Here is a 57,671-nt window from a genome sequence, read left to right as displayed (position 1 = left end):
AAAATGCCGTTATAGGACGACCTCCTGAAAAGATAAATTCTATACTTTAACACAAAAAGCCGGCCTTATCAAGCCGGCTTTTTTGTTTTTTAACATAGGTTTAACTGAAACCGTTTAAACCTTAGTTTACTTTCGTGGTCATAACCTCAATAAATCTTTAGTAATTATAGTTAGATGAAATGGAAACTACAAGCCTTTTGGGCCTTGTTCTGTGTTTTATTAGCCATACAGGCCAACGCACAAACCCCTTCTCCTCCACCGGGGTTCTCAGAAGAACAATTGCTGGAAAGAAAAGTTGAAAAGTACGTTAATACACTACAACTGGATGATCTTCAAAAAGCACTTTTAAGAAGCAGTTTTGAAAAGTATGGTAAAAAAATAAAAGAAATTCAAACCAGTGAAGGCGACCGAAAAGAAAAAAGAGAAGCCTTTGCTTTGGTAATGAAAGAACAACATGAAGAACTGGCTGCTTACCTTAATGAAGAACAACTTTTAAAATTCAAAGAGCTACAAAGTAAAGAACGCTCCAACAGAGCTCTTGGAAAGAATAAAAGAAGAAGAAATAACTAATAAATCCGGTTTAAGCCCTCCCTATGAAATATCTTTTTTTGACAATCTTGTCAACTCTATTCACAGTAATTACTACAACTGCTCAAAATAACACAATAACTATTACCGGAAAAGTAACTGAAGAAATTACAGGCGCCCCTTTAGAGTTTGCTACCATAAGTCTTCAACACGTTACACGACAAAACCTCCTTACCGGTGCCATCACTAATGAAAATGGGGAGTTTACCATTGACGTGGTTCCCGGTGTATATGATATTAAGATTGAATACATTTCTTTCCAAACAGAAATTATTAAAGCTCGTACCTTAAACCGTTCTGGTTCTCTGGGAACAATCACATTAGCACAAGACACCCAACAATTGGAAGAAGTAGTTGTGAAAGGAGAAAAAACGCAAATGGAAGTAAAACTCGATAAAAGAATATACAATGTGGGGAAAGACCTCACAGCTTTGGGAGGTTCAGTAACCGATGTTCTGGATAACGTTCCTGGGGTATCAGTTGATGCCGAAGGGAACGTGGCACTCAGGGGTAATGACAATGTGCGTATTCTTATAAACGGAAGGCCTTCTGCTCTTGTAGGTTTGAACGGGACCGAAGCTCTGCAACAGCTACCGGCAGATGCTATTGAGAAAGTTGAAGTAATTACCGCACCTTCTGCCCGATACGATGCAGAAGGTACCGCAGGAATACTTAACATCATCCTGAAAACAAGCAAACTCCAGGGAGTTAATGGCTCTGTTACCCTTAATGCAGGGGTCCCTACACAAGCCGGTGCCTCAGTAAACCTTAATTACCGCGTTAACAAGTTTAATTTTTTTACCAGTACTGCTTATATCTACAGAGAGATTCCCGGTAACTCGTTTACTGATACCGAATACCTTAATGAAGACGAGCCCAGTACTTTTACCCTCGAAAACCGTGATTTTGACCGTACCAGAAAAGGGTTCAATTCTAATATAGGCGTAGAGTATCTCATTAATAAATCTTCATCGCTGGTGGCCAGTTTCTTTTACCGTAAAAGTGACAATCTTAGCGAAACCGTAAACAGCATCCGTAATTTTGACGAGAACCGGGCACTTACCAGCCGTACCCGAAGGTTTGATCCTGAAAATGAAGATGATGTTACCAAGCAATTCTCATTAAATTACAGTAAGAATTTTAAAAAGGACGGGCATCGTCTCACTTTTGATTTTCAACATGAAAACAGTTCTGAAGATGAAAGGTCTCTCATTGTTGATTCGGAAGTTTTTCCCGTAGGCGATGTGCAAAGAGAAAGCGTTATTACACTCGAAGACCAGAAAAACACTCTGCTACAGTTTGACTACGTGCTACCACTGGGAGAAAACAGTCAGTTTGAATTTGGGTATCGGGGTACATTTTTGGACCTGACCACCGACTATGAAGTTGCGTTTGAGAATGACGAAAACACACTGGTTCCCGATCCCGATCTAACCAATGCGCTAAATTACAGAGAATACGTAAATGCCCTGTATGCACAATTTGGCAGTAAAATAGGTGAAAAATTTTCATACTTACTGGGGCTCCGCATGGAAGACTCAGATATTGGTATCAATCAGATTACAACTGCAGATCTGAATTCAAAAGATTACACCGATTTTTTCCCAACTATAAACCTTTCTTATGAGTTTAGTCAAACCGAAAATGTAACCTTAGGGTATAACAGGCGTTTACGAAGGCCAAGATCACGATTCATAAACCCTTTCCCTTCACGTTCCAGTGCTACCAACCTTTTCCAGGGAAATCCCGATCTTGACCCCAGTTATTCCAATATCATAGACCTGGGGTATCTAAAACGCTGGACGAAGTTTACCTTAAATGGCTCCATTTACTATCAACGGGAAACCCAGGCTTTTAACTTTATCACAGAAGAGACCGGAGAAACAGTTGTTATAAGCGGTGACCCGGACAATCCTGATAGTCAGGTAGTAGAAGTACCTGTACTAAGACGAACCCCCGTAAACCTTTCAACTAACGATCGTTATGGTTTTGAGTTCACTCTCACTTATAATCGCAGTAAAAATTGGAGAATGAACGGTAACTTTAACTTTTTTCAACAGCAGGTACGAGGAGATTTTAACGGACAGAATTTTGATGCTGATAATCTGAGTTGGTTTATACGCTTTAATCACAATTATACACTACCGGGAAAAGTGAACTGGCAAACCCGTATATTCTACATAGGGCCTACCGAAACTGCACAGGCAGAAAATCAGGGAATATTTTCTACAGACCTCGCATTTAGCAAAGACCTGTTTAAAGATAAAGCAACGTTGGCCCTCAGTGTTAATGATATTTTTAATTCCAGAAAACGACGTTCTGATGTTTTCACACCAAATACTTTGATTTACAGTGAATTTCAATGGAGAGTACGAACACTTAATGTTACTTTCACCTATCGCTTTAACCAGAAGAAAAATGAACGGAACCGTCGTTCACAAAGAAATTCGAACGATGATTTTGAATTTGAAGGATAAAAAAAGAAGCCCTCGGGCTTCTTTTTTATTCATTCATTGCAGCTCTTTTGGCTTCTCTGCGCTCCTTGAGCATTTCCATCAAAGCACCACCTAACCAATAAGGGATCATAAAGGTTAATAAAAAGATCATTAACCAAAAACCAATGGTCAAAATGGTGAGGAAAGACAAGAAACCTAAATACTGATCAAATTCAAACATAATTTCCGGAAGTTTTCGAATTCAATTTCAAAGATACCGCATAAAATCCATTTTTCATAGATACTTTCAAATTTTATATACGTAGAGCTTTCCTGATTTTTTAGAAAAGTACCCTGTTTAAAAAAGCACATTCAAAATGATCGCGTTAATGTGTAAAACAGTAAATTTGTACGCGCTTATTAATTGTTGAGATCATTATGGAATACAGAATAGAAAAAGACACTATGGGTGAAGTAAAAGTCCCTGCCCATAAACTGTGGGGTGCCCAGACAGAACGTTCAAGAAATAATTTTAAAATAGGAGCTCCCGGTTCTATGCCTCTGGAGATAATTTACGCATTTGCATATTTAAAAAAAGCTGCGGCTTATACCAACTGTGAATTGGGTGCATTGCCTATTGAAAAAAGAGATCTAATTGCTAAGGCCTGTGATGAGATACTCGAAGGAAAGCACGATGACCAGTTTCCTCTGGTTGTCTGGCAAACTGGTTCGGGAACACAAAGTAACATGAATGTTAATGAAGTAATTGCCAACAGAGGTCACGAACTAGCAGGGCATACTATAGGAGAGGGTGACAAAGCCTTACAGCCTAATGATGATGTGAATAAATCACAATCGTCTAACGATACATTTCCAACTGCCATGCACATTGCAGCTTATAAAATGATCGTTGAAAATACCATTCCCGGAATAACCCGGCTACGAGATACTTTACGACAGAAATCTGAAAGTTTTCGGAATATTGTTAAAATTGGAAGAACACACCTTATGGATGCTACCCCGCTCACTCTGGGACAGGAGTTTTCAGGGTACGTATCACAACTTGACCATGGCCTCACCGCGCTTAATAATACCCTGGAGCATTTATCTGAGCTTGCCCTGGGCGGTACAGCCGTAGGAACAGGTATAAATACACCCAAAGGATATGCCAAGCGGGTGGCAGAATTTATTGCACGCTTTACAGAATTGCCTTTTAAAACAGCAGACAATAAGTTTGAAGCCCTTGCTGCTCATGATGCCCTGGTAGAAACGCACGGGGCCTTAAAACAACTGGCCGTTTCGCTCAATAAGATTGCTAATGATATCAGGATGATGGCCTCCGGCCCCAGAAGCGGGATAGGAGAACTTTTAATTCCTGCTAACGAACCGGGAAGTTCTATTATGCCCGGGAAAGTAAACCCCACTCAATGCGAGGCCCTTACTATGGTTTGTGCCCAGGTAATGGGTAATGATGTGGCAATTACGGTGGGAGGCACTCAGGGACATTACGAACTTAATGTCTTTAAACCAATGATGGCTGTGAACCTCCTGGAATCTGCAAGGCTACTAGGCGATGCCTGTGTAAGTTTTGAAGAACACTGCGCAAAAGGTATCGAACCTAATCTAAAAAGAATAGAGCAGTTGGTATCAAGCAGTCTTATGCTGGTTACTGCACTTAATACTAAAATAGGGTATTACAAAGCTGCCGAAATAGCAAACGCAGCCCATGCCAATGGTACCACACTAAAAGAAGAAGCCGTACGATTAGGCCACCTTACCGAAGAACAATTTGATGAATGGGTACGACCCGCAGATATGGTAGGCACACTTAAATAAAGTAACAACCATAGAAAACGCCGGAAATTTTCCGGCGTTTTTTATATCTGGTTTTCATTACTTTTACAGTTACAAAATGAAATTGCTCTTAACCAATATACGCGAATTAGCGCAGGTGCGTGAAGAAACTATCCTTTTTTTAAAAGGAAAGGAAATGGGGACACTCCCTGTTTTAGAAAATGCTTTTCTCTCTGTAGAGAACGATGTTATTAAAGAATACGGTCCGATGGCTCACTGTCCGGTTCCCGACAAAAACACAGAAGTTATAGATTGTAAAGGGAGTATTGTATTACCAGCCTGGTGTGACAGCCATTCACACCTGGTATATGCCGGTAACCGGGAAACTGAATTTGTAAACCGTATAAAAGGGCTCTCTTACGAGGAAATAGCAGCCAAAGGAGGTGGTATTCTTAATTCTGCCAAAAAACTGAGAGAAACCCCAGAAGAAGTGTTGTACCAGGAATCTCTGCCCAGGCTTCATGAAATATGTACTTTAGGTACAGGGGCTATTGAGATAAAAAGCGGTTACGGACTAACCACGGAAAGTGAACTAAAAATGCTTCGGGTAATACAACGACTCAAAAAACACCATCCTGTTACCGTGAAGTGTACTTTTCTGGGAGCGCATGCTATTCCCGAAAAGTATAACGGGTCTTCTTCCCGATATCTCGATGTTGTTATTAACGAAATGCTTCCTTTGGTTGCAGAAGAAAATCTGGCTGATTATGTAGATATTTTTTGTGAAAAAGGGTATTTTTCAGTAAAAGATACAGAACGCCTGCTAGAGGCTTCAGCACACTATGGTTTACTACCAAAAATACATGTAAACCAGTTTACAATTTTGGGCGGGGTCGCTTCTGCGGTAAAGCATTCTGCTCTAACGGTAGATCATTTGGAGCTTATTAACGATGATGATCTTGCCGCCTTAGAAAACTCCTCTACCATGCCGGTAGCCCTGCCCGGATGCTCTTTTTTTTTAGGAATACCCTATACCCCCGCCAGAAGGCTTTTGGAAAGAGATATTCCTTTGGCACTGGCTTCTGACCTCAATCCCGGATCTTCCCCTTCGGGTAACATGAACCTGGTAGTAGCCCTGGCTTGTATAAAAATGAAAATGACCCCTGAAGAAGCTATTAACGCAGCTACCATTAATGGAGCGTATGCCATGGGGCTGCATGCTACACACGGTAGTATTACCAAAGGAAAAAAAGCTAATATTATAATCACTAAAAAAATACCAGGGCTTGCACACATTCCATATGCATTTGGGAGCAATCCGGTTGAAAAAATGATACTTAACGGAAAGCCCGTATAAAAAAAACGCCCTGAAAAGGGCGTTTCAAAATTAATATGGTGAGCTTTATTTCAATATAAAAGTAGAATTACTTAACTCATTGAGTTTTGCATCATAAACCCTAACTTCATAGGTACCTTTGGCAAAGCTGTCACCTGATTTATTCACGTAGTCACATACGTCTAAAGAAGAGTTTTCATAGAAAAAATTGGAAACCTTACTATAAGTAACTGAAGTACCGTCTTCTTCTTTGGTAGCAACGCCATTTTCACCTAGTATGTTTCCTGCCGGGTCTTTCACCTGAATGAAGAACTGACGATCTCCGCTAAGCGCAATTTTGTTGCCGGCCACAGTATAGCATATTTTTATTTTATCAGCACGACCCGCTCTGGAGGTAGAGACCAGTTTTCCGCTAGATCTTTCACGTACCGCATCAATAGAGAACTTTGATAAGCTCAATGCTGCTCCCAGTTCTACCACTTTTGCCAATTGTGTGTTTTGTTCTACCAGTGAATCAGATACAATAGTCTGATTTTGAAGTGCTACCATGGTACTGTCACGCTCCATGGCAATTAATGTATTTGATTTTCTAAGAGAATCGTTTTGAGCCATTAGAAACTCGCGCTCTTTTTCCAAAAGTCTTACCTGCTTTCTGTATCGGTAAAGGGCAGAAATATCAGCTTTCATAGTTTTAACCGAGTCAATATATTGTCCAATTCGGTTTCTGGCTTCTAAAAGCTCTTGATTAGTGGTTTCGCTTTCCTCAATGGCACGGTCATAGTCTGCTTTAAGGTTATTAAGGTCTTCAATAACAAAGTTTTTTTCATCTGTTAAACGTGCAGTGGTCTCTTTTTTGTCTTTATAGAGACTTGCTGTATAGAACAGAGTTCCGGCCAGTACTACACCGAGTAATACCGCAACTACTTTTAATCCATTGTTGTTTTTAGTTTCAGTCATAATAAATTTATTTAGTTCAGCGCTATAAAATTTATGCGTTCAGAGTATATACGGTTAAAATTAGTTTTTTAGATTTACAAAGGTATTTTTTTTTAAATGCATAATTGTTAAGTATCTATGCAAAATCGCCTTAAAACGTACACCAGAAAAGACATTGCCGCGTATATAAGGGTAAGAAAAGGAGAGTTAAAACTCGGTGAAAAAATATCCCTTTTTAACACTCAATCTTCAATTGAAGACCAGTTATTGGCTTCTAAAACGAAATATGTTATCCTTGGAATTCCGGAAGATGCAGGAGTAATTGGTAACTTTGGAAAAAAAGGTGCCCGCTTTGCCTGGGAAGCCACTATGCGAACCCTTCTTAATGTTCAGCATAACGATCTTAACAAGGGTAATAAACTATTTTTATTAGGCTATCTCGATTTTCAGAAGGAACTGGAGCAGTTGGAACAAATGGAGAAAGCACAACAGGATTACATACAATATGCCCGGGAAATTACCCAGGAAATAGATAAACAGGTTACCTACCTGGTTCATATTATTGTACAAGCCGGAAAGATACCTGTAATTATTGGGGGAGGACACAATAACAGTTATGGTATTATAAAAGGATGTGCACTGGCTCTTAACCAACCCCTGAATGTACTCAATCTCGATGCGCATACAGATTTCAGGCCGCGTGAAGGGCGACATAGCGGTAATGGTTTCTCTTATGCATATTATGAAGGTTTCTTGAAAAAATATTTTATCTTCGGATTGCACGAAAGCTATACCTCTAAAGCTGTTTTTGATGTTATTGAAAAGGAAAAAGATAATATTCGCTACACCAGTTATGAGGAATTGGAAGTTAAGCGCACAAAAGGGATCCCTTATCAGATAAATATCATACAGGATTTTATAGCTAAAAATTATTTTGGTATCGAAGTAGATTGTGATGTTATTCAAAATGTACCCAGCAGCGCCATGAGCCCTTCCGGACTTACTCTGGAACAAACCAGACATATGGTGTACACTTTGGGTAAGAATAAAAATGTAAAATATCTTCATGTCTGTGAAGCAGCACCAGACCCCAACAGTGAGCTTCAGTTATCCATGATCGGCAAACTAATAAGTTACATTGTATGTGATTTTACCCGAAAATAGTTTACATTTTAATCAGTACATGGGTAAAAAGCAATATGTTTACAATACTACTAAACGTATTATGCACTATAAATATGCTTGAAGGTAAAAGCCTCCTGGCGCGTTCTGCCTTACTTTGAAACCGTTTCTTTATTTTTATTGTTACTGATGTTACGAAGAATTATTTTGTAGAACTCACTCTTGTCAAATGGCTTATTAATAATATCATTAATGCCTGCTTTTGCAATATCTTCTTTTACATCTTCAATCTCAACGGCCGTAAGTGCTACAATAGGAGTTGTTTTATCAAATTCCCGTATCTTGGTAGAGGCCTCAATACCACTCATAAGCGGCATATTAAGATCCATGAGAATTAGATCGTACTTCTCATTTTTAGCGTACTCAATAGCAGTGAGGCCATTATCTACTACCTCGCATTCAAAATTCTCCCGTAAAAGTATATTTTTTGTGACAATCTGGTTAATTTTATTATCTTCAACAATAAGGACTTTATAACCTTTTCCAAATATATTTTCTCTGAGAATATCTTTGTCAAACTTACCTGTTTCTATACTTTCATTGGTTTCTTCAAGCACCTCAAATTTGAGTGTAAAACTAAAGGCAGCACCTTCGCCTTCGGCACTGGTAAGTTTGATATCGCCTTCCATAAGATCTATAAGCTTCTTGACAATGGCAAGCCCTAAACCGGTACCCTGATAATGGTTGTTTTCCCGATCTAACTGAGAGAAGTTTTCAAAAATTTCAGTGTGTTTTTCTTTAGGTATGCCAGGGCCATCATCTTTGACTATGAAGTTTATAGATGCCACATCATCTTCAAGAGAGATCAGTTTCAGAAAGACCCATATATTGCCGTACGAAGTAAATTTCACGGCATTTCCAATAAGATTGATAAGTACCTGAGAAAGTGGCACCCCATCCCCTTTTAGGTGGGAAGGCACCTTCTTATCAATATATAAATGTATTTTGTTGTTCTTTTGATCCAACTGGAACCTGAATGAACTAATAACATCTTCTACCAGCTCCCGTATGTTAAAAGGTGTTTTCTCAAAGGAGACCTTGTTGGATTCTATTTTGCTTAGGTTGAGTATATCATTAATCAGATTTAGTAAATAATCTCCTGAAAACTTAAGTGATTTGAGATATTGGTTCTCCTGAGAAGACAAATTGTTCTCTTCCAGTAATAAAGAGGTAAGTCCTACCACACCGTATAAAGGAGTACGTAATTCATGGCTTACGGTAGAAATAAACTGAGACTTGAGTCGAGATAACTTTTCTGCTTCTTCTTTAGCAGCTTCCAGGTGCTCGTTTCGGGTATTTAATAATTCGGTAAGTTTCATTTCAGATTTACGATTACGGTAAATAATAAATAAAAGGATACCTGTAAATAACAATATGAGAAACGGATATAGAAACCAATGTAGGTTTCGGGAAAAGAAACTTTTCTCTTCACTCCCTGATGGTATCGATTCAAGAGATGCCAGTTCTTCACTTATGGTATCTATGGCTTCTGTTTGAGATAAGGCCATTTCTATATCTGCCATATCATCTATAGTACCTATAGAAAATCCCGGGTGTACTTTACTTTTATAAACTTTGTGTGAATTACGCGCATTAGCAGCTTCTGAGTCGTAACCCAAAGACTCCAATGCTTTTGATTTTGCCAGGTACACATCTGCTATTTCATTAAATGCAGTGCTGTTTACCGACTGCCGCAATGACTCATCATACTTTTTAACGGCCTCATTATAATTACCCTGTTGTGTATAGTAATTGCCGTATAGAAGTCCCATAAAAAGACAAGAAGCCGGGTTGTTATAAGAAGTAAAGTAGGTGTCGGCCTCTCTTAAGTAATTTAAAGCATTGTCAGGATCATTTACTTCCAGATAATTCCATGCCAGATTAAGAGTAGGGATTAATATTTCTGCGGTATCTTTTTGTCGTATAGCAACCGATCGGGATTTAAAATAAAAACTATTACTCTTTTCCAGATTACGATCACGAACAAAATAAATATTACCAAGATTATTATATGCTCGGCCAATTAATGTATCATTATTTATAAGCCGGGCATAATCCAGGGCTCTATTGTAATTTTTCTCCGCTTCATTGAAAGCTCCTAACGATTCGTAGTTTATTCCTATTAAATTATGCCCCAGACTCAAATAGTAAAAATCATTTATTTGTCTGGCAAGACGAATAACTTCTATGGCACTTTCGGAAGATGCCGTATATTGATATTTTTCTCTAAGCTTTTCAGATTTAGCAAAAAAGAGGTATAGGCTGTCTTTAATAGAGGGATCTTTTTCCTGTCCTCTAACCATAAAACAGCTAGCAAAAAAAACTATTGAAATGAAGAAATTTTTCAATTCTCTGAACTATAACCGTGATAATTTTAAGCATTAATAAGCACTTAAAAAATTTTTTGGGCAATTAGACGATAAAGTGATTAATTTCTTGGAAGTAATGTTACTATACGTTAATTACAGAGGCCAAAAAAAATGATTTTTTCTTTACAACTATGTAACCCAAAAACGCAAAACTCATTTTTAGCTTTTGTTTATATTTCTCAATATAACCTGGTAGAATTCTTGCGTATCATATGGTTTATTTATGATATCATCCATGCCGGATTTTTGGAGTTTAGCTTTTACTTCTTCAATAGAAGCAGCCGTTAAAGCTATAATAGGTGTTTTTTTATCAAATTCCCTGATTTTTTTAGTGGCTTCAAAACCATTCATTTTAGGCATATTGAGATCCATAAGTACCAAATCAAACTTTTGGCTCCTTATCGCTTCTATCGCCGAAAAACCATTATCCACTACAAAAGTCTCGAAACTTTCTTTTTTCAATATGTTTTGAGTAACAATTTGATTGATCTTATTGTCTTCTACAATAAGAATACGATTGTTGACATGAATATTCTCAACCTCAACATCATCTTTCTCTACTCCCTTACCAATTTTGGCCTGCTTGAAATTGATATCAAAGCTAAACTTAGCTCCCTTTCCTGTTTCACTTTCAAGATGGATCTCTCCACCAAAAAGGTTTATTAGTTTTTTAACAATGGAAAGCCCGAGACCCGTACCCTGAAAATCACCATTGTCACGATCTAACTGAGAAAAATTTTCAAAGATCTCCTGCTGTTGGGTTTTAGGTATTCCTATTCCGGTGTCCTCTATTTCAAAGTGAAGGTTTACATTCTTATCTGTAGTATGGTTGTGACGTATTCGCAGCCAGATATCACCATTTCTCGTAAATTTGATAGAGTTCCCTATTAAATTGATAAGTACCTGTGAGAGCCTTACCGTGTCACCTTTAAGTATATAAGGAATGGTTTCGTCTATTTCCAGATGAATGGTAGTATTTGCCTGTTCTAACTGAAATTCAAATGATTTTATAATACTATTGGCAAGCGTTTCGATGTTGAACCTGGTTTCTTCAAGTTTCAATTTGTTAGATTCTATCTTACTAAGTTGAAGAACATCATTTATTAGATTTAACAAATAATCTCCCGAAAACTTAAGCGACCTCAGATATTCATTTTCTTTATCAGACAAGGTGCTTTCTTCCATAAGTAAAGTGGTTAAGCCCACTACCCCGTACAGAGGGGTTCGTAATTCATGACTTACCGTAGATATAAATTGAGATTTGATCTGCGATAGCTTTTCTGCTTCTTCTTTAGATTTTTCAAGCGCTTCGTTTTGTGCCCTTAATATAGAACTAAGCGTATTTTTCTCTTTGTAGTTTTTGAAAAGGGCTGTTAATAAAACCATTAAAACCACTGCTACGATCACGGCGACCAGTGTAATTATATTGGAGCGTTTTGCAATTGCTGCCTGCACTTTTTTTTCAGCTTCTGCACTGGCGAGGTCGCGCCTGTATTCATCTACATCAAACATGGCCTTTGCAATTTCCAATTGTTTAACCAGCTCCTTATCAATTACTTTGCCTTTATTAAAATTATATGCCTTAAGAGCCTCAAAAGCCTTGTATGTTTTGCCTGTTTTCTCGTAAAGTTCTGACTGGTGTTTGTAGATATCTGCCAGTTCGAGATAGGCAGATTCATTTTCACCCAGAACAGCAGCTTTTTCAAAGTAACTTTCAGCCTGTTGCACATCACCTATTCCTTTATAGTAACGCCCTAGTAAATAGTTAACTTGTATTTTAGAGAGTTCATCTGTATTTTGCTCACTAAATGCATATTTTTTTACCTCAGACAGATAGGGCAAAGCTTTCTCATATTCATTATTATCAATATAAGTCCAGCCAATGTTTAAATTAGGAATAGATACCTCAAAATCATCTTTAAACTTGACAGCATACTCAAGTGCTTTGTTATAAAACTCTATACCCAGCTTTTTATCTTTGTACCCGTCTGAATATACATTGCCCAGGTTATTATAGGACCAGCCCAGTAGAGTGTCATTTTTTAATTCCAATGCCAGATCCAGTGCTTTCTGATAATTCTTTTCAGCACGTTTGTAGTCTGAGATCATCTCAAAATTAATGCCTATAGCATTGTATGCATGATATTGAAAATACGTATTATCAATTTTCTTGGAAAGCTCTATAGCCTGATTGGCATATTCAATAGATTCCTTTACATTATAAGCCTCCTGTGCCTCATAAGATTTATTTAATATGTTTTTTATACTATCCTGAAGAGGAGATACCTCCTGTGAGTAGGAGACAAAGGAGATAAGGATAGCGAACCATGTATGTATCCTGGCTAATTTCAAAATTTACAGATTTGGTTTTGCAAATTAAAAAAATTAGATCATTTCCGTGCGATTTTTACACTAATAATAAACACAATATAGGGTAAAAAGACTATATTTAAAGCATTTACAACACTTATTATCTCCAAACGAAATGAAAAGGTTATTTGTAGTACTGGTAGCTTTTATAAATACTGTATCATCACAAACTACATCAAGGGAAACCGGCTCTCCGGAAGTTATCCCTGTTCTTCATGCTACTTTTGTATTAAAAAGCCCTGACCATACTATTTATTTTGATCCTCACGGTGAGGGTAAAAACCTTGAAAAACACGGAAAGGCAGATATTATTTTTATAACCGATATTCATGGAGACCATCTCAATACAAAAACACTTTCAAAACTGAATACCGAAGGAGTTCATTTTGTAGTTCCAGAAGCTGTGGCCGAAAGGTTACCCGAACAGTATAAAACAAATTTAACTATACTTCAAAATGGGGAACAGACACTTTTAAAAGGAATTACGGTAAAGGCCGTTCCTATGTATAATCTCCCGGAGGATACTACTTCCAGACATCCCAAAGGTCGTGGGAACGGGTACGTACTTACTATAAACGGGAAACGCATTTATGTAAGTGGCGACACGGAAGATATTCCTGAAATGAGGGCCCTAAAAAATATAGATATTGCTTTGGTATGTATGAACCTTCCTTATACCATGAATATTCACCAAGCTGCCGATGCCGTTGCAGAATTTGGCCCCAAAGTCGTGTACCCTTATCACTACAGGGGTAAACCCGGAATGAGCGATATCGCTCTTTTTAAGCAACTGGTAAATGATAAAAATCCCGGTGTAGAAGTACGTCTTCTTAATTGGTACCCTGAATAAAATAAAAACCCCTGTTTTAAATCAGGGGTACTTCAAACTTTTACAAAAAGTATTCACTATTATTAATCTCTAATAAGTTTTTTGTACTTGATCCGTTTAGGTGTAAGGTCTGCACCTAGCCTTTTACGTTTGTTTTCTTCATAATCTGAAAAGCTCCCTTCAAAGAAATACACCTGTGAATCTCCTTCAAAAGCCAGGATATGAGTACATATTCTATCCAGGAACCAGCGATCGTGCGAGATCACCACAGCACAACCGGCAAAGTTATCCAGCCCTTCTTCCAGGGCTCTTAAGGTATTTACATCAAGGTCGTTGGTAGGCTCATCCAGTAAAAGTACATTTCCTTCTTCCTTTAAGGTCATTGCCAGGTGCAAACGGTTCCTTTCTCCTCCTGAGAGTGCAGATACTTTTTTGTTTTGCTCGCTTCCTGAAAAGTTAAATCGGCTTAAATAGGCTCTTGAATTAACCTGTCTGCCTCCCATCATAATGAGTTCCTGACCATCACAGAAATTTTCCCATATCGATTTATCGGTATCAATATTTTTATGACTTTGATCTACGTAGGCAATTTTTACTGTTTCACCTACTGAAAAGCTTCCTTTGTCTGGGGTTTCTTCACCCATGATCATTTTAAAAATAGTGGTTTTACCAGCACCATTGGGGCCTATAATACCTACAATTCCGTTTTGTGGTAAGCTAAAATTAAGATCTTCATAAAGTAACTTGTCTCCAAAAGCCTTGGCTACTCCTTTTGCCTCTATTACATTGGTACCTAACCTGGGGCCGTTAGGAATGTATATCTCCAGTTTTTCATCCAACTGTTTCTGGTCTTCGTTAAGCAATTTGTCATAATTATTGAGACGCGCTTTTTGTTTAGCCTGTCTGCCTTTAGGAGCCATTCTCACCCATTCCAGTTCCCTTTGCAGCGTTTTTCTTCTTTTACTTGCCTGCTTCTCTTCCTGCTCCAGTCGTTTTGATTTTTGATCCAGCCATGATGAATAGTTTCCTTTCCATGGAATTCCCTCTCCCCTGTCCAGTTCTAATATCCAGCCAGCCACATTATCAAGAAAGTAACGGTCGTGCGTTACGGCAATTACGGTACCGCTGTATTGTTGCAAATGCTGTTCAAGCCATAAAACAGACTCTGCATCTAAATGGTTGGTAGGCTCATCCAGTAATAAGACATCGGGTTGTTTTAAAAGAAGCCTGCAAAGAGCTACCCGTCTGCGCTCTCCTCCTGAAAGGGTATTTATGGGAGTATCTGGCTCCGGAGTTCGCAGTGCATCCATTGCTATTTCCAGTTTGGTGTCCAGTTCCCACGCATTGGTAGCATCTATTTTATCCTGTAACTCTGCCTGCCGATCCATAAGCTTTTGCATCTTATCGGGGTCTTCATATACTTCCGGCAGACCAAACATATCATTTATTTTATGGTATTCGTCTAAAACAGCCGTTACCTCGGCAACTCCTTCTTTTACTACTTCTAATACTGTTTTGTTTTCATCTAACTTAGGTTCCTGCTCCAGATATCCTACTGAATAACCGGGGGCAAATACTACATCTCCCTGAAAGTTCTTTTCTACTCCGGCAATGATACGCAGCAATGTAGATTTACCCGAGCCGTTAAGCCCTAATATCCCTATTTTGGCACCGTAAAAAAAACTGAGATAGATATCTTTAAGAACCTGCTTGTTTGTACTTTGATAGGTTTTTGAAACCTTATTCATTGAGAAGATAACCTTCTTATCGTCTGACATTTTTTCTATATTAATTATTACAAAGTTAAACTCTTCCTTTTAGGGCATTAAACACCCAGGCTATAGCTAAAAAACCAACCCCTACCGCTCCAAATCCAATTCCGGATATCTCACTGTATCTAAAGATTCCAAGAGCTATGAGAATAAACCCCATAACCACCATTATTAAGGTTGCATATGCTAATACCGTATTTTTATTCATGCCCATAAGCGTCTGTTTTATGTACGGCAAATATCGCACAATTTATAAAAATATTAGGCAAACCTAATGATTTCGATTTCGTATTTTAGCGCAAATTTTGAAAACCTTATGGATATCAACTTCAACAAAAACGAAGATCACAATAAGCTCCTGCTATCAGAACTGAAACGCAAACTGGTTAATGTCAAAAAAGGGGGTGGTGAAAAACGTATTGCCAAATTACACAAAGAAGGTAAAATGACCGCCCGCGAACGTATTGACTTTTTGCTAGATAAAGGTGGCCAACGTATTGAAATAGGTGCTTTTGCAGGTGAAGGTATGTATGAAGAGCATGGAGGTTGTCCTTCGGGAGGAGTGGTGGTAGTTATAGGGTACGTAAGTGGAAAACAGTGTGTGGTAGTTGCCAATGATGCTACGGTAAAGGCCGGCGCCTGGTTTCCCATTACAGGTAAAAAAAATCTGAGAGCACAGGAAATTGCCATGGAAAACAGGCTGCCCATTATTTACCTGGTTGACAGTGCAGGAGTATATTTACCCATGCAGGATGAAATATTCCCGGATAAAGAACATTTTGGACGCATTTTTCGCAATAATGCTGTGATGAGCAGTCTCGGAATTATTCAAATAGCCGCAGTTATGGGAAGTTGTGTGGCCGGTGGGGCCTACCTCCCTATTATGAGTGATGAAGCACTTATAGTAGATAAAACCGGAAGCATTTTTCTCGCAGGCAGCTATCTGGTAAAAGCAGCTATAGGAGAAACTATAGATAACGAAACTCTGGGAGGTGCCACTACGCATTGTGAAATAAGCGGGGTTACCGATTATAAGGCCAAAAGTGATAAAGATGCCCTTAACACCATAAAAGGTATTATGGACAAAACGGGCGACTTTACAAAAGCGGGTTTTAATCGTGTATCTTCTCAAAAACCGGCCAAAGAACAAAATGAGCTTTTTGGTATTCTGCCAAAATCAAGATCCGATCAATACGATATGAATGCGATCATTGAAAGGCTGGTAGATAATTCAGAGTTCCAGGAATACAAGAAAGGTTACGGACAAACCCTAATTACGGGTTATGCACGTATTGATGGATGGGCTGTGGGTATTGTGGCCAATCAGCGTAAAGTAGTGAAAACCAAAAAAGGGGAAATGCAATTTGGAGGTGTTATTTATTCAGACTCTGCCGATAAAGCTACCCGCTTTATTGCCAATTGTAATCAGAAAAAGATACCCCTTGTTTTTCTTCAGGATGTTACCGGATTTATGGTAGGCAGTAAATCTGAACACGGAGGCATTATAAAAGATGGTGCAAAAATGGTGAATGCCGTAAGCAATTCAGTAGTACCAAAATTTACCGTAATTATAGGCAACAGCTATGGTGCCGGAAATTATGCCATGTGCGGGAAAGCATACGACCCCCGACTTATTTTTGCGTGGCCCAGTGCCGAGCTCGCGGTTATGGGAGGTGCCCAGGCAGCTAAAGTCTTACTTCAAATAGAAAAGGCCTCCTTAAAGAAAAAAGGAGAAGAAATAAGTAAGACCCAGGAAGATGAGTTGTTTTCACGTATAAAATCTCGATATGACACTCAGGTATCCCCTTATTATGCGGCTTCACGTTTATGGACAGATGCTATTATAGATCCGCTGGATACAAGAAAATGGATCTCTATGGGAATAGAAGCAGCCAATCATGCACCTATTGAAAAACCCTTTAATCCAGGGGTTTTACAGGTTTAAAATACTCATGTATTTTTAAAAGTTGTTCCCTTACTTCAGGGTGCCGGTATATCATTGCCTTTTGATACTCAGTTGCTTCGGCACCCAATAAGCGCGATAAAGGAGGGGTTACTACACCCCATTGGTCAAACTCATAATCGTCATACTTACTCAAAACTTCATCTATGCGATTATTATGTACCTCAATGCTATCCATAAGCTTGAAGGGGTTTATGGGGGTTCCTCCCAATAACGTTTTTACTTTTTCATATTTTATTTTATGAGGCATCATTATTTTAATAACGCGCCCTTTATCTTTTGCCTTACTCGTAACGTATCTTGGTAATTTTTCAGTAGAGACCAGTGTTTTTAAAATAGACTTTAACTCTCCGGCATCTAAGCCGTCTTGTGCATCGAGCTCTACTCCCCAGGCTTTTATTTTTTCAAGTATGTAATACTCTTCCGAATTAATAACATTGATAAAAACCGGGATTTTCTCAGCATGGTCGGTACTTGCTTCCTTAAACAAATAATCGTAGAATTCCATAGCACTTAATAATCCCGAATTCTCAAAATACCCTCCGTCAAGATAATACCCTTTTCCAAATATCTTGGCTGCCGGGCTAAGAATAGGGAACCGGTTGGATGCCGAGATAGCATTGTAGTAAGAGATTGACCGGGTAGAATTGGCCAGGCTAAGAATATCATCTGCAGCCGGAACTACTTCTTCTATTTCTTCATTAAATAAAGAGAGGGCAATTCCCTGTTTACCTTTCGTAGATGTAGTATTTATGATAAGAGCCGGAACGTATGCATTTTCCCGAAACCGTTGTGACCACCATTCCCGATAGGTATATCTCTGATAATTCTCTTCAAAACCGGTGAACCCGGCATGCTGTTGCATTGAAAAATACGATCGGTCCTTTCCATAAAAAAGAGAATCTCCCGGTATGAGTTCTCTCATAAAATCGCCCCCGAGTAAATACGCAATTTCTGTAGATAACAGGTTTGATTCTCCTATTTTAGTAATAGCTTCCAAACGTGTTTCAGTATATTTTTTATTATAATGTATCTGAAAATAGTTGCCAATGCCAACAGCACCTCCCGATACTCCTGAAAAGCAAAGGGTATTAAACAAAAAGTGAGGGTTTTGCGTGAGTTCCTGAAAAACAAGAAGATTCCATAAGTTCGCCTTTAACCCTCCTCCATAGGAGGCCACTAAAAACGAATACGGAAGTTCTTTAGAAGAATGGGAACGATACGCTTTCAAAAACTCTTCTGTTTTTACCAGCTTTTTCGCTTCGGGAATAGGCTGTAAAAGATGCAGATCGTTTCCTTTAGAGGTACTATACCCTACCCAAAAAACAGCAACAACCATTAAAATAGGGAAAAAATACTTGAAAAGGTTTCTATAACTTTTGAAAAAACGGAAAGGCTCTTCATTAATTATTAAAGTTTTACTGTAATAAAGAATATGTTTGAGTAAAATAATAACCATTGAATAATAAAAAATAATATACAGTAGTATGACATTCAGAGGGTTAAACATATACCCCTGTAACGGAAAAAGATTTATAAACAACAACAGTGTCAATGAAAAAAGCCCGCCAACTCTCATAAAATTAAGGTACTTTCTGTTATCACTTAAAAAAGCTATTTTCTGACCTATACTAACTACCCATTTGTCAAAAAATCGGTATGAAGGCGAGAAGGGAGAAAACAAGGTTTGTATTTCAGGGTCAATCAAGTTTGGATTACTCTGTTTAAGTGCTTCGGAATAAAACACATATCTTAAAAATGCTCTCGATAGTCTGAAATTAGTATAGTTAAGGATATTTACAAGTAAAACAAAAAGAGTTGCCAGTACATGCGTCTCACTCCATCCCGGTCTTAGGTACACCCATAGGATAAGTAATAGCAAACTGAAAACAGTTAACAAAAAAATCAAAGGTGACCACTTCACCAATTTTGCAATATGTTTTGCGGCCCATTGCCTGGTTGAATGACTCCTACCTTTGTCGAAAAGGATATCTACAAACCTGTTTCTAAGGTGTTCCAGCTTATAATAAAGAACAAGCCAGATAATCGTAATTAAAAGTGTTATACCTAGAGTTTTAGAGATATTCCATTCAAAATATCGGTTCGCGATGAACAGAAATACATGAAACATAGCCATATACAACAAAATACCCAGGCTCCTTCTCAAAAATCTGGTTACCTCCGGATCATAATTATTGTTTTTCCCGGGGATAAAATAAATGATCCCGAAACCTAAGATCACTTTTGCTTTTTTGTACATTTTCAAACGAATGCCATCAGGTTGAAAAGTACCTTTTACCTTTCCCCATATCTGCATATAAATAGGATAATGAGAAACAATAACAACTAAAAATTTTAATAATACCAGCGTTAGCAATAACTGGAGAGGCTGTGAGAACATAGCAACTATTATAGTCCCTCCCTGGTCAATAAAAGTTATTAAAACCACAATCACAAGGATAATAAGCAAACTAAAAACAGATGTTTTTAGAAAGAAGAATACACTGGAAATAATGGTGCTTAAAAAGCTTTTATAAAGGTGATATAAGAACACGATACCAGTTAAAATATAAAAAATCATTTTCCAGGAAGCAAGCGTTTCCAGCGGAAATAAAATGTGGTTACTAAGCAAGAGATAAGAAATGTTCTCCAGCGTATCAAAGAGATACGCCGGTATGGCTACACATAGATACCACATGGGAATATATCGCTTCTTTTCACGGTTCATAAAACAAATGAGTTTATACCCTGAAGTGAGTAACAAAAAAGCCCAAATAAAATCAACCATAAAAAAAGTATAAAACATACCTGCTTTACCTTCCTCCTCTATTTTATCAAAACAGCCTTGTAAATGTGTGTAATGGGTAAACTGCGGATGTGCCAAATACTCATTGATATAAAATTTACCTGCTACCAAAAGCATACTAAGAGTAGCAATACCAAAAATAATGTATAAGCCGTTGTTTTTTAAAAATCTCCTGGTTTTCAAAACGTATAAATTAAGTCGTACAAATCTGATAAAAAAATTACTGGAAAAACATCCCCTTTTACTGGTATTTTATATAATTTATTCGCTAAATTAGAAAATATTATGATGACTGCCGGATGTACATTGCGTAAAAACCTACTCATTCCCTATAGTATTACTAAAATGTAATAATCTGATTTTTAATTTTTTAACACCAAAGAAATCCCGTAAAAATCAAGAGGGAATACCATTTTGTTATAGTTTTATTTTGTGGTAATTTTACTACATATAAAACAAAAAATATATTATGAAAGCTAACAAACTTGTAAAGTACTTTATTTTGTTTTTTGCTGTGGCAATGGCATTTGTCATTTCCTGTAGTGAAGAAACAACCAATGAAACTGTAGTAAGTACAAATGTCACGGCAGAACCAGAACAACCTATGCAGCAAGTTACTGATGGACTTGTATTTTCTACTACCAACGAACCTATACCGGGAGTTACGATCTCGGTTGGTGGTCAAACCATAGGTGAAACCCGAGAGGATGGGACTTTTGACCCACGTGTTCTTCTTGAACTGAATGAAGGTGACGTAGTTACTTTTTCGCACCCTGAATTCGTTCCTGTTATAAGAGTTGTACGTGCCAATCCGCAAATAACCATTGTTATGAGACGCCGGGCTCAACCGGTTATTGTAAATGCACGTGAAGGAGGCGTTGTCAGATTGGGCAGGCAGGGTCAAATTGAGGTCCCTCCCAATGCTTTTGCTCTTCAAGGAAAGCCTTTTGGAGGCGATGTTGAGATTAGAGCCACATTTATTAATGTAGCCGACAGGACAGAGATAAGAAGTGCCCCCGGAGCTTTTATTTCAGAGGAACAGGGAGCGGACAGATTAGTCCCTCTCCAATCATTTGGACTCGCTGAGGTAACAGTAACCACACGTGGCGAAAACCAACCTCTTGATCTAATACGCGGACAGTCTCTAAGAGTAACTTTGCCTATTGTTACTGAAACGCCCCGAAATGTTGGTCTTTATGTTCTAAATCCGGAAACCGGTTTATGGTCACTGGTAGGGGAATTGACGAATACCGGTTCTGTATTACAGGGAGATATTACCGATACAAACAGGACCTGGAATGCGGATAGACCCTGCGGTCAATCACTGGTATGTGTACGTGTACGAATTGACTATGGAGGGGCTAACTTAGGATGTGGCATTGCTGCTACCGGACTCTCTTATCGCGGTTTTGACGGTGTTTTTCAACCAGATGCCAATGGTTTTGTAGAATTACAGGTATGTCCTGACAGTGTTTTTGAACTGGGTGCTTGTTTCAGACAATGTTGTGGTCCCGGTGTACCTCCAACAGATCCCTGCTGCCGGAATCCTGAATTACGAAGAGTCATAGATATGTCAACCATCACATTGAATCCCAATGGTTGTACCGATATTGGAGTATGGCTTATCAATAATTAACAATTTACAATACCTTTTATCAAAGCAAATAAGGCAAACTAAACTAACTTTAAAAGGTATTATAAGCAACATACTCCCATTAAAAAAAGCCAGTGGTCTTACACTGGCTTTTTCTGTAAATAACATTTTGGTACTATTTTAATATTCCTGAGAGGTATCTACTCTGGGTATAGTGAAGATCCCTGTTTGTCTGCCGTTTACGTACCTAAAGCCTTCTTCTCCATAAAAACCGGCTTCTTCCAGCATAATCCTAATATCTCTTTTCCATTCCGGCAGGTACACAGTGGTATTGAGCTCTATTGCATAAACTGTGTTGGGATATAAAGGGTAATCTCCATTTATGGGTACGCCGCCCTGAGCATCCCACATCCCTATAGTAGGGCCGGCTGAATGGCCATAGCTACCTAGTGGATGTGTATATACGGAAGGCCGTAATCCCTGATTTTTGGCTTCTGTGAGTGTTTTTTCCAATATTTCATTTCCCGTTTGGCCGGTCTTAAAATTATTGGTTAGCAAATCCTGAAGCTGGTTACCCTTTTTCATAGCTTTTACTAAAAAATCGGGAACTTGGTTTTCCCCAGGTTTGAGCACATATGCGAGTTCCTGGCAGTCTGTATTTAATCGTAAATAAGTTATCCCAAAATCACAATGCAACAGGTCCCCCGGTTGAATAACCAAATCATCGGGCCTTCCTGAAAAAGAATATAGGTGACTTACGAGTTCTTCACTGGTACGCTGTACATCTACAGTGGGGTGAAACCAGGTTTCCAGTCCCATGTTGGTTACTTTTTGTCGCATCCACCACTCCACATCAGTAGTCGTGGTAACACCTGGGGTGATCACCTTTTCTGAGAAGGCTTCGGCTATTATGGCATGGGTAATTTGTACCAGTTGTCGGTATATTACCATTTCTTTTTCTGTTCGGGTCTCTATCCAGGCAATGGCCAGTTTTTCAGCAGATGTGACATTTTTGTGGTACTTTTTGGGCAGGTGCCCCATAAAAGCTTCATAATCTGTTTTTACAAGTCCGTCAGCTATATTAAAATGGTCTGAATAATTAAGTCCTATTTTTTCAGGATTATACTGTTCTATGATCTCTACCAGTCTTTTCCATTGGTCGGGTTGCTTTTCTTTGTCCCAGGCAGAAACTATATTTTTCCCTACATCGTATCTGGCTATTGCCATTTTTTCAATAGTATTCTGTTTTGTGTCTCTATAGAACACGAGTATGGTACGTCTTCTTGCATTTAACCAGGTAGCGGGTAACATGGTTCGCAAAACAGGATCTTCATTATACTCTCTGGATATTATGATCCACATATCAATACCGGTACGATCCATTAATACCGGTAAAAGATGATTAAATCGTTCATTGAGAATTTCGTCAATTACTTCTGCTCTCTTTTTCTCCGGTAGAACCCATTGTGTATAGACATTTACAGAAAGACTGATAAAAAAGACAAATAGTATGTATTTCTTTTTCATAAATTATAGAATTAGCAGCTCTAAAATACTAATTAATTGTAAAGCCTTTTGAAAAAAAACCTGTCAATAGCAAAAGAGCGCCCTAAAGCGCTCTTTACCCTCTCTTTCCCAAACAAAGAGAGACTCCACCAACCTAAAACTTCTTGTATTCCAAAGCAAACCGTATTATTTGCTAAAAGTCTTTAGCATCACGATCATTCAGTAACTTTTGGTTTTAAATTATATAAATAAGAAAACCTCATTCACAGCTTTATGTATAATGGTACACCTAAAACTACTGTAGTTATTTTACTATTAAAAGTAAGAATGAGTGTATGGGCACAATCAAACCGTAAAAAATACTTAGTGCTTAGTTTTGATCTTATCAAGTGTAGCAGTTCGCACTACTTTTCCATTTTCTGTTTCTGTAAAGTGAGGAATAAAATGTATTTCTTTGGGCACCTCATACTTTGAAAGCACGTTACTTTCTTTAATTACTTCCAGGAGTTCTGTTTCATTTTTTGTGGTACCTTCCACGATCATGATCATTTTACTGCCCAGAGCGGTATCTGGTATCCCGGTCACAAAAAAGCGGGATTCTATAAAAGGGTCTAATTTGCTTTCTATCTGTTCAGGTATGAGCTTAATGCCTCCGGAATTGATTATATAGTCATAGCGTCCCAACCATTCAAATTCATTTTCAGAAAGTATTTTCACTATATCATTGGTAACGACAGTATTCTCGGAAATATCGGGTGCATCTACTACCAGGCATTCTCTCTCATCTGTGCTAATTTGTACGTGAGGCATGGTAACAAACCCTTTGGCCTTTCCTTTTGTTTTAAGAGCAGCTTCATTCAAGGGCCTGGCGGCTATGTGGGTCACTGTTTCCGTCATTCCATAGGTCTCAAATATCTTTGTTGTTTTTGTATTGAGTTCTGTTTTTAACTCATGACCAACAGGAGCACCGCCAACGATCAATGTTTTTATCTGCTCCAGTTTATCCAGTGAATTCTCTACCTGTAAAGGGATCATAGCTGAAAAATCATATTCTTTGATAATCTCGGAAAGCGGAGAAGCAGAAGGCGGTATCAGGTCTATTTCAAGCCCGAGTATGAGTGCTCTTACCAACATCATTTTTCCGGCAATAAATTCGGCAGGAAGGCAATGTAATGCACTATCTCCCACCGAAATATCAAAGAAATCTCCGGTAGCCAGTGCCGAATGTACCATATGTTGTTTCCAAATACGTACAGTCTTGGGTATTCCGGTAGATCCTGAAGTTTTTACGTCCAGATACTCCTTGTTATCGAGCCAGTCCATCATAAAATCTCCTATAGACTGCTCGTAAGGCGCTCCTTCTTTAACAAGGCTGTATGCTACTTCTTTAAGGCCATCACGGTCAAAATAATACCCGTTCCAACGAAATCTTAAATGTATATTCTTGAATGTAGGTTTCATAATATCTGGTAAATTACCCTAAAAATAGGCAATACTTCCATTTTAAAAAAGTATCTGTTTTTTATATTTTTTTTAAAAAGGGCTTTGTTGGTAAAACAGATTGTAAACCATATATTTGAAGTTAACCTTTTAAGTATGCGTTTATTTCTTTTAGGGATCATTCTTTTACCCTTTCTTGCTAAGAGTCAGGCCTTTGAAAAAGAAGACTTTATCTTTTTAGTGCGAAAAGAACATATTAAGATCGAGTTAAAAAACAACAATCTCCTCATTACCAAAGATGTACATGAAAACGGTAAGTACCAAAGTGCCAACAAACTGTATTTTGCCAATGAGTTCATACACTTTGACAGCTTTTCAGCAATTGATAAAGTAGAAGCCTATACTATTCTCCCCGATTCCGGGAAAAAAGTAAATGTGGACCATTTTGAAACCAAACATCAATTTGATAATGGGATTTTCTTTAGTGACCAGCAAAGTATGAACTTTGTTTTTCCCGCCGTTACTGAAGGAGCGGTGACTTCCCTGTCCTATCAGGAGGTCATTAAAGAACCTCAGTTTATGGGGGCTTTTCGGTTTGGCTCATACGTACCTACACTGGAAGCAGTTCTTACAGTTGAATTTCCAAAAAACGTTGCTTTAGGGTACAAAACTTTTAACCTAGAAGGACACGATATCGAGTTTAATAAAAAAGAAACAGAAGATAGTTATATATACACCTGGAAAGGCAAAAATATACAGGATTTCAGAGCGCAGGAAGAAAGCCTTTCACCAATTTATTATATCCCCCACATTATTTTGCATATTGAAGAGTATGAGACAAAAACAGGAAGGAATACAGTATTAAAAAATGTAAATGATCTTTACAGGTGGTACACTTCACTTATTGATCGTATTACTACGGAAGAACTTACTACGGTGCATTCCCTGGCAGAATCCATTACAGAGGGTATTGCTGACCCCAGAAATAAGGCGAGAGCCATTTTTAACTGGGTACAGGAAAATATTACCTATATCGCTTTTGAAGACGGCCTGGGTGGATTTATTCCCCGAAATGCCGAAACGGTTTGTACCAAAAGATACGGCGATTGCAAAGATATGGCCAACCTTCTGTATGAAATGCTCAACCATGTAGGAATAGAAGCTTATCACGCGTGGATAGGGACCCGCGACCGGCCCTATTCCTATTTTGAAGTTCCCACTCCTATTGTGGACAATCACATGATTACGGCTGCTGTTTTTGAGAAAGATACCATTTATCTGGATGCTACAGACAGCTATGTGCCTTTTGGAATGCCCAGTAGTTTTACCCAGGGTAAAGAAGCTTTAATAGGTATTGATGCTTCCTCTTTTAAAGTGCAGAAAGTACCTGTTCAAAAACCCGAACAAAGTATTACCCTTGTCAAAACACACCTTTCGGTAGATGAAAACGTATTAAAAGCCACCGAAAAAAGATTGTTTACCGGTTATGAAAAAGTTTCTTTTATATACGATTACACTTTTAAGAAAGAAGGAAAAACAGATGAAGAGTACCTTAATACTTCTTTACAACTCGGGAATAATAAAACCGCCTATCGCAATATTGAAATGAGCGATCCCGAAAAGCGCGAAGACACCTTGCAATTGTCCTATGAACTCGAAGTTAACAACTACATTAAAAAAGCAGCGGGCAAAGTATTTATAAATATGCATCTGGACCGAACACTCTCAAACGCCGATATTGAAACTGAAACACAACGGTATGCTAAAAAGATAGAACATGCCTTTCTGAAAGAATATCAGACCATTTTAGAAATACCGGAAGGATATAAAGTAACCTCCCTGCCCGCTCCCTTAAAATATGAAGACCCCAGATTTGGTTTTGATATTGATTTCTCTCAAGAAGGAAATACAGTGCTTATGCAAAAACGTATATATATCAACACACTTACCATACCTAAAACCGAATTTGATGACTGGAACCTGTTTATAAAAAGTCTCATCAAAGCCTATAAAAAAAGTATTACCCTGGAAAACCTTTAACGATTATGAAAAGATTTTTTTTGTCTATATTATGTACTGTTCCCTTTCTGGGCATCTCTCAATATTACAAAACATATGAGTGGGCAGAAGTTCCCAAGATTAGCACTGTAAATGACGATCTTGTTTCAGAATCGTCTGTGGGTATTTTTGAAAAGTATATTATTGAATATACCGAAGATAAGACTTGGCAGCAGTTTGAAACACACCATACCATTACCCGTGTTAATGATGAAAAGGGTATTCAACAGCACAACAAAGTGTATATCCCCATGTACGGAACCAAATCTATATTGGATATCAGAGCACGCACCATAAATGCAAACGGTGCCGTAAAAGAACTAGACAAAAGCAACATAAAAGAAGTACAAAATGTTGAAGAATACGGAGATTTCAAAATATTTGCTATAGAAGGTATCGAAAGAGGTTCTGATGTAGAAGTGCTGTACACAGTAGAAAAAATGCCTTATCCTTTTGGGAGTATGACTTTGCAAAAAGAATATCCTATTCAGGATATTGAATTTCTTTTTATAACCGGTGATATGACGAAAGGGGTAAAAAGTTATTTTACCGATACTAAATTTGAAGATACGGTCATTAATGAAAAGGCTGCAAAACGTTTGGTTATTGAAGATGTACCTTCCCTAACAGAAGAAGAATATGCCACACCAGAAGCTAATAAAGTGCGGGTAGCCTATCAGTGTTTTTCACAGGGAGTATTGGTAGATCAGGACGGACTTTGGGGTAATATAGTTGGAAACATTGCAAAAGACCTGTTCCCGGAAAAAGTGATGAATGAGATTAATGAAGAGGTTGAGGACCGAATTATTCAGGGAAAAAAGCTTTCAGATTATCAGGCGGTTTCTTTACTGGAAGAATATCTAAAAACCAATTTTACAATTATAAAAAATAATAATGAGCAGCTTTCAGACGTAAAGTATATACTTTCAAATCGCTCTGCCAGTGACTATGGTATTTTAAAAATTTATGCCCAGTTTTTAACGGCCATGCAAATACCTTATGAAGTGGTTATAAGCGCAAATCGTTTTGAGCATCGTTTTGATCCTGATTTTTTTAATCCCAGGGCCTTAAAAGAATTTTTAATTTACCTGCCGGACATGCAGCAATATGTTGCTCCCGACAGAATAGATTATAGAATTGGAGAAGCCCCTTTTTACATTTTAGGAAATGATGCTATTTATATCAATAAAAATAATGAATTCTACTTTGCAGAAGTAACACAGGCCGACCCAGACTTTAGCCGTATTGTACGAAACATAGATGTGACTTTTTCAGAAGATATGGAAGAGGCGGTTATAGCACAGCAACAGGAGTATTATGGGCATTGGGCCATTTCAAACCGTGCGTTTGTTACACTGGCTCCCCCCGAAAGCCGAAAAGAATTTGATGATTACCTCACTTCATCCGGTATAGAAAATAAAACAGTAAAAAGCTATGAGCTTATTAACCAAGGGATGTTTCAGGAAGACTATAATACCCCTTTTATTGTAAAAAGTAAAATAACTTCATCTGCTATGCTTGAAGAAGCGGGAGACAGTTACATTTTTGAGGTAGGAAAAGTTATTGGCACACAAAGTGAACTTTACCAGGAAAAAGAAAGAGTACACCCTATTGAAATGCAATACCCGAACAGATATAATTACAGCATTGTTATTTATATTCCTGAAGGATACCGAGCAGAAGGACTTTCATCTCTTGAACTAAATGAAAAGCTTGAAAAAGACGGAAAAACGTTGTGTCATTTCACCTCCAACTACGAGATAAAAGACAATAAAATAGTAGTCACTATAGTAGAAACTTACACAGTGAACAAGTTTGATAAGAACGATTATGAATCTTTCAGAAAGGTCATTAATGCGGCCTCTGATTTTAACAAGGCTACCATTCTTTTCACGCCTATATAAAACGAAAAAAGAGGAGGGATGCCCTCCTTCTTTCTTATTCTGTTATTTCTAACCGGGCCGGAGGTTCTATTTTTCCGGTAAGCTTTTCTTTCCAGTTTTTCCAGCCATATTTTTTTGACAGGATGAGCAATAACAGCGGATATACTATTACAAAAGGTAACAACATATCAAAACCCAATTCGGGCTCTCCCATGTCTTTAAATATAGAGTGTGTTTGAAAAGCAGTCCAGTCTGCCGTTACCAGAAAAGCGGTTACCAGGTTGTTTGCTGCATGGTATCCTAACGCCAGTTCAAGACCTTCATCCAAAAGTGTTATCATACCCAGAAAAAAACCGGTTCCTATATAATACAATATGGCAATTTTTCCCAATTTATCAATTTCGGGGTTTTGTAAATGCAATAGTCCGAACGATACAGAGGTTATAATAAGCGGTAACCAGCGATTTTTAAAGAGTACGGCTAAAAACTGCATCAGATATCCCCTGAAAAGGTATTCTTCAAAACTGGTTTGAACAGGTATAAGAAGTATTCCTATTACTACCAAAATCAAGAACGGGACCAATTTAAAGTTTAACTGGTAGTTTTCAGGATTCATAAAATAATCAGTGAAAATAAGAGAAGTGTTCACCAATGCAATTAATACAAAAGCAAAAGCTACCCGTTTCCAGTCTATCGAGGCTCTGGAAGTGGTTAAATTTTTGAGAGGTTGTGCATGCAGAAACTTCAATGCCAGTATTAGGAAAATAAAACCTCCCAAAAAAGGCAATAATAAAAAAATAAGATTTAGGTTGGGTTCAAACAGTGTAAGTAAATAACTGATGTCATTCAGGCGGGAGGCATCAGCCTCTTCATTATACACCTTAATCATGAGAGCTGCGGTATGGGGCAGTGAAAAAATGAAGGCCCCTGCAATGACCATAATAATTCCAATTATATAGCGCCACCAATCATGATAAAACTTAAAGGCTTGTGATAAATACATATTTATGCGATTAAATTAACGTTCCATTTGTTCTGCGGGATATATTCCAAAAATCCGCTATGAGCCCTCAGAGGGGCGTCAAAATTGTTAGTAAATAAACCTCCGGTTCCCAGGCCCTGTGGGAGTGTTACATTTTTGGTATATGTCCATTGGGCTATGGCATTAAGACCAATATTACTCTCCAGTGCACTGGTAACCCACCATCCTGCCCCGTACTTTTCTGCGAGGCATATCCATTCTTCACTTCCGGCAAAACCGCCTACAAAACTGGGTTTTAATATAATATATTGCGGCCTGATTTCCTGAAGTAATTGCTCTTTTTTTGTTGTGTCAAATACTCCTATTAATTCTTCGTCCAGAGCTATGGGCACCGGCATTTTTTGACAAAGTTTTGCCATTTCACTCCATTGTCCCGGCTTTATGGGTTGCTCAATGGAATGAATGCTAAATGATGCCAGATCATTCAATCTATCCAGGGCATGAACAGAAGTAAAGGCACCATTGGCATCTACTCGTATCTCAATTTGATCTATCGAAAAATGCGTACGTATGGCTTCAATTAACGCCAGTTCCTTCTTAAAATCTATTGCCCCTATTTTTAGCTTGATACACTTGTAGCCTTCTTCCAGTTTCTGCTCAATTTGTTGTTTCATGAAACCGGGATCTCCCATCCAAATGAGTCCGTTAATAGGTATGGAAGCACGGCCTGAAGTAAAGGCCGAAGGAAACAAAAGAAACGGATCTGATGCGTGTAGTGAAAGAAAGGCCTGTTCAAGACCGAATTGAATGCTGGGAAAATCTTTGAGCGATGCTAACAGGTGCTCTTTTCCCATATGTAAATGAGCAATTACCCACTGTAGCTTTTCTTCATAGTCCGGACGGTCGTCTGCACTGAGGCCCCGAAGTATTCCGCATTCTCCAATACCTGTTTTACCTGCTTCTTCCAGAAGAATAAACCAGGTTTCTTTCTCAGTAAGTACACCACGGGAAGTACCTCCGGGAATTTTAAATTTAAGTATATGCTTACGGTAACTGCCTTTCATTTTGTACGAACTCAAATTTAACCATAAATTTGAAGACTACGTGTTAATTTCCCATTTATGAAAGGAAAAATTGTTTGGATAACGGGTGCATCAAGCGGTATAGGCGAAACATTGGCCTATGAATTATCAAAAGCAGGTACCAGCCTTATTCTTTCTGCCCGACGAAAAGAAGTATTGGAAAAAGTAAGGAGCCGCTGCGAAAACAAGGAACAGGTATTTGTCTTACCTATGGATCTTTCAGATTGGGAGGGTATGGAACTACTTTGTAAACAAGCTATGGGCTTTTTTGGAAGTATTGATATTCTGGTAAATAATGCGGGTATTAGCCAGCGTTCTCTTATCACAGAAACTGTATTTTCAGTAGATAAAAAATTAATGGATGTTAATTATTTAGGAACAGTTACACTGTCAAAAGCATTACTTCCTTATTTCCTTTCGCAAAGAAAAGGCCATTACGTTACCGTAACCAGTTTAATGGGAAAGTTTGGCTCTCCTTACCGGTCTGCATATTGTGCCTCTAAACATGCTTTACATGGCTTTTTTGATGTTTTAAGGATGGAACATGAAAAAGATGGAATTATTGTTACCATGATATGCCCCGGGTTTGTAGATACTAATGTGGCCCGAAATGCACTTACGGGTAACGGAAAACCTCAAAATACGAATGACGAGGCTACCAAAAACGGATTGTCTCCTTCTTACCTGGCAAGAAAAATAATAAAAGCGGTAGATCGTAAAAAGTTTGAAGTCTATATTGGCAAAAGAGAAGTAATAGGTATTTACCTGAAACGGTTTTTTCCAAAACTACTTCATAAAATGGTACTAAAAAGTAAGGTTCGCTAATGCCTACAGAGAAATATGTTCTCCTATTTCGAGGAGCATAAGATCTTTACCCGCCTCATAAAACTTCTTTTTGGCGGCTTCGTGATCTATTTCAATATACCCAAACGTATCATAATGGTATCCCATGATCTTATCGCATTCAAGAAAATCACTGGCTAGTATGGCATCTTTTATACCCATAGTGAAGTTATCACCTATAGGTAAAATAGCGAGATCCAGTTTTGTTTGTAAAGGGATCAGTTTCATATCAAAGGTAAGTGCTGTATCTCCTGCTATGTAAACCGTTTTATGCTCACCTTCTATCACAAATCCACCAGGTTGTCCGCCATAGGTACCATCTTCAAAAGAAGAGGTATGTATGGCATTTACATATTTAAGTTTACCAAACTCAAAGTCCCAAATACCTCCGTGATTCATTGGATGAAAATCAAATCCCTTTTTCCCGTAATAAGAGGCTATTTCAAAGTTTGAAACAATGACTGCATTGTTATTATTGGCTACTACCGTTTCCACATCGGCAGTATGGTCGCTATGCGCATGAGTAAGTAAAATAAAATCGGCTTTTAACGTACTTACGTCTATTTTGTCTTTTGCTAACGGATTCCCTGAAATAAAAGGGTCAACGATAATGGAAACTCCTTTGACTTCTATTCCCAGGCAGGCGTGCCCGTAAAATGTGATTTTCATAACTACAATTTGTGCCTTTTAAAGATACGAATTTCAGCTAAAATTGAACCAAAAGCGAACACCATCTACATCTTTATCATAATTAAGGGTAGATCTTAACTGGTTTACAAGACGTTCAATAAGCTTGATACCTAAAGAGCTACCGGCCCTTTTCTCTACATCATCCGGTAATCCGTTACCATTGTCAAGGTATTCAAAGACACCTAATTTACCATTTAGGCGAACACTTATGTAGATCTGCCCGTCTTCTCTTCCCACAAATGCATATTTGAGAGAATTGGAAACCAGCTCATTAATAATAAGACCAATTGGTATGGCCCTGTCGATATCCAGCTCCGTTCCTTCTGCATCTATGATGATATTTATTTTATGACCGCCTTTTTTATACACTGACTGAACACTGTTAACCAGAGACTCTATATACTCCTGCATTTGTATTACAGAGAGATCCTCATTTTGATAGAGTTTCTGGTGAATGAGTGCCATGGCTTTTACGCGGCTTCTACCTTCTTCAAGTGCGGCAATGGCTTCTTTGCTTCTTGTGTTTTTAGTTTGCATACTCAAGAGGCTGGATACCATTTGCAGATTGTTTTTTACTCTGTGATGAATTTCTTTAAGCAAAGAGTCTTTTTCTGCCAGTGAAGATTCAATAATACTTTTCTGCTCTTCAATTACACGCTTATTCTTTACACTTTTAAAATATGCAAAAATGGCGATAATAGATACCAGTAAAGCTACAGCCAAACCAATAAAACTATAGTTTATTTTCTTATCTCTTTGCTGAATGGCTACTCTGGTTTTCTCTATATCTTTCTTCTGTTGCTCTATTGTAGCTTTTTGGTTGTCAAGGTCAAAATTTACAAGAGTGCCTAACAACTCCCGTTCTCTTAAGTTTGCTAACGCTGAATCTTTTATCTGAATGTATTTCTTGAAGTAAAATGATGCAGAATCCGAGTCGTCTATCTTAAGGTAATATTCGGCCAGCAAACGGTCAAAATCGGTAATCATTGAACGGTTTTTATACAAAGCTATACTATCGAGATAACGCTTGGCAATTCGCGGACTTTCCAACTTTAAGTAGCAATCGGCAAGATTGGCCCAAAGCTCAAGCAACGTAACTGAGAATTTCCCTTTGTGATAATCTTTCACTGAAGATACCCCCGATTCCAGTAATGGTATGGCCTCATCTACACGGCCTAACGCGAGATAACACTTTCCGAGGTTTCCCTGTATCTCACCTTTTAAGAAAACGGCCTCGGCAAACTGTTTTTCTGATTTTGCGTATCGGTTTTCACCTAAATACAGGTTGATATAACTTAGCGCCAGGTTAATTTTTTTGATGGCCGAAAAATAAGAGCCATCTAATCGCAGATAATTACCCTGCTCGTTATTATATACGGCGTTTGCAAAAAAATCACTCTCCTCCAGTTCCGGCTCTGTGATGAGCATATAATCCATGAGAGCTTGGCGATAAAGACCCAGACTGGCATAAATGTCATATAATAAAACACGTTCTCCAGTCTTACTAATTTCTTTTCGAATGGTAAGTTGCTTATCATATTGTTTTAGTGCAGCATAGGTATTATCCATCAGGTGCAGTAAATGTATCCTGAGTTCGGGTTCGAGCTTTTTGTTTTTTTCAAATAGTTCTTCTGAAATACCAATACTTTTGTCATAATCTCCCAGATCGTAATAGATTTGGGATAAAATGGTATTATATCCGTACACAGCGGAGGAATCTTTTTGTTTTCCATATACTTCCAGATCCTCAGTTAACTGCTTGATCCAATTGCTGGCTGAAGTTTTCAGGTACCGGTTTTCTGAGTCAAAAAACAGATCCACTTTACGGGAAACATCTTCTTCCTGTAGAAACGAAGTAAAAAGGTCTTTCTTTTCTGAGGCAACTTCTTGCGAATAGGCCGCTACCAACAGAAAGAGGCTCATCAAAAAAGCCTTAATAATGTGTCTTAGTGTGTAAAACATTGATAACTTTTTTGTCAGATACTTTAATTAACAGTATTTGGTAACAAGTTATTTCAATGGTTAAAAAAAGATCTTCTTTTACCTTCTGTATTTGCTATTAAACAAACAGAAAGTGAATTTACAAAGTAAAGCAATTAAGTCAACATTCTGATATGGAAAATCTTTTTTCGTCCTTAACATAAGTATTTGGTATTTTTTGGGGCAATACTAAATAATTAGCTGAAACAATAGAGTAAAACTACTGGTTTTTAATGTTTGAATTAAATTTTTGTTGCATACACAGGCAAATTTGTTGTCAAACAGCCATACTCTATATATATAACGCTTTTATACAGGAATTCTTGAAAAGAGAATCCCGGAGAACGATTCTCCGGGATTCTTTGTTGTTAAATAAACCCTATAAAAATGAAACAAGACTTGAAAATTGACAAAACCAATTATAGCATCCTATTTTCTGTTTCAAACATACTACCTTCTGTTATTATATATAAATTTTTGTTGTATAATGTCCTCAAGTTGTTGTGAAATGGGCTTCTTTTAAAAAAGTATATATCCTGTTTGGATAGTGTAATAAAAAAAGCCTTGTTAAGTAGGTAACAAGGCTTTTTAGGGAAGGCTTTTGATAGTAATTTAAGATTTGGGTTTCTGAATACTATCACTAACTATTTTCATTCGACAGGGTAAAATTCAGTAAACTATACCGGTTATCAAAATATATGTTGTGTAACACTTCTTTTTTGTTGTGAAAAAATAAAAATCTGATTTTTGGCTTGTTTTCATACTGGAATAATATGCAGATACAGAACAAAACCAGGGTATTATAATAAAAGCCCGGATTCTCTAGTTATGACCGGTACCTAAGTATGGGAGGAGGTAAGTTATTATAAAAAGAAAAGCCCCGGAAGACCGGGGCTTTGGGGCTGGGTATATGTTAACATGATTAAGATGTGAGGCTAATTCAAATAATAATTTATTAATACTTTATAAAAGTATCAAAGCTTCGGGTTTCTTAAAAATTTATGTTGTGTAAATGAAAAAAACTGTTGTGAAATACCCCGGTTTGTGTGTTTAGCCATTTAATGTTATAAAAAAAGCTCTGAGAGTTTCTCAGAGCTTTTGGGGCTGGGTATATGTTAGCATGATAAAATTTGGGACCTTGTCTGGAGATTTGTTCTTCAACAAATACAATTCAAATATATGTCAAGGTCACACACTAACAAAAATATTGTTGTCAAGTGCCTTTATCATGTGGTGAAATCACATTTTTGAGGAGTTTAAAAAAATGCTAGGAGTTCATTGAAGACAGAATGAAGTCTTTAAATTCTCTTGAGATAGGAATTAACTGCTCTTTTATCATAATATCCTTGCTGTTTACTGCCTGTATATGGTTAATATTTACAATGTATGATTTATGAGCCCTGTAAAAATTTTGTGATGGCAGTTTTTCAATATAATCCTTTAAAGCCGATCGTACAAGGAACTTCTTATCTGCAGTGTTAATTTCCAAATATACGTTATCTGCTTTAATGAATTGGATATCATCGAAATAAATACGATAAAACAAGTCGTTCTTTTTTACAAAGATCGAATCTTTCAGCACTGAATTACTAACTACCTCCCCACTCTCTTCTTCTTTGTTAACAGACGACCTTTCACTGGTATTTTCGTCATAATTATAAGAAGAAAGTGCGATCTCTATTGAAGTATAAAGATCCTGTTGCTCAAAAGGTTTTACTAAGTACCCGTTGGGTTTTACCTGTTTTGCATTCTCAACAGTAGCCCTATCGGAATTGGAGGTAACAAATATGAAAGGTATATTGTGATGGTCTCTTATGTATTTACCAAGATCAATACCTGTTTCGGGAGAAGCCAGTATAATATCTAGCAAGGCGAGATCTACCTTTGTACTTTTTAAAACAGATACAGCCTGATGGTAATCTATCACATTCCCAACAATTTCATAGCCCATATCTTCTAACATATACTGTATATCGTCTGCTATTATTACATTATCTTCAACAATTAAGATTTTGATGGCGGCATCCATGCTCATTTTTCGGGTATAGGTTAGTTAGTGCTAATAAAACTACAAAAATATATTGATACTTATGGCAAATAGCAATGCAAAGAAAAAGATACTTAGTGCTAATTTTTTAAGTTCCGGGTCCAGTTTCTTAGGATCTTTGTTTTTATATACTCTTAGAATATGAAGGGTAATGGGAATAAAGGCTATGAAAAAAATGAAATTTACAGGTTCACGGTAGGCAATAATAAGATACACCACTGAAAAAAACATGGCACTCACCAATAAATAGTAGTGATAGTATTTTGAAAATTCTGCTCCTATTTTTACCACCAGGGTATTTTTTCCTGATGCCTCGTCACTTTCCCGATCCCGCATATTATTAAGGTTTAATACGCCCGTACTTAAAAGCCCCATGCTAAACGCAGGAAAAATTAAGCTCCAGTCTAATTCTCTTGTATATAGAAAATACGATCCCATAACACTTACTAGCCCAAAAAAGATAAAGACGAAAACATCGCCATACCCGTGATAGCCGTAAGCAGAATTTCCTACGGTATATTTAATAGCGGCCGCAATAGCCAAAATGCCCAAAACCAGAAAAAAAAGAGAAATTGCCGGATATTGCCTTCCAAAAGCCACGTATATTAGTAAGGCAGAGAGTAAAAAGCTTAGCACAACCATACTATAAATGGCTTTTTTCATTTGCTGAGAAGTAATAGCTCCCGTTTGAACTGCCCGAGCAGGCCCTATACGATCTTCATTATCTGTACCCTTTACCCCATCTCCATAATCATTGGCAAAATTGGAAAGTACTTGAAATGAAACGGTGGTAAGGAGTGCCAAAATACATATAGTAATATCGAAATAACCTTTAGAAGCGGCTATTGCGGTTCCTACAATGATTCCTGAGACAGATAACGGAAGTGTTCGAAATCTTGCAGCAGCTATCCAGACAGTGAGTTTTGGCATGATCAATAAGGTTCTTCTACCTGAATTCTTTTACCATTAACATAAGAGACCACAAAAGCATCTTCAAATCCTAATTTAGCGAGTTCAAAACGAAAAGACTGCGCTTCTTTAAGTGTTTCAAAAATACCTAATGAATAGGAGTAATAGGGATTGTTCCTTACTAATTGAGTGTTGTTAAGTGAGACGGGTAACAAAGAGACTCTATTATTCTCAAAAGCACCTACCTGTACGGCAAAGACTTTCTGTTTTTTAAGAAGGTTCTTGGCCAGATAAAAATCATGAACACTGTTAAGCTGGCTGTTTTTTTCCTGTAAACTTCGTATTCTTTCACGAAGTTGCTCAATACTGTCTAATGAGATAGTGACTTTATTCTCACTATTGGTTTTAAGCTTTTCTACTGTTTTGCTAACCCCTAACGAATAGGCAATCACAATCGCTGCGATTACTACACTCCCAACAGCTATTGCAGCAAATATTTTTTTTTGTTTTTTACTATGCTTTACTTCTTTGCTTTTATAGCTTATTTGTTGTAACAATCCCTGATTAACGGCCTGCTCTTTTTCAATTTTTTTATGTAACCCTAATAAATCTTCTTCTTCTATATAAGGCATACGTATTTTTTTTTAAGGTATCCATTTGATATCGCTGAAATCAGGCTTTCGCTTTTCCAAAAAAGCATTTCTCCCCTCTTTGGCCTCATCTGTCATATAAGCCAATCGGGTTGCTTCTCCTGCAAACACCTGTTGTCCTACCATTCCATCATCTGTAAGGTTAAAAGCAAACTTAAGCATTTTAATGGATGTAGGCGATTTTTCCAATATTTCCTGTGCCCATTCGTAAGCGGTAGTTTCCAGTTTATCATGGGGTATTACGGCATTTACCATTCCCATCTCATAAGCATCCTGAGCGGAATAATTCCTTCCCAGGAAAAAGATCTCACGTGCTTTTTTCTGACCAACCATTTTAGCCAGATATGCAGACCCATACCCTCCGTCAAAACTGGTTACATCGGCATCAGTTTGTTTAAAAATAGCGTGTTCCTTACTGGCCAGGGTAAGATCACAAACCACGTGAAGGCTGTGGCCGCCACCTACCGCCCACCCGGGTACAACCGCTATTACTACTTTAGGCATAAACCTAATAAGCCTCTGTACCTCCAGGATATTAAGCCTGGGCATTCCTTCTTCATCTACATATCCCTGGTGGCCTCTCGCATTCTGGTCTCCACCACTGCAAAAAGAATATACCCCATCTTTTGGAGAAGGTCCTTCTGCGGAAAACAATACAACTCCAATAGAAGTGTCTTCTCTGGCATCGAGAAAAGCTTCGAATAACTCAGCAACAGTTCTGGGTCTGAAGGCATTTCTAACTTCGGGCCTGTTAAATGCAATACGGGCCACTCCGCCACTTTTTTTATAAGTAATGTCCTGATATTCTTTTACTGTTTGCCAATTAGCCACTTTCATACTTTTTGCAAAATTATAAGTTATTTATCATTTTATCGCTACAAGCTACTTTATTTATCATATTGTCCGCCTGTACATTTCTTTACTTTGAGGCAGATACACAGGGTTTTTCTGCTATACCATTCTAATACCCTTTTCCTCCAATATGATATGCTTCTCTCTATAAAGTTTCCCTATGGCTTTTTTAAAGTCTTTTTTACTCATTTTAAAATACTCGCGTATTTCAGAAGGGTTACTTTTGTCATGAAAAGGTAAAAAACCATTTCGGGCTTCAAGCATTTCGTATATCTTATTTGCATTTTTCTCTGTATGCGAAAGGCCTGTTTTACGTATGGTAACATCAATTTTTTTATCTTCTCTTATGAGTTTTATTTGCCCTTCCAGAATTTGTCCGGCCTGGTACTCTTCAAAAAGTTCATTTGTATATACCAATCCCAGGTATTTACCATTAATAAGAACTTCCATACCCAGATCAGTGTTCCGTACAACCATGAGTTCTACCTCTTCAAGCGGCTGTAAATCAATTTCATCATGCTGTAAAAAACGATGGATTCTGGTGGAAGCTACCAAACGACCGGAGTGATTATCAAGATAACAATACACAACGTACTTTTTACCGGCCTGAACCGGTTGTGTTTGTTCCTTGAAGGGCAACAATAATTGTTTTTCAAGACCCCAATCTAAAAAAGCTCCTACTTTATTGACTTCCATTACTTTTAAAGCAGCAAAGCCTCCTCTTGTAATATAGGGTGTACGTGTGGTTGCCACAAGCCTTTCGAGTGAATCCAGGTAACAAAAAACAGTTAACTCCTGTCCCGGGTTGATATTTTCAGAAACATCTATATGGGGTAGTAGCACCTCTTCATCTTCATCCCGCAAATACCAGCCATGCGTACTCTCCTTAGCCGCTATGAGGGTATTGTATTCTCCAATTTTTATCATACTTATTCTTGAAGTGCAAAGATAACAATAAAAAAGTGCCGGATTCCCGGCACTTTCCCTTTAAAAATTTTGGATTTGTACTATTGGTACACTGTTTCTTTATTAAAATGTTTTACCAAAAGATAATAAATAACGGCTCTGTATTTATTTCTGTTGGAGCGGCCATATTGGTCAATAACAGCATCTATGGCTTTATCGAGTTTGGCATTGTCTTCAAGTCCCAGTTTTTTTATTAAAAACATTTTCTTTACAGTTGTAATTTCCTTTTCACTGGTTCCCGAAACGGTAGAAGAATCGGCATTGTAAATAGAAGGTCCTAGGCCAATGGTTACTTTCGTCAGCAAATCCATATCAGGGGTAATACCACATTTTTCTTTCAAATCTGATGCATAACGGACAATCAGTTCGTCTCTTTTACTCATAATTTAATTGAAGTTTTAAGTTAGCTATTATATTTAGGATAGCTAAATATACCATTTTTTAAAGTTGAGTTCTGTGAAAGCTTTATATTATCTGATAAAATCAAAATACCTTATCAAAACTTCATCATTTATTTTATTTGGTGTAAAGACCTCCAGCAGAACCGGTTTTCCAGAGGAATTGTAGAAATGAGAAAGTGCAAAATCTAATGAACTCTCATCGTGGGCACTCATATATTTTAAACCGAACATATTGCATAAATGACTTGCATTAAGTGTATGTCTGGTCTCAAAATAAGTGCTAAATTTTTTTGAATGTTTAGGCCCCGGTAAAATTCTGAAGATCCCGCCTCCCCCGTTATTGATTACTATAATTCTGAAAGAATTCGGGATGTAACTGTTCCAAAGAGCATTACTATCGTAAAAAAAGCTGAGATCGCCTGTAACAAGCAGCACCGGTGTTTTAGAAACCACCGCTGCTCCAAGAGCCGTAGAAGTACTCCCGTCAATACCACTGGTACCACGGTTACAAAAAACAGTTAGTGATGGATCAAGATCAAAAAGTTGTGCGTATCGTACCGTTGAACTATTGCTTAACTGAACCTGGTACTTTGCAGGAACAGACCGGAAAATATGATGATATGTTAAAAAATCTGAAAAAGGAACAACCGAAGTGTATGTTGCATGCTTTGCGCGCCTTTTTTGCAAAACTTCAAACCACTTTTCACGGTAGATAACAGAACCGGAAGGAGAGAGGTTCTTTAAAACGATACGAAAAAAAGTACCGGGATCTGTTTTGAAATGATGCGTAAGGCAGAAAAACGTATCAAACCCCCATGTTGGATGTATATGAAAATGATATTTTGGAGGATACTTCCTTAAAAATGCCTTGATCTTTTTAGAAATGATCATACCTCCAAAAGTCACTAGCATATCCGGACGCAGGCCTTTCAGAGCCTCTTCATCTTTCTCAACAGGTGCGATTACCTTGTCTATGGAAGGAAAAAACCGGTCATGATATAAATTTGATGTGGTTTCAGTAAATACAATTACATCTTCCCGGTTCCCTAAAAACCGGATAGCACTATCTTCAAGAGCATTGGGGCTATTAACCCCTGTTAAAACCATTTTTTTAGCACTGTTTTGCCAGGCTGCTGTGAACTCCTGTATTTTACTATCCGCGATGTTAAAAGAAGAGTTTTGAATACGCTCTGAGGGCTGCACAGATAAGTTGGCAGGAGTATTTACCATTTCGTACAAAGGTTCTTCAAAAGGGACATTGATATGCACAGGGCCCTGTTGATTGATAGCTGTGCTTAGCGCTTCTGACACTAGGGTTTCATTCTCTGCCAAACGGTCGTCTTCATCAGAAAGATTAACCGAAAGTAAAATGTGATTTTGAAAAACATCCGGTTGCCTGATGGTTTGTCCGTCACCTATATCTATTTTTGAAGCCGGACGATCTGCAGATAACACCACTAAAGGAATCGTGCTGTAAAAAGCTTCCGAAATCGCAGGGTAGTAATTGAGTAAGGCAGATCCTGAGGTACAGACCAATACTACAGGCTCACGGGTTTGTTGTGCTATGCCCATACCAAAAAAGGCAGCACACCTTTCATCAACAATACTGTAACAGGTAAATGCACTATCCTCATAAAAACCCATAGTTAAAGGAGCATTGCGAGAACCGGGAGAGATAATTATATGCCTGACTTCATATGCTTTGCAAAGGCCAACGACACTGCGCGCCAGTTTTATACCAGGATATTTCATATACCAACAGACTTTTGTTTAAAAAAGTGTTTACGCTTCTTTTCCAATGGTACTAAAAACAAAAAAAGAAAACAGGAATGTAGCTTGTTCATTGTTTGCAAAGATACGGACTTCACAGGTTTTGAAAAAGTCAGATATGGTGCAGGAGCACCTTTTTTAAAGTTCCTGTTTTGTTCACGGTTTCTTCCCATTCCTGTTCGGGCACGCTATCTCTGGTAATACCCCCCCCCACGTAAACAGTGGCCTCTTTGTCTTCCAGGGACATGCACCGCAGGTTAACAAATAAACGGGTTTCTTTGGCAGTAACCATACCTGTAAACCCTGAATAAAATGAACGGTTGTACGGTTCATTTGCCAAAATGAAGGTTTTTGCTTTTTCTCTAGGCATACCGCATACAGCCGGTGTAGGGTGAAGTGCGTTTACTATTCCAGATATTTTATCAACCGTACAATTGCCCTCAATACGTGTACACAGGTGTAACAAATTACCTGCCCTTATCGTAAAAGGGCCTTCTTTTTTTAAATAGGTGACCCTCCCTTCAAGGTTTTTACAAATAAAGCTGGTAACAATGTGCTGTTCTTCTTTTTCTTTATCTCCCCATACTGCTTCTAAGGAGTCCCTGTATAACTTAGTGCCTGCGAGGGACATTGTCGTTAACCGCCCGTCTTTGTGGTGAAGAAGCGTTTCAGGGGTAGCTCCCATCCATATCCCCACTTCGGGATGAAACCATACATATACATATGCCGAGGGGTATGTATCGCAGAGCCTCACAAAAACAGATAGGGGTTCTTCATTAACCGGTACTGATTCTTTTCTGGAAAGTACTACCTTTTGAAAAGAACCGGCTTGCATAGCGGTTACTGCTTTACGTACTAATTCAATATGACGGGGTCTGGCTGTGTCCTCATCGCCAGAGGTAATATGAAACTCAGAAAACTGGTATGCAGGAACGTTTGTTTCGTAAGTTTGTGTTAGGAACTCGCTGCTTTCTAAAGGGAAAAGTATTGTTTTTTGTCTGGAATCAAAAGGAGCAAAAACATAACCCGGCCGTAACAAGGTATTATCTGTATGAAGTGTTGTATCCTTCTGGAAAATACCGCAGAGCTCATTGTTTTCCGGAGTTTTGAAAACAACAAAAGGTTTCTTGTCGCGCAACCAGGTATATGCCTTTTGTATTATAGAAGAGTCAAGAATCATTTTTTTCTGGGTAACGTAATCGTAGTTAGTTTACATACCGATATAAGGTTGCCTTCTTCATCTCTGATCTCAATATTCCAAAGTTGAGTAGTTCTGCCTTTATGCGTAAAATTTGCTTTGGCATATACAAAACCTTTTTCAATACTCTTTACATGATTGGCCGCTATTTCAATACCTCGTACATAATGGTCTTTAGTATCGAGAAAAATGTACGAAGCGGCACTTCCTATACTCTCAGCCAGGGCTACCATAGCGCCTCCATGCAAAACACCATCCGGTTGATGCACTCTGGGCGTAACAGGCATACGACCGGTAAGATAATCATCTCCCACGTCTGTATATTCTATATCAAGAGTTTCCATAAGCGTATTAGGGATCATTGCGTTACATGCCCTTAAAATTGTTTTCTTGTATTCTTCTGTCATGGTATTAATTATAGTATGTAGGGCCCGGTTCCAGAAAATTTTTGTGAGCGCCCGTTTTTTCCATTTATTTTTGTAAAAGTACAAAACCGCATCTCAAAAAAATGAAAACAGAAGAAAAGGAAGTAACATATAAACACACTAACAGCTACTCCACATTAAATACCCTCACTTCACAAACTCGCAACGTATGGTTTGTATGTCATGGTCTCGGATATTTAAGTCGTTATTTCCTGGATTATTTTAAAATATTCCCACCAGAACATAATTATATTATAGCACCTCAGGCACCTTCCAAATATTATCAGGGAAGCGATTTTAAACATGTAGGGGCCTGCTGGCTTACCAAAGAAAACACACGTACCGAAAATGAAAATATAATGACGTATCTGGATGCTGTTTACACCTCAGAAAAAATTCCTCAACAATGTAATTTTATTGCTTTTGGATATTCACAGGGTGTTTCAGTGCTTTTGCGATGGCTTGCCCGAAAAGAGATCTACCCTTCAAAAATCATTATCTATGCCGGAAGCATTCCTGAGGAACTCACTGCAGATAATTTTAGCTTTTTAGATGCTTCCAAAACAAAAATCTATCACGTTTTTGGCAATAACGATCCTTATATAAATAAACAACGTCTTGAACATGAATTTGATAAACTGAGAACACTTTTTGGAAATACAGTGGTTCACCGATCTTTTGAAGGGGGACACGAATTTAAAACATCAATTTTATCTGAGTTTATATGAATACAGAGCCATTTATACTTGAGAATGAAAGAGCAAAACTCGAGGTACTTACACTTGAAAATCACAAAGTTCTTCAGCCCGTTGCTTCCGAAAAAGATATTATACCCTATTCCCCTTCTCGCCTGGGTTCATCTGCAGATCTGGAAAAATATGTGAAAACCGCCCTGGAAGATCAGGTGAAAGGAATTTCCATTCCATTTATCATATTTGACAAAATGGTTCAGGCCTATGCAGGTTGCACCCGCTTTGGACATATAGATGCGCGTAACCGCGTACTTCATATAGGGTGGACCTGGTTAGGGAAAGATTTTAGGGGTACCGGCTTAAATAGCAGTGTAAAACTATTGATGTTAGCCTATGCTTTTGAGATAATGAATTTTGAAAAGGTTGAATTCCGTATCGATGAGCGCAATATAAGATCTCGCAAAGCTGTTGAAAAATTGGGTGCTTCTCTGGAAGGCATACTTAGATCTGATGTTATTATGCGAGATGGGTATCGGCGTAATACCTGTTGCTATGGTATTTTAAAAAGTGAATGGCCTCAAATCAAAAAAACACTTCTGGCTCTTTAGACTTCCGTTCCCTTTTTATACTAAAGCGCTGTTTTAGAACCTGCACCAAAGGGCATTAATAGTTAAACCTTACCTCTGATACGGTTTTTCTGGTTTTATATTTAACGTTTTCAGCATAAAAAGCATCATTTTCTCATTTTATTATCAAAAATCCTAACAATTCTCTTAAAAAAGAGAGAATTAACCTATTTTTAAAACATCTTACACTAACTTTGATATAATAATTTTCTGTCTTTATTAATATTTTAAGACTATAAAAAAAGAGTTTATATTCTTAATAGAATATAGTTTTTTCTGTTAAATAGTTTGTATAAAAAAACTACTTCTATTGCCATTATTTTTTGGTGACTATAAAACTTTTGAACATTAACTAAAATCTATTAATACAATGAAAAAAGCTAACATCAACCTTTCAAAATTATCTTTAAAGAAATCAGTAGTTGCCAAGTTTAACTCTAATACGGTCACTGGGGGAACCGGTACCAGTTGGAACACCTGCCCTACCATACCAGGAGAACCTTGTGACGATTCTCTTTTTAACTGTGGTCAAACCGTTGGTTGCCCTCCTGCTACGCAAAACTGCCCGTCTAATGGGTGTCCTCCGGCTACGCAAAATTGCCCGACAGCGTTCACATGCGACAGACCTTCTGATTCAGTATGCCCTCCGGGAGTACAATGTTATTAAAAACCTTAACTAAAAAATTTAAGATGAAAAAAGTAAACGCAAAACTTAAGGGGCTAACTTTTAAGAAGTTAACCATTGCCGGTTTTCAAACCGATAAGATAAAAGGAGGTACTGCAACTAGTAATATTTTTACTATTTGTTGTCCTTCACATTCTGTATGTCCTCGGGATGTACAATGCTATTAATTTTTATTACTCAAAATTCTTATAAAAATGAAAAAAGTAGATTTAAAACTTAAAGAACTGGCACTGAGAAAATCAACTGTTGCCAGTTTTAATGTAGAAGAAATTAAAGGTGGTAATTTCGTATCAAGATGGCGCACCTGTACTTGTTCAGATTCTATTTGCCCTCCGGGAGTACAATGCTATTAATTTTTATTAACTCAAAACTCTTATAAAAATGAAAAAAGTAGATTTAAAACTTAAAGAACTGGCACTGAGAAAATCAACTGTTGCCAGTTTTAATGTAGAAGAAATTAAAGGTGGTAATTTCGTATCAAGATGGCGCACCTGTACTTGTTCAGATTCTATTTGCCCTCCGGGAGTACAATGCTATTAATTTTTTTATTAACTCAAAATTCTTATAAAAATGAAAAAAGTAGATTTAAAACTTAAAGAACTGGCACTAAGAAAATCAACTGTTGCCAGTTTTAATGTAGAAGAAATTAAAGGTGGTTTCCAAATATCAAATTGGCGTACCTGCACCTGTTCAGATTCTATTTGCCCTCCGGGAGTACAGTGCTGGTAATTGTTTAGATCATGAAGAAAGTAAATATTACACTTAAGGAACTTAGCCTTAAGAAATTAACTGTTGCCAGCTTTTACGTTAAATCGCAACATGGAGGTGGCAGGAATACCCTTGGTGGCCAGGAGTGTACAAACACTAATCTTTGCCCATCACATTCAAGATGTCCACCTGGAATCAATTGTTTTTAAAAATCAAAAAGCGCGGGATGAGCATCCCGCGCTTTTTCTTTATACTTTATAAGTATGGTATCTTTCTTTTACTTCACTTCTTCGAAGTCCACATCCTGTACATCATCACTTTGCTTGGCATCAGCATTTCCTCCGGAAGCTTCCGGTCCTCCAGGTTGTCCACCCGGTTGTTGCTGTGAAGCTTCGGCCTGTGCTTTGTACATTTCTTCTGAAGCTACCTTCCAGGCTTCATTGATCTTGTCAAGCGCCGGTTGAATAGTTGCCACGTCTTTAGATTCATAGGCTTTTTTCAACTCTTCTAAAGCAGATTCTATTGGCTTCTTCTTATCATCAGATAATTTATCTCCAAACTCTTTTAATTGTTTTTCGGTCTGGAAAATCATCGCATCGGCTTCATTAAGCTTATCTACCTGTTCTTTTGCTTTTTTGTCTGCATCGGCATTTGCTTCTGCTTCTCTCTTCATTTTTTCAATTTCTTCCTGGGTAAGGCCTGAAGAAGCTTCAATACGGATGTCCTGAGATTTTCCGGTTGCTTTATCTGAAGCGGTAACCTGAATGATACCATTGGCATCAATATCAAAAGTTACTTCAATTTGAGGCATACCTCTGGGTGCAGGTGGAATACCATCCAGATGAAAACGACCTATGGTCTTATTATCTGTAGCCATTGGCCTTTCTCCCTGTAATACATGGATCTCTACGGACGGCTGATTATCTGCCGCTGTTGAGAATACCTGAGATTTTTTAGTAGGTATGGTTGTATTGGCCTCAATGAGTTTGGTCATAACGCCACCCATAGTTTCAATACCTAAAGAAAGTGGTGTTACGTCTAATAACAATACATCTTTCACATCTCCTGTTAATACTCCTCCCTGAATAGCTGCACCTACGGCTACTACTTCATCAGGGTTTACTCCCTTGGAAGGTTTTTTCCCAAAAAACTTCTCTACAGCTTCCTGTACGGCAGGAATACGGGTAGAACCTCCTACCAGAATAATCTCGTCAATATCATTTGCCGAAAGACCTGCACTTTTTAGAGCGGTTTCACAAGGAGCAATGGTTCTTTTTACCAGGTCATCAATTAACTGCTCAAACTTAGCTTTTGATAGGCTTCTTACCAGGTGCTTGGGTCCTGAAGCAGTTGCCGTTATGTAAGGAAGGTTAATTTCGGTTTGTGAAGAAGAAGATAATTCTATCTTAGCTTTTTCAGCGGCTTCTTTAAGGCGTTGTAACGCCATAGCATCTTTTCTAAGGTCTATATCTTCATCGTTTTTAAACTCTTCTGCCAACCAGTTAATGATCTTTTCATCTACATCATCTCCTCCAAGGTGGGTATCTCCATCTGTTGCCAATACTTCAAAAACACCATCACCTAATTCAAGGATAGAGACATCATGGGTTCCTCCACCAAAGTCAAAAACTACTATTTTCTGGTCTTTTGTCTTTTTATCAAGGCCATATGCCAAAGCTGCAGCAGTAGGCTCATTAATAATACGCTGTACTTTAAGTCCTGCTATTTCTCCTGCTTCTTTGGTTGCCTGGCGCTGTGAATCGTTAAAATAAGCCGGTACGGTAATAACTGCCTCACTAACATCATGCCCCAGATAATCTTCTGCGGTTTTTTTCATTTTCTGAAGGATCATAGCCGATAGTTCCTGAGGCGTATATAAACGTCCGTCTATATCTACCCGGGGAGTATCGTTATCTCCTTTTATTACTTTGTAGGGAACACGGCCCGCTTCTTTTTCCGATTCGGAGAACTTGTTCCCCATAAAACGTTTAATCGAATAAATGGTTTTATGTGGGTTGGTAACCGCCTGACGTTTGGCAGGGTCTCCAACCTTTATTTCACCGCCTTCTACAAAAGCGATCATGGAAGGGGTAGTTCGTTTCCCTTCTGCGTTAGGAATCACCACAGGTTCGTTACCTTCCATAACAGAAACACATGAATTGGTAGTTCCTAAGTCAATTCCGATAATTTTACTCATTTCTATTTTTTTATGGATGTTGAAAATTCTTTTTAAATACGCTTTACAATAGTCAAGTATTATGCCAGTATAAAAAATATGACAAGCTGTCATAAACATACTATAGCAGCACATTAAAAAAACAACTCAATTCACTGAAAACAAACGCTAAAAAAAAGATAAAATCAGACAGCTCTTCTGATCTTTAGAATATGTATAAGAAGGGGGATAATGCCCTTATTGATTTTCACACCCTTCTCTGTAACGGGTATCTACCAGATAAATAATTTTCCATTCATTTTGTTCTTTCAACAATTGAAAAGAATTTACGCCACAATGACTAAACTTCCCGTCAAACCAAAATTCATAAGGCGTCCATGCATGAGCCATCATTCCATCGGTTTGAACCTCAACGGATAGAATTTTTTCGGTAACTGTTTTATCCGCAGGTATTGATCTCAATCCTTTTATTAAGTCTTTATAGGTGCTGTTTTTTAAAAAAGTATTGCCTTCTTTGTCTTTTCCTATAGTTTGTATAATAACCGCATCAGACACTGTAGTGCCCATAAGGATCGAATCTTTTTTATGAAAACCTTCAAAAAAACGTTGAATTGTTTCTTCTACTTCTTTTTGCTCTGCTTCCTGGGCAAAAGCCGAAAGACCTACTAAACCAATAAAAACAAGACACCAGATTAATTTCATTTTTGCTAAAATTGAATTACCCCCACAATTTAGTACATTTACCGGAAATATTTCATTATGTCGGTCGTAAAAAAGGAATACAAAAGAATTACGGTAAAATCATTGATTGAGATGAAAAGTATGGGAGAAAAAATCTCTATGCTTACCGCTTACGATTACTCTATGGCACGAATTGTAGATAGTGCGGGTGTAGATGTAATTTTAGTAGGTGACTCGGCAAGTAATGTAATGGCAGGACATGAAACTACATTGCCAATTACGCTGGATCAAATGATATATCACGCTTCTTCAGTAGTAAGAGCAGCCAAAAGAGCCCTTATAGTGGTAGATCTTCCCTTTGGAAGCTATCAGTCTGATCCAAAAGAAGCCTTACGATCGGCTATTCGTATCATGAAAGAAAGTGGTGCGCATGCAGTTAAATTAGAAGGAGGCAGAGAAATAAAAGAATCTATTAAACGGATCCTTAATGCCGGTATTCCCGTAATGGGACATCTCGGCCTAACACCGCAATCCATTTATAAATTTGGGACTTATACGGTAAGAGCGCGGGAAGAAGAAGAGGCTCAAAAACTTGTTCAGGATGCCCTTATGCTGGAAAAAGCAGGTTGTTTTGGGATAGTTCTGGAAAAAATACCGTCAACACTTACTAAAGAAGTATCCGCTCAGTTAAAAATTCCTACTATTGGTATTGGTGCGGGAAGGCATGCTGATGGGCAGGTACTGGTCATACATGATCTCCTGGGAATTACTCATGAATTTAACCCCAGGTTCTTGCGAAGATATATGAACCTCTATGACGAAATGTCAAATGCTATTTCCAAATACATAAATGATGTGAAAATACTTGATTTTCCCAACGAAGAAGAACAATACTAAGATCAATTTTTTTTAACTTTTCCCGGTGTGTCCTAAAATTCATTCAAACACAGAGAACCTTCAGGTATTATATGAAGACAATCATCTAATTGTTATTAATAAAAGAGCGGGTGATATTGTACAGGGTGATAAAACCGGCGATACTCCGCTAAGTGATATTGTTAAGAACTATATCAAAGACAAATACAAAAAACCCGGGAATGTATTTCTAGGGGTGGTACACCGGCTGGATCGTCCAACCACCGGTATTGTTGTTTTTGCTAAAACTTCTAAAGCATTAGGCCGTTTGAACGAGCTCTTCCGATTAAAAAAAGTTCAAAAAAGCTATTGGGCTATTGTTAAAAACCCGCCTCCTGAAAAAAAAGGGCTTCTTTCCCACTGGCTTAAAAAAAATGCCACCACCAATACTTCCAAAGCTTTTACAAAAGAAGTAGAGGGCAGTAAGAAAGCTTTACTGGAATATACGGTTAAAAAAAAACTGGACAGGTATTTTTTGCTGGAAATTATGCTTCACACGGGAAGACATCACCAGATACGAGTACAACTGGCCTCTGTGGGAAGCCCCATTAAAGGAGACCTGAAGTACGGGTTTGACAGAAGCAATCCAGACGGAAGTATATCTCTTCATGCCAGGTATCTGGAATTTATTCATCCGGTTAAAAAAGAACCGGTTCATATAGTAGCCCCATTACCTGCTGACCCCTTATGGGATGCCTGTGTGAAAGACTAATTACGATACGATCGCATACCTTCTACAATAACAGATATAAGGATCAATGTCCCACCTATAACCGTACTCCATGAAGGAATTTCGTGTAAAAATACCATTCCAAAAATAATGCCGTATAATGGTTGCAGGCTCCCCATAATACTGGCTGTCGTTACTGAGAAATGACGAAAACTCATTACATACAAAGTATGGCCTAAAGCTGTGGTAAACAAAGCCAGCATTAAAATGGCCGGTAACTGTCCAACCACTCCCGTCCATGCAAAAAACGGAATTACAGGTACAAGAAAAATGGTTATTACCAGTAACTGATACCACATTAAGGCTATACCATTATACCTGGGTATATGTTTTTTCACAATAATATTTCGCAGAGAATAAAAAAGGGCCGATAGTACCCCCAGAAGAACAGCTACTGTATATGAATTTTCCAGTGAGAACTCTGGTACCAGAAAATAAATACCAACCAATACCAATAATGCCAGTAATAATTGCGAACGATTAAATCGACTTTTTAAAAGTATGGGTTCCAGAAAGGCTGTAATTACCGGATATGTAAAAATGGAGAGCATGCCAATAGCTACATTGGAAAGCTGTAAGGCATAAAAATACGTGATCCAGTGTGCTCCCATAAAAATACCTCCAAATACAATACCTGTCAAATCTTTTTTATTACCCCTAAAAAGAGGGATTTTCCGTATTCTGCAAAACAGGTATAACAGAGATAGCGCCATGAACGCTCTCAGCAATATAGTAACAGGCGGTGCCAGGGTAATATATCTGCCTAAGGCTCCGGATGTACTTATGAGCATCATCGCAAAATTGAGCTCAAGTAACTGAAATAAGTACTTTTTAGAACTCATAGGCTAACGAATAAGCTTTTTTGATTTTTCACGGATAATATCTCCAATAGGCCTGTTTTCTATTTTGCTTTCTAACCAGGAAATAATATCGAGATAAAGAAAAGCTCTTTTTTCATAAGGGTGGTCTTCAAATTTCTTTAATCGTTTATGTAGTTTTTTAAATGCATGCTTAAGTTCATGAGGATAGATAGAGCCGAGATCCTTCAGAAATCGTATCATCTCTTTCTGCACTTCTTGAAGATCATTCATTTTTAGAAGAAACTTATAAGTACTTCTTAACTGCACTTCCAGGTGGTAATCCAGGCCGGCTTCGTAATGTGCTACCAGGCTGAGTACCCTGGAGAAACACATTAGATCTTCCCGCATAGTAAGGTTTTTATTTTCTATTATTTTTTTTAAATACAAAATACAGGTCCTATTGTCATTAATACCAAAATACATACAGGCAATCTTATAGTAAAAAACCATAACGTGATGATCATCTATCCGGTCTTTGTGTATTTGAAGCCCTTTTAGTATTTCATTCTCCAAAAGAAGACCAGCCTCAAAAGAACCTTCCAGAAAGTGAAGATTCAGTTTATTGAGGTATTTGTAAAGAAAAGAAAGTGACTGGATATTATCGTTTCTGGGGAATCTTTCCTGTTCAATGGTCTCTTCCATTTTTTCAAGAGCCGCTTTCATCTGGGTCTTGTATTTAATAAAAAAAAGTGATTCCAGTAAATAATGATTGCCTTTTAAATAAAACACCGGGTTAAGATAGATCATCTGCGGGTTTTCGTAAAAAATGGCCACCCATTTGCTGGCATATTTAAAACAAGAAAGAAAATCCTGGGTAAGGAAGCTATACCATAAATAGGCGTTGTACATCCAAAATTTTTCTCTGAACCCTAATTCTTCGGATACGAACTTCGGAAAACGTTCATAAAAAAATTCGGTCACCAATTCATTTTCCTCATCATTACGTACATATCCGGTTTTTAACATTAAACCGTAAAGGTGCAGCGAAAGGTTTGACAACTGGCTGGCAATAAGGTTTAGCCTGCTAAGGCTTTCTGCCTGGGTGATAAGCTCATCAGATCTTCCGCTAATACTTCGGGTTATGTATTGGGTTTCAATGAGTTTTTCAAGCTCCACAATTTCATAAGCTACATTTTTCTCTTCGTTATCAATTGCTATGGCTTTGGCCTTATCCAACAGTTTCAGGCTCTGCTTGTACAACCCTTTATGGTAAAGAATGGTTGCAAAATCCAGTTGTTCACGTATTTGTATGCGTACGTTCTGGTGCAGAGGGTTAAGCCGCAAACTAATAAGTATTTGTTTGTACAAATGCGCCTTCAGGTTTGAAAGTTGCTGTTTTTTTACAATACCCTGGCTCAATATGACATCTTCATGATATGCATCGGCTTTATCTAGCAAATTAAACAATGCCAGGAATTTTGAATCAGTGTTCATTCCCAGGCGCCCCACATATAGTTTGAATTGTCTTTTTTCCGATTTGGAAAGTGACTTTATTAATATGAACAAAGGGTCTTTCTGGCTATTTGTCATTGTAAAAAAAACAGTGTTAAATAATTGACTTACAATAACTTATCTGTTTTTAAAAAAACTTAAGCATTGTAAAGACACTCATGTTAAAGTCGAGGTTTACAGGTGCAAAATATAAATTCGTTAAGTAAAAAAGAAATTCAATAGCAATTATGTCTAAAGAAAAAGTCGAAATCTTTGACACCACTCTCAGGGACGGAGAACAAGTTCCGGGGTGTAAGCTCAATACTCAACAAAAGCTTGTAATAGCCCGCAGGCTCGATGAGTTAGGAGTAGATATTATTGAAGCCGGTTTTCCCATATCCAGCCCTGGTGATTTTCACTCTGTAACCGAAATAGGAAAAATTGTCAAAAATGCAACTGTATGCGGGCTCACCCGTGCAGTTAAAAAAGATATTGAAGTAGCTGCCGAAGCTCTCAAATATGCTAAAAAGCCAAGAATACACACCGGTATAGGTACATCAGATTCTCATATTAAATTTAAATTTAACAGTAATCGCGAAAAGATTATTGAACGAGCTGTAGCGGCCGTTACCTACGCCAGATCTTTTGTAGAGGACGTAGAGTTTTATGCAGAAGATGCCGGTCGTACAGACAATGACTTCCTGGCCAAAATATGTGAAGAAGTTATTAAAGCCGGAGCTACCGTTCTGAATATTCCGGATACTACCGGCTACTGTTTGCCTGAAGAATACGGAGAAAAGATAAAATATTTAAAAGAACATGTAAGAGGTATTGATAAAGCCATACTTTCCTGCCACTGTCATAATGATCTTGGCCTGGCTACTGCAAATTCTATTGCAGGGGTTAAAAACGGAGCCAGGCAAATAGAATGTACCGTAAACGGAATTGGAGAACGTGCAGGAAATACATCACTGGAAGAAGTGGTCATGATATTGAAGCAACATCCCTATCTCAATCTTGAAACCAATATTAACTCCAAGCTTTTGTATGATACCAGTTTATTGGTTTCCAACAGTATGTGTATGCCGGTTCAGCCCAATAAGGCCATTGTAGGAGCCAATGCATTTGCCCATAGTTCCGGTATTCATCAGGATGGCGTTATTAAAAACAGAGAAACCTACGAGATCATTAATCCGGAAGACGTGGGAGTAACAGCATCTGCCATAGTACTTACCGCCAGAAGCGGAAGAGCAGCCCTGGCTTACCGGGCTAAAAAAGTAGGGTACGATCTTACCAAGCTCCAACTGGATCTGGTATATGAAGAATTTCTCAAGTTTGCCGACCGTAAAAAACAGGTGGAAGATACTGATCTACATCAAATTGTTTCTTCCTGTAATCTTAATGAAACCCGAGTTGCCTAAAGAAATGAAAAAAACACTTTTTGATAAAGTCTGGGATAGCCATGTAGTTGAAAGTATTACCAACGGCCCGCAGATCTTATATATCGACAAGCACCTCATCCACGAAGTTACGAGCCCCCAGGCTTTTACAGAACTGGAAAAAAGGAATATTCCTTTCTTTCGGCCTGAGAATACGGTTGCAACGGCCGATCATAATGTGCCCACAAAAAACCAACACCTTCCTATTAAAGATCTGCTTTCCCGAAACCAGGTTGCACAACTCACCGAAAATTGCAATAAATACGGTATTACCCTGTATGGACTTGGACATCCCTACCAGGGAATTGTGCATGTAATGGCCCCCGAGTTAGGAATTACACAACCGGGTATGACCATTGTTTGTGGTGATAGCCATACTTCTACACACGGGGCATTTGGCACTATTGCTTTTGGTATAGGAACCAGCCAGGTGGCACAGGTTTTTGCCAGCCAATGCCTCTTGTTATATAAACCAAAAAAAATGAGGGTCACCGTGAACGGAACTTTAGCAAAAGGTGTTTTACCTAAAGATGTGATCCTCTACATCATTGCCCAATTGGGCACCAATGCCGGTACCGGCCATTTTGTAGAATACGCAGGTGATGTTTTTGAGAACATGAGTATGGAAGGACGTATGACGGTATGCAATATGAGTATTGAAATGGGGGCGCGCGGAGGAATGATCGCTCCTGATGCTACCACCTTTAAATACCTTTCGGGACGCAGGTTTGCGCCTGATGAAACCAAATTAAAAGATCGCATTGCCTACTGGAGTACCTTAAAAACCGATGAAGGAGCCACATTTGATAAAGAGTTTTTCTTCGATGCCAAAGACATCGCTCCTATGATAACCTATGGTACCAATCCGGGTATGGGTATTAAGATCAATGGTCACATCCCTGCGGTAGATGATGCTTCTTTTGAAAAGTCTCTTCAATATATGGGGTTCCAAAAAGGAGAATCATTACTGAACAAACGCATAAATTATGTTTTTATAGGCAGCTGTACGAACTCTCGCATTGAAGACTTTAGAGTAGTTGCCTCTTACATAAAAGGCAAAAAGAAAGCCGTGCATGTAAATGCACTTATTGTACCCGGTTCTCAACAGGTAGCTCAGCAAATCACCGATGAAGGGCTGGATGGTATTTTTGAGGAAGCCGGCTTTGAGATTAGGCAACCGGGTTGCTCTGCCTGTCTGGGTATGAATGAAGACAAAGTACCTTCCGGCGAGTACTGTGTTTCTACCTCCAATAGAAATTTTGAAGGACGACAGGGTCAGGGAGCCCGTACTATTCTGGCAAGCCCGTTAATAGCCGCTGCTACGGCAGTTGAAGGAAAACTAATTGATATTACCCAACATCTTAACTAATATGGAAAAATTTACCATAGTTACTTCCACTGCGGTTCCTTTACCCATTGAAAATATTGATACTGATCAGATCATTCCTGCAAGATTTCTGAAAGCAACCAGTAGGCATGGTTTTGGAGAAAACCTTTTCAGGGACTGGCGCTACCATAAAGACGGGGATATTAATGATACTTTTGTGCTTAATACCGGGAGATATAGTGGTAAGATACTGGTGGCCGGAGACAACTTTGGGTGTGGATCGAGCAGAGAACATGCTGCCTGGGCTCTTGCAGACTACGGATTTAAAGTGATCGTATCCAGTTTTTTTGCAGATATTTTTAAAGGAAACGCTTTAAACAACGGCATTTTACCAGTTCAGGTATCTCCTGCATTTTTAAATAGCCTTATGGTCATTGTTCAACAAAACCCTAAAACCCTCATTCATATTGATCTTGAAAATCAATCCATTTCTGTTGAAAATAGTATGACGACAGAACGGTTTGAAATAGATACATACAAAAAAATGTGTCTTATAAATGGATATGACGATATTGACTTTTTAGTAAGTAAAAAAGAAATTATAAAAGCTTTTGAAACCCAAAAAAACATCTGGAAAACATGAAATTAACCATAGCTGTACTGGCAGGAGACGGCATAGGGCCCGAAGTAACATCGCAAGCTGTAAAAGCATTACAGGCCATTGGAGAAACCTTTGGTCATACTTTTTCTTTTACCAATGCTCCGGTAGGTGCTGTTGCCATTGAGAAAACCGGAAATCCGTTACCCGAAGAGACCCTTACTCTTTGTGAAAAAAGTGACGCCGTATTGTTTGGTGCCATTGGAGACCCGAAATACGACACAGACCCCGAAGCGAAAATAAGACCGGAACAAGGACTTTTACGTCTTCGAAAATCTCTGGGGTTATTTGCGAACATAAGGCCGGTAAAGGCATATGAAAGCCTTATTGATAAATCGCCGCTTAAAAAGCATATTATTGAAGGAACAGACTTTACCATTTACAGAGAACTTACCGGCGGAATTTACTTTGGGGAAAAAAAGAAGAATGAAAAAGGTACCGAAGCATCAGATCTTTGCAGCTATACCGAAAAAGAAATTCAACGCATAGCCCACCTGGCTTTTAAAGCCGCGCGAAACCGAAAGCAAAAACTAACCCTGGTAGATAAGGCAAATGTATTGGAGACTTCCCGCTTATGGAGAAAAGTAGTAACCGAAATAGCAAAGAGCTATGAAAATGTAGAACTGGACTTTTTGTTCGTAGATAATGCTGCCATGCAAATTATACTCAATCCCACTCAATTTGATGTCATATTAACCGAAAATATGTTTGGGGATATTATTTCTGATGAAGCTAGTGTCATTGGAGGGTCTATAGGGCTTCTTGCTTCGGCCTCTATAGGCGATGAAAATGCTTTGTTTGAACCCATACACGGCTCATATCCGCAGGCTAAAGGAAAAGACATTGCCAACCCTATAGCTTCCATTCTCTCTGCCGCTATGCTTCTTGAGCACTTTCAGTTGATTGAAGAGGCCCATACAGTTCGGTTAGCCGTAGAAAAAGCACTGGAAACCGGTATTGTAACCACCGATCTGGATCCCAATAGTAGTTACGGTACCCAAAAAGTAGGCGATTTTATAGCTGAATATATTTTGCATATAGATGAAGAGTTGAAACTTAATCAGGAAAACATAAATTTTGGTCAGTC

At 38.1% G+C, this 57,671-nt stretch carries 51 protein-coding genes (2 of these 51 cut by a window edge); 25 read left to right on the top strand and 26 right to left on the bottom strand.

Features of this window, described 5'->3' with window-relative positions:
- From arsC to WAO84_RS00490, 3 genes are all read left to right on the top strand, one after another.
- Window positions 1-50: the 3' end of an arsenate reductase (glutaredoxin) gene (gene arsC / locus WAO84_RS00500; protein WP_340063053.1), read on the top strand. Its footprint begins 292 nt before the window's first position; the window shows 50 of its 342 coding nt (coding positions 293-342); its start codon lies off the left edge, out of view; its stop codon occupies window positions 48-50.
- 124 nt (window positions 51-174) lie between these two features.
- Window positions 175-570, top strand: coding sequence for a hypothetical protein (locus WAO84_RS00495; protein ID WP_340063052.1), 396 nt, complete (start codon window positions 175-177; stop codon window positions 568-570).
- Between the two features lie 23 nt (window positions 571-593).
- Window positions 594-3,065 (top strand): TonB-dependent receptor, encoded by a 2,472-nt coding sequence (locus tag WAO84_RS00490; protein WP_340063051.1) that lies wholly within the window; start codon window positions 594-596, stop codon window positions 3,063-3,065.
- Between the two features lie 25 nt (window positions 3,066-3,090).
- Here WAO84_RS00490 and WAO84_RS00485 read toward each other — a convergent pair whose 3' ends face one another.
- A complete protein-coding gene (locus WAO84_RS00485; RefSeq protein WP_340063050.1) occupies window positions 3,091-3,264 on the bottom strand; it encodes a hypothetical protein in 174 nt (57 codons plus the stop codon).
- Window positions 3,265-3,461: 197 nt separating this feature from the next.
- Between WAO84_RS00485 and fumC the strand changes: the two genes are divergently transcribed.
- Together fumC and hutI are read left to right on the top strand one after the other, a co-directional pair.
- Window positions 3,462-4,859, top strand: a complete 1,398-nt coding sequence (gene fumC / locus WAO84_RS00480) for a class II fumarate hydratase (RefSeq protein WP_340063049.1) — start codon at window positions 3,462-3,464, stop codon at window positions 4,857-4,859.
- Between the two features lie 76 nt (window positions 4,860-4,935).
- Window positions 4,936-6,174: an imidazolonepropionase gene (gene hutI, locus WAO84_RS00475; RefSeq protein ID WP_340063048.1), complete on the top strand. Its 1,239-nt coding sequence runs from the start codon at window positions 4,936-4,938 to the stop codon at window positions 6,172-6,174.
- 45 nt (window positions 6,175-6,219) lie between these two features.
- Here the strand turns inward: hutI and WAO84_RS00470 are convergent, their stop codons facing one another.
- Window positions 6,220-7,110, bottom strand: a complete 891-nt coding sequence (locus WAO84_RS00470) for a hypothetical protein (protein WP_340063047.1) — start codon at window positions 7,108-7,110, stop codon at window positions 6,220-6,222.
- Window positions 7,111-7,227: 117 nt separating this feature from the next.
- Between WAO84_RS00470 and WAO84_RS00465 the strand changes: the two genes are divergently transcribed.
- A complete protein-coding gene (locus WAO84_RS00465; RefSeq protein ID WP_340063046.1) occupies window positions 7,228-8,253 on the top strand; it encodes a formimidoylglutamase in 1,026 nt (341 codons plus the stop codon).
- Window positions 8,254-8,363: 110 nt separating this feature from the next.
- Here WAO84_RS00465 and WAO84_RS00460 read toward each other — a convergent pair whose 3' ends face one another.
- The gene (locus WAO84_RS00460) at window positions 8,364-10,574 is read right to left on the bottom strand and encodes a tetratricopeptide repeat-containing hybrid sensor histidine kinase/response regulator (RefSeq protein ID WP_340063045.1); all 2,211 of its coding nucleotides are present in this window, start codon (window positions 10,572-10,574) and stop codon (window positions 8,364-8,366) included.
- 225 nt (window positions 10,575-10,799) lie between these two features.
- On the bottom strand, window positions 10,800-12,992 hold the full coding sequence (locus WAO84_RS00455) for a tetratricopeptide repeat-containing hybrid sensor histidine kinase/response regulator (RefSeq protein WP_340063044.1): 2,193 nt from the start codon (window positions 12,990-12,992) through the stop codon (window positions 10,800-10,802).
- Window positions 12,993-13,125: 133 nt separating this feature from the next.
- Here WAO84_RS00455 and WAO84_RS00450 point away from each other — a divergent pair, with 133 nt between their 5' ends.
- Window positions 13,126-13,860, top strand: coding sequence for an MBL fold metallo-hydrolase (locus WAO84_RS00450; protein WP_340063043.1), 735 nt, complete (start codon window positions 13,126-13,128; stop codon window positions 13,858-13,860).
- 62 nt (window positions 13,861-13,922) lie between these two features.
- Here the strand turns inward: WAO84_RS00450 and ettA are convergent, their stop codons facing one another.
- Window positions 13,923-15,617, bottom strand: coding sequence for an energy-dependent translational throttle protein EttA (ettA, locus tag WAO84_RS00445; RefSeq protein WP_340063042.1), 1,695 nt, complete (start codon window positions 15,615-15,617; stop codon window positions 13,923-13,925).
- 25 nt (window positions 15,618-15,642) lie between these two features.
- On the bottom strand, window positions 15,643-15,819 hold the full coding sequence (locus WAO84_RS00440) for a CAL67264 family membrane protein (RefSeq protein WP_340063041.1): 177 nt from the start codon (window positions 15,817-15,819) through the stop codon (window positions 15,643-15,645).
- A gap of 108 nt (window positions 15,820-15,927) precedes the next feature.
- Here WAO84_RS00440 and WAO84_RS00435 point away from each other — a divergent pair, with 108 nt between their 5' ends.
- Entirely contained in the window at window positions 15,928-17,556 is a 1,629-nt protein-coding gene (locus WAO84_RS00435) for an acyl-CoA carboxylase subunit beta (protein ID WP_340063442.1), read from the top strand.
- Here WAO84_RS00435 and WAO84_RS00430 read toward each other — a convergent pair.
- Window positions 17,531-20,563 carry a hypothetical protein gene (locus WAO84_RS00430; RefSeq protein ID WP_340063040.1) on the bottom strand — a complete coding sequence of 1,011 codons (3,033 nt, stop codon included), beginning with the start codon at window positions 20,561-20,563 and terminating at the stop codon, window positions 17,531-17,533. The two genes, WAO84_RS00435 and WAO84_RS00430, sit on opposite strands and share 26 nt — an antisense overlap.
- A 286-nt stretch (window positions 20,564-20,849) precedes the next feature.
- On the opposite strand from WAO84_RS00430, the gene WAO84_RS00425 reads away from it, so the two are divergent.
- The gene (locus WAO84_RS00425) at window positions 20,850-22,016 is read left to right on the top strand and encodes a peptidase associated/transthyretin-like domain-containing protein (RefSeq protein ID WP_340063039.1); all 1,167 of its coding nucleotides are present in this window, start codon (window positions 20,850-20,852) and stop codon (window positions 22,014-22,016) included.
- Window positions 22,017-22,154: 138 nt separating this feature from the next.
- On the opposite strand, the gene WAO84_RS00420 is transcribed toward WAO84_RS00425, so the two are convergent.
- Window positions 22,155-23,501, bottom strand: coding sequence for a M24 family metallopeptidase (locus WAO84_RS00420; protein WP_340063038.1), 1,347 nt, complete (start codon window positions 23,499-23,501; stop codon window positions 22,155-22,157).
- A 342-nt stretch (window positions 23,502-23,843) separates the two neighbouring features.
- The gene (locus tag WAO84_RS00415; protein WP_340063037.1) at window positions 23,844-24,941 is read right to left on the bottom strand and encodes an AMP-binding protein; all 1,098 of its coding nucleotides are present in this window, start codon (window positions 24,939-24,941) and stop codon (window positions 23,844-23,846) included.
- A 135-nt stretch (window positions 24,942-25,076) separates the two neighbouring features.
- Between WAO84_RS00415 and WAO84_RS00410 the strand changes: the two genes are divergently transcribed.
- Window positions 25,077-26,960: a DUF3857 domain-containing protein gene (locus WAO84_RS00410; RefSeq protein WP_340063036.1), complete on the top strand. Its 1,884-nt coding sequence runs from the start codon at window positions 25,077-25,079 to the stop codon at window positions 26,958-26,960.
- A 5-nt stretch (window positions 26,961-26,965) separates the two neighbouring features.
- Window positions 26,966-28,882: a DUF3857 domain-containing protein gene (locus tag WAO84_RS00405; protein ID WP_340063035.1), complete on the top strand. Its 1,917-nt coding sequence runs from the start codon at window positions 26,966-26,968 to the stop codon at window positions 28,880-28,882.
- A 34-nt stretch (window positions 28,883-28,916) separates the two neighbouring features.
- Here the strand turns inward: WAO84_RS00405 and WAO84_RS00400 are convergent, their stop codons facing one another.
- Window positions 28,917-29,864 (bottom strand): CPBP family intramembrane glutamic endopeptidase, encoded by a 948-nt coding sequence (locus tag WAO84_RS00400; RefSeq protein WP_340063034.1) that lies wholly within the window; start codon window positions 29,862-29,864, stop codon window positions 28,917-28,919.
- Window positions 29,865-29,866: 2 nt separating this feature from the next.
- Window positions 29,867-30,907 carry an o-succinylbenzoate synthase gene (locus WAO84_RS00395; RefSeq protein ID WP_340063033.1) on the bottom strand — a complete coding sequence of 347 codons (1,041 nt, stop codon included), beginning with the start codon at window positions 30,905-30,907 and terminating at the stop codon, window positions 29,867-29,869.
- A gap of 57 nt (window positions 30,908-30,964) precedes the next feature.
- On the opposite strand from WAO84_RS00395, the gene WAO84_RS00390 reads away from it, so the two are divergent.
- Window positions 30,965-31,750, top strand: coding sequence for an SDR family oxidoreductase (locus WAO84_RS00390; RefSeq protein ID WP_340063032.1), 786 nt, complete (start codon window positions 30,965-30,967; stop codon window positions 31,748-31,750).
- Between the two features lie 3 nt (window positions 31,751-31,753).
- Here the strand turns inward: WAO84_RS00390 and WAO84_RS00385 are convergent, their stop codons facing one another.
- The 11 genes from WAO84_RS00385 to WAO84_RS00335 form a co-directional block, all read right to left on the bottom strand.
- Window positions 31,754-32,437 carry a metal-dependent hydrolase gene (locus tag WAO84_RS00385; protein ID WP_340063031.1) on the bottom strand — a complete coding sequence of 228 codons (684 nt, stop codon included), beginning with the start codon at window positions 32,435-32,437 and terminating at the stop codon, window positions 31,754-31,756.
- A 33-nt stretch (window positions 32,438-32,470) separates the two neighbouring features.
- Complete coding sequence (locus tag WAO84_RS00380) at window positions 32,471-34,420, bottom strand: sensor histidine kinase (protein WP_340063030.1); 1,950 nt, start codon at window positions 34,418-34,420, stop codon at window positions 32,471-32,473.
- Between the two features lie 1,285 nt (window positions 34,421-35,705).
- Complete coding sequence (locus WAO84_RS00375; protein ID WP_340063441.1) at window positions 35,706-36,467, bottom strand: LytR/AlgR family response regulator transcription factor; 762 nt, start codon at window positions 36,465-36,467, stop codon at window positions 35,706-35,708.
- Between the two features lie 39 nt (window positions 36,468-36,506).
- Complete coding sequence (locus WAO84_RS00370; RefSeq protein WP_340063029.1) at window positions 36,507-37,415, bottom strand: 1,4-dihydroxy-2-naphthoate polyprenyltransferase; 909 nt, start codon at window positions 37,413-37,415, stop codon at window positions 36,507-36,509.
- A gap of 2 nt (window positions 37,416-37,417) precedes the next feature.
- Window positions 37,418-38,026, bottom strand: coding sequence for an SPOR domain-containing protein (locus tag WAO84_RS00365; RefSeq protein ID WP_340063028.1), 609 nt, complete (start codon window positions 38,024-38,026; stop codon window positions 37,418-37,420).
- A gap of 12 nt (window positions 38,027-38,038) precedes the next feature.
- On the bottom strand, window positions 38,039-38,881 hold the full coding sequence (locus WAO84_RS00360; protein ID WP_340063027.1) for a 1,4-dihydroxy-2-naphthoyl-CoA synthase: 843 nt from the start codon (window positions 38,879-38,881) through the stop codon (window positions 38,039-38,041).
- A 114-nt stretch (window positions 38,882-38,995) separates the two neighbouring features.
- Window positions 38,996-39,823 carry a CvfB family protein gene (locus WAO84_RS00355; protein WP_340063026.1) on the bottom strand — a complete coding sequence of 276 codons (828 nt, stop codon included), beginning with the start codon at window positions 39,821-39,823 and terminating at the stop codon, window positions 38,996-38,998.
- A gap of 80 nt (window positions 39,824-39,903) precedes the next feature.
- Window positions 39,904-40,245: a DUF2853 family protein gene (locus tag WAO84_RS00350; protein WP_340063025.1), complete on the bottom strand. Its 342-nt coding sequence runs from the start codon at window positions 40,243-40,245 to the stop codon at window positions 39,904-39,906.
- A gap of 87 nt (window positions 40,246-40,332) precedes the next feature.
- Window positions 40,333-42,015: a 2-succinyl-5-enolpyruvyl-6-hydroxy-3-cyclohexene-1-carboxylic-acid synthase gene (gene menD / locus WAO84_RS00345; RefSeq protein ID WP_340063024.1), complete on the bottom strand. Its 1,683-nt coding sequence runs from the start codon at window positions 42,013-42,015 to the stop codon at window positions 40,333-40,335.
- Between the two features lie 130 nt (window positions 42,016-42,145).
- Entirely contained in the window at window positions 42,146-43,213 is a 1,068-nt protein-coding gene (locus tag WAO84_RS00340) for a chorismate-binding protein (protein WP_340063023.1), read from the bottom strand.
- Window positions 43,210-43,638 (bottom strand): PaaI family thioesterase, encoded by a 429-nt coding sequence (locus WAO84_RS00335; RefSeq protein ID WP_340063022.1) that lies wholly within the window; start codon window positions 43,636-43,638, stop codon window positions 43,210-43,212. The genes WAO84_RS00340 and WAO84_RS00335 overlap by 4 nt, the downstream gene beginning before the upstream one ends.
- Window positions 43,639-43,739: 101 nt before the next feature.
- Here WAO84_RS00335 and WAO84_RS00330 point away from each other — a divergent pair, with 101 nt between their 5' ends.
- From WAO84_RS00330 to WAO84_RS00300, 7 genes are all read left to right on the top strand, one after another.
- The gene (locus WAO84_RS00330; protein ID WP_340063021.1) at window positions 43,740-44,384 is read left to right on the top strand and encodes an alpha/beta hydrolase; all 645 of its coding nucleotides are present in this window, start codon (window positions 43,740-43,742) and stop codon (window positions 44,382-44,384) included.
- The gene (locus WAO84_RS00325; protein ID WP_340063020.1) at window positions 44,381-44,956 is read left to right on the top strand and encodes a GNAT family N-acetyltransferase; all 576 of its coding nucleotides are present in this window, start codon (window positions 44,381-44,383) and stop codon (window positions 44,954-44,956) included. Before WAO84_RS00330 ends, WAO84_RS00325 begins: the two co-directional genes overlap by 4 nt.
- Before the next feature lie 388 nt (window positions 44,957-45,344).
- Window positions 45,345-45,641 carry a hypothetical protein gene (locus WAO84_RS00320; RefSeq protein WP_340063019.1) on the top strand — a complete coding sequence of 99 codons (297 nt, stop codon included), beginning with the start codon at window positions 45,345-45,347 and terminating at the stop codon, window positions 45,639-45,641.
- A gap of 23 nt (window positions 45,642-45,664) precedes the next feature.
- Window positions 45,665-45,826: a hypothetical protein gene (locus WAO84_RS00315; protein WP_340063018.1), complete on the top strand. Its 162-nt coding sequence runs from the start codon at window positions 45,665-45,667 to the stop codon at window positions 45,824-45,826.
- A gap of 27 nt (window positions 45,827-45,853) precedes the next feature.
- Window positions 45,854-46,012 carry a hypothetical protein gene (locus WAO84_RS00310; protein ID WP_340063017.1) on the top strand — a complete coding sequence of 53 codons (159 nt, stop codon included), beginning with the start codon at window positions 45,854-45,856 and terminating at the stop codon, window positions 46,010-46,012.
- Window positions 46,013-46,040: 28 nt separating this feature from the next.
- A complete protein-coding gene (locus WAO84_RS00305) occupies window positions 46,041-46,199 on the top strand; it encodes a hypothetical protein (RefSeq protein WP_340063017.1) in 159 nt (52 codons plus the stop codon).
- 30 nt (window positions 46,200-46,229) lie between these two features.
- A complete protein-coding gene (locus tag WAO84_RS00300) occupies window positions 46,230-46,388 on the top strand; it encodes a hypothetical protein (RefSeq protein WP_340063016.1) in 159 nt (52 codons plus the stop codon).
- A 256-nt stretch (window positions 46,389-46,644) separates the two neighbouring features.
- Here WAO84_RS00300 and dnaK read toward each other — a convergent pair whose 3' ends face one another.
- Together dnaK and WAO84_RS00290 are read right to left on the bottom strand one after the other, a co-directional pair.
- Window positions 46,645-48,564 (bottom strand): molecular chaperone DnaK, encoded by a 1,920-nt coding sequence (gene dnaK / locus WAO84_RS00295; RefSeq protein ID WP_340063015.1) that lies wholly within the window; start codon window positions 48,562-48,564, stop codon window positions 46,645-46,647.
- Between the two features lie 216 nt (window positions 48,565-48,780).
- Window positions 48,781-49,245: a nuclear transport factor 2 family protein gene (locus WAO84_RS00290; RefSeq protein ID WP_340063014.1), complete on the bottom strand. Its 465-nt coding sequence runs from the start codon at window positions 49,243-49,245 to the stop codon at window positions 48,781-48,783.
- Window positions 49,246-49,302: 57 nt separating this feature from the next.
- Between WAO84_RS00290 and panB the strand changes: the two genes are divergently transcribed.
- Window positions 49,303-50,121 carry a 3-methyl-2-oxobutanoate hydroxymethyltransferase gene (gene panB, locus WAO84_RS00285; protein ID WP_340063013.1) on the top strand — a complete coding sequence of 273 codons (819 nt, stop codon included), beginning with the start codon at window positions 49,303-49,305 and terminating at the stop codon, window positions 50,119-50,121.
- 25 nt (window positions 50,122-50,146) lie between these two features.
- Window positions 50,147-50,851 carry an RluA family pseudouridine synthase gene (locus tag WAO84_RS00280; RefSeq protein ID WP_340063012.1) on the top strand — a complete coding sequence of 235 codons (705 nt, stop codon included), beginning with the start codon at window positions 50,147-50,149 and terminating at the stop codon, window positions 50,849-50,851.
- On the opposite strand, the gene WAO84_RS00275 is transcribed toward WAO84_RS00280, so the two are convergent.
- Complete coding sequence (locus WAO84_RS00275; protein ID WP_340063011.1) at window positions 50,848-51,711, bottom strand: DMT family transporter; 864 nt, start codon at window positions 51,709-51,711, stop codon at window positions 50,848-50,850. The genes WAO84_RS00280 and WAO84_RS00275 overlap by 4 nt on opposite strands.
- 3 nt (window positions 51,712-51,714) lie before the next feature.
- Window positions 51,715-53,259 (bottom strand): hypothetical protein, encoded by a 1,545-nt coding sequence (locus tag WAO84_RS00270; RefSeq protein ID WP_340063010.1) that lies wholly within the window; start codon window positions 53,257-53,259, stop codon window positions 51,715-51,717.
- A 149-nt stretch (window positions 53,260-53,408) separates the two neighbouring features.
- Between WAO84_RS00270 and WAO84_RS00265 the strand changes: the two genes are divergently transcribed.
- The 4 genes in view from WAO84_RS00265 to leuB are tightly spaced (at most 4 nt apart) and all read left to right on the top strand, a layout consistent with a single transcriptional unit that may run on beyond the window.
- Entirely contained in the window at window positions 53,409-54,581 is a 1,173-nt protein-coding gene (locus WAO84_RS00265) for a 2-isopropylmalate synthase (protein WP_340063009.1), read from the top strand.
- A 4-nt stretch (window positions 54,582-54,585) separates the two neighbouring features.
- Window positions 54,586-55,968: a 3-isopropylmalate dehydratase large subunit gene (gene leuC / locus WAO84_RS00260; protein ID WP_340063008.1), complete on the top strand. Its 1,383-nt coding sequence runs from the start codon at window positions 54,586-54,588 to the stop codon at window positions 55,966-55,968.
- A 1-nt stretch (window position 55,969) separates the two neighbouring features.
- Window positions 55,970-56,569 carry a 3-isopropylmalate dehydratase small subunit gene (gene leuD / locus WAO84_RS00255; RefSeq protein WP_340063007.1) on the top strand — a complete coding sequence of 200 codons (600 nt, stop codon included), beginning with the start codon at window positions 55,970-55,972 and terminating at the stop codon, window positions 56,567-56,569.
- On the top strand, window positions 56,566-57,671 hold the 5' portion of the coding sequence (gene leuB / locus WAO84_RS00250) for a 3-isopropylmalate dehydrogenase (RefSeq protein WP_340063006.1). 13 nt of this gene lie beyond the right edge of the window; the window shows 1,106 of its 1,119 coding nt (coding positions 1-1,106); the start codon lies at window positions 56,566-56,568; its stop codon lies off the right edge, out of view. The genes leuD and leuB overlap by 4 nt, the downstream gene beginning before the upstream one ends.

The organism is Ascidiimonas aurantiaca (assembly GCF_037646345.1).
Classification (GTDB): domain Bacteria; phylum Bacteroidota; class Bacteroidia; order Flavobacteriales; family Flavobacteriaceae; genus Ascidiimonas; species Ascidiimonas aurantiaca.
The sequence above is the reverse complement of the archived record's forward strand: the minus strand, read 5'-3'. Positions and strand labels throughout refer to the sequence as shown.

Bases quoted from the DNA above. Each gene is read 5' to 3' on its own strand.
- WAO84_RS00495 (WP_340063052.1), top strand. From the start codon at position 175: ATGAAATGGAAACTACAAGCCTTTTGGGCCTTGTTCTGTGTTTTATTA.
- WAO84_RS00490 (WP_340063051.1), top strand. From the start codon at position 594: ATGAAATATCTTTTTTTGACAATCTTGTCAACTCTATTCACAGTAATT.
- WAO84_RS00485 (WP_340063050.1), bottom strand. From the start codon at position 3,264: ATGTTTGAATTTGATCAGTATTTAGGTTTCTTGTCTTTCCTCACCATT.
- fumC (WP_340063049.1), top strand. From the start codon at position 3,462: ATGGAATACAGAATAGAAAAAGACACTATGGGTGAAGTAAAAGTCCCT.
- hutI (WP_340063048.1), top strand. From the start codon at position 4,936: ATGAAATTGCTCTTAACCAATATACGCGAATTAGCGCAGGTGCGTGAA.
- WAO84_RS00470 (WP_340063047.1), bottom strand. From the start codon at position 7,110: ATGACTGAAACTAAAAACAACAATGGATTAAAAGTAGTTGCGGTATTA.
- WAO84_RS00465 (WP_340063046.1), top strand. From the start codon at position 7,228: ATGCAAAATCGCCTTAAAACGTACACCAGAAAAGACATTGCCGCGTAT.
- WAO84_RS00460 (WP_340063045.1), bottom strand. From the start codon at position 10,574: ATGGTTAGAGGACAGGAAAAAGATCCCTCTATTAAAGACAGCCTATAC.
- WAO84_RS00450 (WP_340063043.1), top strand. From the start codon at position 13,126: ATGAAAAGGTTATTTGTAGTACTGGTAGCTTTTATAAATACTGTATCA.
- ettA (WP_340063042.1), bottom strand. From the start codon at position 15,617: ATGTCAGACGATAAGAAGGTTATCTTCTCAATGAATAAGGTTTCAAAA.
- WAO84_RS00440 (WP_340063041.1), bottom strand. From the start codon at position 15,819: ATGAATAAAAATACGGTATTAGCATATGCAACCTTAATAATGGTGGTT.
- WAO84_RS00435 (WP_340063442.1), top strand. From the start codon at position 15,928: ATGGATATCAACTTCAACAAAAACGAAGATCACAATAAGCTCCTGCTA.
- WAO84_RS00425 (WP_340063039.1), top strand. From the start codon at position 20,850: ATGAAAGCTAACAAACTTGTAAAGTACTTTATTTTGTTTTTTGCTGTG.
- WAO84_RS00420 (WP_340063038.1), bottom strand. From the start codon at position 23,501: ATGAAAAAGAAATACATACTATTTGTCTTTTTTATCAGTCTTTCTGTA.
- WAO84_RS00415 (WP_340063037.1), bottom strand. From the start codon at position 24,941: ATGAAACCTACATTCAAGAATATACATTTAAGATTTCGTTGGAACGGG.
- WAO84_RS00410 (WP_340063036.1), top strand. From the start codon at position 25,077: ATGCGTTTATTTCTTTTAGGGATCATTCTTTTACCCTTTCTTGCTAAG.
- WAO84_RS00405 (WP_340063035.1), top strand. From the start codon at position 26,966: ATGAAAAGATTTTTTTTGTCTATATTATGTACTGTTCCCTTTCTGGGC.
- WAO84_RS00400 (WP_340063034.1), bottom strand. From the start codon at position 29,864: ATGTATTTATCACAAGCCTTTAAGTTTTATCATGATTGGTGGCGCTAT.
- WAO84_RS00395 (WP_340063033.1), bottom strand. From the start codon at position 30,907: ATGAAAGGCAGTTACCGTAAGCATATACTTAAATTTAAAATTCCCGGA.
- WAO84_RS00390 (WP_340063032.1), top strand. From the start codon at position 30,965: ATGAAAGGAAAAATTGTTTGGATAACGGGTGCATCAAGCGGTATAGGC.
- WAO84_RS00385 (WP_340063031.1), bottom strand. From the start codon at position 32,437: ATGAAAATCACATTTTACGGGCACGCCTGCCTGGGAATAGAAGTCAAA.
- WAO84_RS00380 (WP_340063030.1), bottom strand. From the start codon at position 34,420: ATGTTTTACACACTAAGACACATTATTAAGGCTTTTTTGATGAGCCTC.
- WAO84_RS00375 (WP_340063441.1), bottom strand. From the start codon at position 36,467: ATGGATGCCGCCATCAAAATCTTAATTGTTGAAGATAATGTAATAATA.
- WAO84_RS00370 (WP_340063029.1), bottom strand. From the start codon at position 37,415: ATGCCAAAACTCACTGTCTGGATAGCTGCTGCAAGATTTCGAACACTT.
- WAO84_RS00365 (WP_340063028.1), bottom strand. From the start codon at position 38,026: ATGCCTTATATAGAAGAAGAAGATTTATTAGGGTTACATAAAAAAATT.
- WAO84_RS00360 (WP_340063027.1), bottom strand. From the start codon at position 38,881: ATGAAAGTGGCTAATTGGCAAACAGTAAAAGAATATCAGGACATTACT.
- WAO84_RS00355 (WP_340063026.1), bottom strand. From the start codon at position 39,823: ATGATAAAAATTGGAGAATACAATACCCTCATAGCGGCTAAGGAGAGT.
- WAO84_RS00350 (WP_340063025.1), bottom strand. From the start codon at position 40,245: ATGAGTAAAAGAGACGAACTGATTGTCCGTTATGCATCAGATTTGAAA.
- menD (WP_340063024.1), bottom strand. From the start codon at position 42,015: ATGAAATATCCTGGTATAAAACTGGCGCGCAGTGTCGTTGGCCTTTGC.
- WAO84_RS00340 (WP_340063023.1), bottom strand. From the start codon at position 43,213: ATGATTCTTGACTCTTCTATAATACAAAAGGCATATACCTGGTTGCGC.
- WAO84_RS00335 (WP_340063022.1), bottom strand. From the start codon at position 43,638: ATGACAGAAGAATACAAGAAAACAATTTTAAGGGCATGTAACGCAATG.
- WAO84_RS00330 (WP_340063021.1), top strand. From the start codon at position 43,740: ATGAAAACAGAAGAAAAGGAAGTAACATATAAACACACTAACAGCTAC.
- WAO84_RS00325 (WP_340063020.1), top strand. From the start codon at position 44,381: ATGAATACAGAGCCATTTATACTTGAGAATGAAAGAGCAAAACTCGAG.
- WAO84_RS00320 (WP_340063019.1), top strand. From the start codon at position 45,345: ATGAAAAAAGCTAACATCAACCTTTCAAAATTATCTTTAAAGAAATCA.
- WAO84_RS00315 (WP_340063018.1), top strand. From the start codon at position 45,665: ATGAAAAAAGTAAACGCAAAACTTAAGGGGCTAACTTTTAAGAAGTTA.
- WAO84_RS00310 (WP_340063017.1), top strand. From the start codon at position 45,854: ATGAAAAAAGTAGATTTAAAACTTAAAGAACTGGCACTGAGAAAATCA.
- WAO84_RS00305 (WP_340063017.1), top strand. From the start codon at position 46,041: ATGAAAAAAGTAGATTTAAAACTTAAAGAACTGGCACTGAGAAAATCA.
- WAO84_RS00300 (WP_340063016.1), top strand. From the start codon at position 46,230: ATGAAAAAAGTAGATTTAAAACTTAAAGAACTGGCACTAAGAAAATCA.
- dnaK (WP_340063015.1), bottom strand. From the start codon at position 48,564: ATGAGTAAAATTATCGGAATTGACTTAGGAACTACCAATTCATGTGTT.
- WAO84_RS00290 (WP_340063014.1), bottom strand. From the start codon at position 49,245: ATGAAATTAATCTGGTGTCTTGTTTTTATTGGTTTAGTAGGTCTTTCG.
- panB (WP_340063013.1), top strand. From the start codon at position 49,303: ATGTCGGTCGTAAAAAAGGAATACAAAAGAATTACGGTAAAATCATTG.
- WAO84_RS00275 (WP_340063011.1), bottom strand. From the start codon at position 51,711: ATGAGTTCTAAAAAGTACTTATTTCAGTTACTTGAGCTCAATTTTGCG.
- WAO84_RS00270 (WP_340063010.1), bottom strand. From the start codon at position 53,259: ATGACAAATAGCCAGAAAGACCCTTTGTTCATATTAATAAAGTCACTT.
- WAO84_RS00265 (WP_340063009.1), top strand. From the start codon at position 53,409: ATGTCTAAAGAAAAAGTCGAAATCTTTGACACCACTCTCAGGGACGGA.
- leuC (WP_340063008.1), top strand. From the start codon at position 54,586: ATGAAAAAAACACTTTTTGATAAAGTCTGGGATAGCCATGTAGTTGAA.
- leuD (WP_340063007.1), top strand. From the start codon at position 55,970: ATGGAAAAATTTACCATAGTTACTTCCACTGCGGTTCCTTTACCCATT.